General features: G+C 71.4%; 46 protein-coding genes (1 of these 46 running past the window's edge). 29 read left to right on the forward strand and 17 right to left on the reverse strand.

What is annotated here, in order from left to right; all coding sequences use genetic code 11:
• Positions 1 to 204: 204 nt before the first annotated feature.
• Positions 205 to 660 (reverse strand): VOC family protein, encoded by a 456-nt coding sequence (locus ACZ7CD_RS18050; protein WP_360389217.1) that lies wholly within the window; start codon positions 658 to 660, stop codon positions 205 to 207.
• A 108-nt stretch (positions 661 to 768) separates the two neighbouring features.
• On the opposite strand from ACZ7CD_RS18050, the gene ACZ7CD_RS18055 reads away from it, so the two are divergent.
• Complete coding sequence (locus ACZ7CD_RS18055) at positions 769 to 1,755, forward strand: helix-turn-helix transcriptional regulator (protein ID WP_470379292.1); 987 nt, start codon at positions 769 to 771, stop codon at positions 1,753 to 1,755.
• Here the strand turns inward: ACZ7CD_RS18055 and ACZ7CD_RS18060 are convergent.
• On the reverse strand, positions 1,736 to 3,817 hold the full coding sequence (locus ACZ7CD_RS18060; RefSeq protein ID WP_470379293.1) for a cellulase family glycosylhydrolase: 2,082 nt from the start codon (positions 3,815 to 3,817) through the stop codon (positions 1,736 to 1,738). The two genes, ACZ7CD_RS18055 and ACZ7CD_RS18060, sit on opposite strands and share 20 nt — an antisense overlap.
• Before the next feature lie 555 nt (positions 3,818 to 4,372).
• Between ACZ7CD_RS18060 and ACZ7CD_RS18065 the strand changes: the two genes are divergently transcribed.
• From ACZ7CD_RS18065 to ACZ7CD_RS18105, 9 genes are all read left to right on the forward strand, one after another.
• Positions 4,373 to 7,018 carry a glycoside hydrolase family 9 protein gene (locus tag ACZ7CD_RS18065; protein ID WP_360389226.1) on the forward strand — a complete coding sequence of 882 codons (2,646 nt, stop codon included), beginning with the start codon at positions 4,373 to 4,375 and terminating at the stop codon, positions 7,016 to 7,018.
• Positions 7,019 to 7,189: 171 nt separating this feature from the next.
• Positions 7,190 to 8,212 carry a LacI family DNA-binding transcriptional regulator gene (locus tag ACZ7CD_RS18070; protein WP_458431861.1) on the forward strand — a complete coding sequence of 341 codons (1,023 nt, stop codon included), beginning with the start codon at positions 7,190 to 7,192 and terminating at the stop codon, positions 8,210 to 8,212.
• Positions 8,213 to 8,697: 485 nt separating this feature from the next.
• Positions 8,698 to 9,978, forward strand: coding sequence for an ABC transporter substrate-binding protein (locus ACZ7CD_RS18075; protein WP_360389232.1), 1,281 nt, complete (start codon positions 8,698 to 8,700; stop codon positions 9,976 to 9,978).
• A gap of 20 nt (positions 9,979 to 9,998) precedes the next feature.
• Positions 9,999 to 10,937, forward strand: a complete 939-nt coding sequence (locus ACZ7CD_RS18080) for a carbohydrate ABC transporter permease (protein ID WP_360389235.1) — start codon at positions 9,999 to 10,001, stop codon at positions 10,935 to 10,937.
• Positions 10,934 to 11,749: a carbohydrate ABC transporter permease gene (locus ACZ7CD_RS18085; RefSeq protein ID WP_470379294.1), complete on the forward strand. Its 816-nt coding sequence runs from the start codon at positions 10,934 to 10,936 to the stop codon at positions 11,747 to 11,749. The genes ACZ7CD_RS18080 and ACZ7CD_RS18085 overlap by 4 nt, the downstream gene beginning before the upstream one ends.
• Positions 11,750 to 11,751: 2 nt before the next feature.
• Positions 11,752 to 13,131, forward strand: coding sequence for a GH1 family beta-glucosidase (locus ACZ7CD_RS18090; protein ID WP_360389241.1), 1,380 nt, complete (start codon positions 11,752 to 11,754; stop codon positions 13,129 to 13,131).
• Positions 13,128 to 14,144, forward strand: a complete 1,017-nt coding sequence (locus tag ACZ7CD_RS18095; RefSeq protein WP_360389244.1) for a LacI family DNA-binding transcriptional regulator — start codon at positions 13,128 to 13,130, stop codon at positions 14,142 to 14,144. Before ACZ7CD_RS18090 ends, ACZ7CD_RS18095 begins: the two co-directional genes overlap by 4 nt.
• Before the next feature lie 348 nt (positions 14,145 to 14,492).
• Complete coding sequence (locus tag ACZ7CD_RS18100) at positions 14,493 to 16,526, forward strand: cellulose binding domain-containing protein (RefSeq protein ID WP_470379295.1); 2,034 nt, start codon at positions 14,493 to 14,495, stop codon at positions 16,524 to 16,526.
• Between the two features lie 29 nt (positions 16,527 to 16,555).
• Positions 16,556 to 18,142, forward strand: a complete 1,587-nt coding sequence (locus ACZ7CD_RS18105; RefSeq protein ID WP_470379296.1) for a cellulase family glycosylhydrolase — start codon at positions 16,556 to 16,558, stop codon at positions 18,140 to 18,142.
• 52 nt (positions 18,143 to 18,194) lie between these two features.
• Here ACZ7CD_RS18105 and ACZ7CD_RS18110 read toward each other — a convergent pair whose 3' ends face one another.
• The gene (locus ACZ7CD_RS18110; protein WP_360389253.1) at positions 18,195 to 18,752 is read right to left on the reverse strand and encodes an NADPH-dependent FMN reductase; all 558 of its coding nucleotides are present in this window, start codon (positions 18,750 to 18,752) and stop codon (positions 18,195 to 18,197) included.
• A gap of 85 nt (positions 18,753 to 18,837) precedes the next feature.
• Here ACZ7CD_RS18110 and ACZ7CD_RS18115 point away from each other — a divergent pair, with 85 nt between their 5' ends.
• Complete coding sequence (locus ACZ7CD_RS18115; RefSeq protein ID WP_470379297.1) at positions 18,838 to 19,443, forward strand: TetR family transcriptional regulator; 606 nt, start codon at positions 18,838 to 18,840, stop codon at positions 19,441 to 19,443.
• Here the strand turns inward: ACZ7CD_RS18115 and larE are convergent.
• The 7 genes from larE to ACZ7CD_RS18150 form a co-directional block, all read right to left on the reverse strand.
• Positions 19,430 to 20,239: an ATP-dependent sacrificial sulfur transferase LarE gene (gene larE / locus ACZ7CD_RS18120; protein ID WP_458431858.1), complete on the reverse strand. Its 810-nt coding sequence runs from the start codon at positions 20,237 to 20,239 to the stop codon at positions 19,430 to 19,432. The two genes, ACZ7CD_RS18115 and larE, sit on opposite strands and share 14 nt — an antisense overlap.
• Positions 20,240 to 20,294: 55 nt before the next feature.
• Complete coding sequence (gene larC / locus ACZ7CD_RS18125) at positions 20,295 to 21,440, reverse strand: nickel pincer cofactor biosynthesis protein LarC (protein ID WP_470379298.1); 1,146 nt, start codon at positions 21,438 to 21,440, stop codon at positions 20,295 to 20,297.
• Entirely contained in the window at positions 21,437 to 22,183 is a 747-nt protein-coding gene (gene larB, locus ACZ7CD_RS18130; RefSeq protein WP_360389264.1) for a nickel pincer cofactor biosynthesis protein LarB, read from the reverse strand. Before larB ends, larC begins: the two co-directional genes overlap by 4 nt.
• Positions 22,180 to 23,310, reverse strand: a complete 1,131-nt coding sequence (locus ACZ7CD_RS18135; protein ID WP_470379299.1) for a glycerate kinase — start codon at positions 23,308 to 23,310, stop codon at positions 22,180 to 22,182. Before ACZ7CD_RS18135 ends, larB begins: the two co-directional genes overlap by 4 nt.
• Positions 23,307 to 24,590 carry a nickel-dependent lactate racemase gene (gene larA, locus ACZ7CD_RS18140; RefSeq protein WP_360389269.1) on the reverse strand — a complete coding sequence of 428 codons (1,284 nt, stop codon included), beginning with the start codon at positions 24,588 to 24,590 and terminating at the stop codon, positions 23,307 to 23,309. Before larA ends, ACZ7CD_RS18135 begins: the two co-directional genes overlap by 4 nt.
• The gene (locus ACZ7CD_RS18145; protein WP_360389272.1) at positions 24,590 to 25,498 is read right to left on the reverse strand and encodes an amidohydrolase family protein; all 909 of its coding nucleotides are present in this window, start codon (positions 25,496 to 25,498) and stop codon (positions 24,590 to 24,592) included. The genes larA and ACZ7CD_RS18145 overlap by 1 nt, the downstream gene beginning before the upstream one ends.
• A gap of 88 nt (positions 25,499 to 25,586) precedes the next feature.
• The gene (locus ACZ7CD_RS18150; protein WP_458431854.1) at positions 25,587 to 26,366 is read right to left on the reverse strand and encodes a FadR/GntR family transcriptional regulator; all 780 of its coding nucleotides are present in this window, start codon (positions 26,364 to 26,366) and stop codon (positions 25,587 to 25,589) included.
• Positions 26,367 to 26,519: 153 nt separating this feature from the next.
• On the opposite strand from ACZ7CD_RS18150, the gene ACZ7CD_RS18155 reads away from it, so the two are divergent.
• From ACZ7CD_RS18155 to ACZ7CD_RS18185, 7 genes are all read left to right on the forward strand, one after another.
• Entirely contained in the window at positions 26,520 to 27,791 is a 1,272-nt protein-coding gene (locus ACZ7CD_RS18155; protein WP_360389280.1) for an ABC transporter substrate-binding protein, read from the forward strand.
• Positions 27,792 to 27,795: 4 nt separating this feature from the next.
• Positions 27,796 to 28,746, forward strand: coding sequence for a carbohydrate ABC transporter permease (locus ACZ7CD_RS18160; protein WP_360389282.1), 951 nt, complete (start codon positions 27,796 to 27,798; stop codon positions 28,744 to 28,746).
• Positions 28,746 to 29,573: a carbohydrate ABC transporter permease gene (locus tag ACZ7CD_RS18165; RefSeq protein WP_360389285.1), complete on the forward strand. Its 828-nt coding sequence runs from the start codon at positions 28,746 to 28,748 to the stop codon at positions 29,571 to 29,573. Before ACZ7CD_RS18160 ends, ACZ7CD_RS18165 begins: the two co-directional genes overlap by 1 nt.
• Position 29,574: 1 nt before the next feature.
• On the forward strand, positions 29,575 to 30,756 hold the full coding sequence (locus ACZ7CD_RS18170; RefSeq protein ID WP_470379300.1) for a mandelate racemase/muconate lactonizing enzyme family protein: 1,182 nt from the start codon (positions 29,575 to 29,577) through the stop codon (positions 30,754 to 30,756).
• Between the two features lie 39 nt (positions 30,757 to 30,795).
• Positions 30,796 to 31,155, forward strand: a complete 360-nt coding sequence (locus ACZ7CD_RS18175; protein ID WP_360389291.1) for an L-rhamnose mutarotase — start codon at positions 30,796 to 30,798, stop codon at positions 31,153 to 31,155.
• Between the two features lie 74 nt (positions 31,156 to 31,229).
• Positions 31,230 to 32,180 carry a hypothetical protein gene (locus ACZ7CD_RS18180; RefSeq protein WP_470370477.1) on the forward strand — a complete coding sequence of 317 codons (951 nt, stop codon included), beginning with the start codon at positions 31,230 to 31,232 and terminating at the stop codon, positions 32,178 to 32,180.
• A gap of 61 nt (positions 32,181 to 32,241) precedes the next feature.
• The gene (locus ACZ7CD_RS18185) at positions 32,242 to 32,652 is read left to right on the forward strand and encodes a Calx-beta domain-containing protein (RefSeq protein WP_360389296.1); all 411 of its coding nucleotides are present in this window, start codon (positions 32,242 to 32,244) and stop codon (positions 32,650 to 32,652) included.
• Here ACZ7CD_RS18185 and ACZ7CD_RS18190 read toward each other — a convergent pair.
• Positions 32,630 to 35,431, reverse strand: a complete 2,802-nt coding sequence (locus ACZ7CD_RS18190; protein WP_470379301.1) for an AfsR/SARP family transcriptional regulator — start codon at positions 35,429 to 35,431, stop codon at positions 32,630 to 32,632. The two genes, ACZ7CD_RS18185 and ACZ7CD_RS18190, sit on opposite strands and share 23 nt — an antisense overlap.
• A gap of 190 nt (positions 35,432 to 35,621) precedes the next feature.
• Between ACZ7CD_RS18190 and ACZ7CD_RS18195 the strand changes: the two genes are divergently transcribed.
• Complete coding sequence (locus ACZ7CD_RS18195; RefSeq protein WP_470370476.1) at positions 35,622 to 36,383, forward strand: hypothetical protein; 762 nt, start codon at positions 35,622 to 35,624, stop codon at positions 36,381 to 36,383.
• Here ACZ7CD_RS18195 and ACZ7CD_RS18200 read toward each other — a convergent pair.
• From ACZ7CD_RS18200 to ACZ7CD_RS18215, 4 genes are read right to left on the reverse strand one after another with little or no spacing between them, the layout of a single operon-like run.
• Positions 36,329 to 38,050: an amylo-alpha-1,6-glucosidase gene (locus ACZ7CD_RS18200; RefSeq protein WP_470379302.1), complete on the reverse strand. Its 1,722-nt coding sequence runs from the start codon at positions 38,048 to 38,050 to the stop codon at positions 36,329 to 36,331. The two genes, ACZ7CD_RS18195 and ACZ7CD_RS18200, sit on opposite strands and share 55 nt — an antisense overlap.
• A gap of 24 nt (positions 38,051 to 38,074) precedes the next feature.
• Positions 38,075 to 38,887 (reverse strand): carbohydrate ABC transporter permease, encoded by an 813-nt coding sequence (locus ACZ7CD_RS18205; protein WP_470379303.1) that lies wholly within the window; start codon positions 38,885 to 38,887, stop codon positions 38,075 to 38,077.
• The gene (locus ACZ7CD_RS18210) at positions 38,884 to 39,753 is read right to left on the reverse strand and encodes a carbohydrate ABC transporter permease (protein WP_470379304.1); all 870 of its coding nucleotides are present in this window, start codon (positions 39,751 to 39,753) and stop codon (positions 38,884 to 38,886) included. Before ACZ7CD_RS18210 ends, ACZ7CD_RS18205 begins: the two co-directional genes overlap by 4 nt.
• 2 nt (positions 39,754 to 39,755) lie before the next feature.
• Positions 39,756 to 40,970: a sugar ABC transporter substrate-binding protein gene (locus ACZ7CD_RS18215; RefSeq protein ID WP_470379305.1), complete on the reverse strand. Its 1,215-nt coding sequence runs from the start codon at positions 40,968 to 40,970 to the stop codon at positions 39,756 to 39,758.
• Positions 40,971 to 41,128: 158 nt separating this feature from the next.
• Between ACZ7CD_RS18215 and ACZ7CD_RS18220 the strand changes: the two genes are divergently transcribed.
• From ACZ7CD_RS18220 to ACZ7CD_RS18255, 8 genes are all read left to right on the forward strand, one after another.
• Positions 41,129 to 42,142, forward strand: a complete 1,014-nt coding sequence (locus ACZ7CD_RS18220) for a LacI family DNA-binding transcriptional regulator (RefSeq protein WP_470379306.1) — start codon at positions 41,129 to 41,131, stop codon at positions 42,140 to 42,142.
• 245 nt (positions 42,143 to 42,387) lie between these two features.
• Positions 42,388 to 44,139: an RICIN domain-containing protein gene (locus tag ACZ7CD_RS18225; protein WP_360389326.1), complete on the forward strand. Its 1,752-nt coding sequence runs from the start codon at positions 42,388 to 42,390 to the stop codon at positions 44,137 to 44,139.
• A gap of 46 nt (positions 44,140 to 44,185) precedes the next feature.
• Complete coding sequence (locus tag ACZ7CD_RS18230; RefSeq protein ID WP_360389328.1) at positions 44,186 to 45,691, forward strand: arabinofuranosidase catalytic domain-containing protein; 1,506 nt, start codon at positions 44,186 to 44,188, stop codon at positions 45,689 to 45,691.
• 156 nt (positions 45,692 to 45,847) lie between these two features.
• On the forward strand, positions 45,848 to 48,427 hold the full coding sequence (locus ACZ7CD_RS18235) for a glycoside hydrolase family 9 protein (protein ID WP_360389331.1): 2,580 nt from the start codon (positions 45,848 to 45,850) through the stop codon (positions 48,425 to 48,427).
• 247 nt (positions 48,428 to 48,674) lie between these two features.
• On the forward strand, positions 48,675 to 49,760 hold the full coding sequence (gene chvE, locus ACZ7CD_RS18240) for a multiple monosaccharide ABC transporter substrate-binding protein (RefSeq protein ID WP_360389333.1): 1,086 nt from the start codon (positions 48,675 to 48,677) through the stop codon (positions 49,758 to 49,760).
• A 27-nt stretch (positions 49,761 to 49,787) separates the two neighbouring features.
• The gene (gene mmsA / locus ACZ7CD_RS18245; protein ID WP_470379476.1) at positions 49,788 to 51,293 is read left to right on the forward strand and encodes a multiple monosaccharide ABC transporter ATP-binding protein; all 1,506 of its coding nucleotides are present in this window, start codon (positions 49,788 to 49,790) and stop codon (positions 51,291 to 51,293) included.
• Entirely contained in the window at positions 51,290 to 52,510 is a 1,221-nt protein-coding gene (mmsB, locus tag ACZ7CD_RS18250; protein WP_360389336.1) for a multiple monosaccharide ABC transporter permease, read from the forward strand. Before mmsA ends, mmsB begins: the two co-directional genes overlap by 4 nt.
• Before the next feature lie 193 nt (positions 52,511 to 52,703).
• Positions 52,704 to 53,804, forward strand: a complete 1,101-nt coding sequence (locus ACZ7CD_RS18255) for an aldose epimerase family protein (protein WP_470373683.1) — start codon at positions 52,704 to 52,706, stop codon at positions 53,802 to 53,804.
• 69 nt (positions 53,805 to 53,873) lie between these two features.
• Here the strand turns inward: ACZ7CD_RS18255 and ACZ7CD_RS18260 are convergent, their stop codons facing one another.
• A complete protein-coding gene (locus ACZ7CD_RS18260) occupies positions 53,874 to 54,632 on the reverse strand; it encodes a helix-turn-helix domain-containing protein (protein WP_470379307.1) in 759 nt (252 codons plus the stop codon).
• Positions 54,633 to 54,705: 73 nt separating this feature from the next.
• On the opposite strand from ACZ7CD_RS18260, the gene ACZ7CD_RS18265 reads away from it, so the two are divergent.
• Positions 54,706 to 55,518 carry a phytanoyl-CoA dioxygenase family protein gene (locus ACZ7CD_RS18265; protein WP_470370467.1) on the forward strand — a complete coding sequence of 271 codons (813 nt, stop codon included), beginning with the start codon at positions 54,706 to 54,708 and terminating at the stop codon, positions 55,516 to 55,518.
• Complete coding sequence (locus tag ACZ7CD_RS18270) at positions 55,515 to 55,781, forward strand: hypothetical protein (RefSeq protein WP_470370466.1); 267 nt, start codon at positions 55,515 to 55,517, stop codon at positions 55,779 to 55,781. The genes ACZ7CD_RS18265 and ACZ7CD_RS18270 overlap by 4 nt, the downstream gene beginning before the upstream one ends.
• 189 nt (positions 55,782 to 55,970) lie before the next feature.
• On the opposite strand, the gene ACZ7CD_RS18275 is transcribed toward ACZ7CD_RS18270, so the two are convergent.
• On the reverse strand, positions 55,971 to 57,671 hold the 3' portion of the coding sequence (locus tag ACZ7CD_RS18275) for a family 43 glycosylhydrolase (RefSeq protein WP_470379308.1). 258 nt of this gene lie beyond the right edge of the window; the window shows 1,701 of its 1,959 coding nt (coding positions 259-1,959); the start codon falls outside the window, past its right edge; it ends in the stop codon at positions 55,971 to 55,973.

Below are 57,671 nucleotides of genomic sequence, written 5' to 3' on the forward strand. Positions count from 1 at the left end.
ACAGCACTCAAAACCGACATGAGCAGCACAAACACCCAACTACCCGCCACCGCTTGACATAGAAGCTTCCAACTCAACATCAACCAGCACTTTTCCACCACCAACTCGCCGTCCCGCACACGTGGTTCGACGGACGGCGAACAGGTTGGGTGTGGTCAGCGGCGGTTTGATCATGGGTTGGTGGTACTTGCAGATGCGGGGCGGTCAGTAGGTGGCTGCGACGTCCACGATCCAGGTGACGCCGAACCGGTCGGTCAGCATCCCGAACGCCGGCGCCCACTGCGCGGGCCCGAACTCCTCCACCACGGTGGCGCCGTCGGCCAGCGCGTCCCAGTGGCCGCGAACCTCCTCGACGGTCTCGCCGCGCACCGACAGGAAGAACGGCTCGGTGGTGATCGTGGTGCCGTTCTCACGGCGGGTCGTGCCCGCGCCGGACACCGGCTCGTCCGCACCGGGCACGTCGTAGGCCATGACGCGGAAGCCGTTGTCCGCGACCACCTGGCCGAACACCACCCTGTCCGCGCCGGGCAGGTCGGCGGGCATGCCGAAGTCGCCGTAGGTGGCGATGGTGGCCTTGCCGCCGAACACGGAGGCGTAGAACTCCAGGGCCTCCCGCGCCTGGCCGCGGAAGTTCAGGTGGGTGACTGCGTTGAGCGACATCGACGTCCCCTGTGCGAGTGGTTCCGTGCCGGAGGTCTCCGGCGTTGAGGACGACAATGCCGGTAGTAGCGGACAGGGAACGTCCGCTACTTGTGCGAGAGTGGATTCATGCCGACTTCCCCCTCGACGACGACGTCCGCGCGCCTGCTGTCGTTGCTGTCGCTGCTGCAGGTCCGCCGCGACTGGCCGGGCGGGTTGCTCGCCGGCCGGTTGGGCGTCAGCGAACGGACCGTGCGGCGTGACGTCGACCGGTTGAGGGAGCTGGGGTACCTCGTGCACGCGGTCAAGGGACCCGACGGCGGGTACCGGCTGGAGGCGGGCAGCGAGGTGCCGCCGTTGCTGTTCGACGAGGAGCAGGCGGTCGCGCTGGCCGTGGCGCTGCGGATCGCGGTCGGGACGGGTGCGGGCATCGAGGAGGCCGCGGCACGGGCGCTGGTCACGGTGCGGCAGGTGCTGCCGTCCCGGTTGCGGCGGCGGGTCGACGTGCTGGAGGTCGGGACGGCCGGCGCCGGACCGCAGGTGGACACCGGGGTGCTGCTCGCCGTGAGCAGTGCGATCAGGGCGCGGGAGGAGCTGCGGTTCGACTACCGCGCACCGGGCCGTCCGGACGCCGGCGGGCCGCCGCGGCGGGTGCAGCCGCACCACCTGGTGAGCCGGGCGGGGCGGTGGTACGTCGTCGGGTGGAGCGCGGAGCGGGAGGACTGGCGGACCTACCGGGCCGACCGGATGGTGCTGCGGGTGCCGAACGGGCCGCGGTTCACACCGCGGGAGGTGCCCGGCGGTGACCTCGGCGCGTTCCTGTCGGCGCGGTTCAAGGGGTCGGACGCGCCCGGCTGGCCGTGCCGCGGCGAGGTCGTGCTGGACCTGCCGGTTGCCGAGGTCGCGCCGTTCGCCGGGGACGACACCGCGGAGGAACTCGGCGACGGGCGGACCCGGCTGGTCACCGGGTCCTGGTCGTGGGCCGCCCTCGCCGCGCGGCTGCTGCGGTTCGACACCGAGGTCGAGGTGGTCGGCCCGCCCGAGCTGCGCGACGCGTTCGCCGCGTTGTCGCGCCGCGCGGCCCGGGCGGCCGGGGTCACGCGGCAGTGCCGATGACCGCGCTGCCGGACTTCGTCACGTAGTAGGTCACCTTCGCGCCGCTCCAGTAGTGGAACGTCAGCGTGACGCGGCGGTTGTCGGTGACCTCGGCGAAGAACTCCGGCGTGAACGTGGTGGTGCCCGCGGTGTAGTCCGGCGCGAACGTCCGGTCGAACTCCTTGAAGGAGGTCCAGTTGTGCGGGCCCGCGTTCGAGCCGTCGTCGTACTTGGCCTCCATGGTGGCGAGCAGGTCGCCGCGGAACGCGGTCGGGACGGCGAACGCGGCGGTCGTGCCGGTCGCGTTCCGCAGCACCGGCGGGTCGTAGGTGATCAGGTTGATCCGCCACGGCACGCCCTGGGAGAAGTGCGCGGTGATCGTCGCGTTGGTGCCGTAGGCGCGGGAGCCGCTCAGCCGGGTCAGCGCGGACGCGGTCAGGGTGAGCTGGTCGCCGGAGACGGTGTAGTCGGTGCCGCGCACCAGCTCGGTGGTGCCCTGGCGCAGGCCGCTGAACGTGGTCCCGTTGAGGTTCAGCGTGATCGTCTTGGCGCTGATCGCACTCGACTTCGCGCTGAACACCTGGTCCGTGGAGGCCGTGCCGGACCGCGTGGTCCAGCTCGACTTGATCTGCGCGACCAGCTCGGGGTCGCTCCACTGGAACGACGTGCGGCCGAGGTGCTGGCCGTTGTCCCAGAGCATGGTGGTGATCTTCTTGGCACGGGCGTAGTGGCCGAAGTACTCGAAGAACTTGAGCTTCTCGCCCTGTTCGATCGTGCCGATGTGGCGGTCGAAGCCGAGCAGGCCGTACTCGCCGAGGATCACCGGGATGCCGCGTGCGATGAACGTGCTGTGGACGCGGTCGAACGAGTCCGTCAGGTCTTTCTGGGCGGTGGCGTCGAAGTGCGTGCCGCCGGCGACGTTCACGCTGAACGGCCAGTAGCCGTAGTAGTGCACGGTCGCGGCGATGTTGGGGTCGTTGAAGGTCGTCAGCGACGCGGTCAGCTCGTCGAGCCGGGCCTGCTCGGACGAGGTGTGCAGGGTGGGCAGGACGAGCAGGCGGGCGGTGTTGCCGCCGCCGGAGCGCCGGACGATGTCGCGGAACGAGGCGTTCAGCTCGTGCAGCAGCTGGGCGTTCTGCGCGTCACCGGAGCTGCCGGTGAACTGCGGCTCGTTCACGCTCTCGAACACCAGCCGCGCCGGGGAGTCCCTGAACGCGGTCGCGAGCTGCGTCCAGATCGCGTTGTACTTCGCCAGCACCCCGGTGCGGTCCGCGGGCATGGTGTTGATCCACTGCCACGAGTCGTGGTGGATGTTGATCAGCACGTGGAAGCCGTCGGCCAGCGCCCAGCCGACGACCTCCTTGACGCGGGCCAGGTACGCGGCCTCGATGGTGTACCCCGGCGCGGCGCCCAGGTGCTGGCCCCACGTCACCGGGATGCGGATGCTCTTGAAGCCCTGCGCCTTCACGTTGTCCAGCAACGCCTCCGTGACCCGCGGGTTGCCCCACGACGTCTCGTCGGCGCCGGTCGAGTCGAGCGTGTTGCCGAGGTTCCAGCCCGGCTGCATCGCGGCCACCTGGGCCATCGCGTCGCCGGGCACGGGGTTCCCGGTGGTCGTCGTCGTGGTCGTGGTCGTCGTGGTGACGGGGGCACCGGTGCAGGTGACGCCGTTGAGCGCGAACGACGCGGGCGGGGTGTTCGCCCCGGACGAGCTGGCGTTGAACCCGAAGGACACCTTGGCGTTCGGCTCGATCACCGCGTTGTAGCCCGCGTTCACGGCCGTGACCTGGCTGCCCGTCGAGGTGACGGTCGCGTTCCAGGCCTGGCGCACCTGCTGCCCGGACGGCCACGTCCAGGTCAGCCGCCAGCCGTCGACCCGGTCGCCGACGTTCGTGATCGCCACGTTCGCGGTGAAGCCGCCGGACCACTGGCTGGGGACGGTGTAGTCGACCTTGCAGCCGGGTGCCGCCGCCGCGGGGGTGACCGCCGCCAGCCCCGCCGTGCCGGCCACCGCCACGAGTGCCGCCGCCAGCGCCGCACCTCCACGGCGGATCGCCTGCAGCCGATCGCGGAATCCGCTCATGGCACACCTCCCGGGCTCGGCGGCGCGGTCCAGGAGCACCCCCTCCGAACCGCACGCTCGGAGGGAGTGCTCGAAAGGGGCCGTCGCAGCCCGCCACGACGCCGCACCGTGGCGATCCGCGCCCTGTTCGACCCCTGGATCACGGACTGGGAGCGCTCCCAGTCGGTGGCCGGACTGTAACCACGCCAACCGCCGGTCGGGAAGACCTGTCGAACTGTGGTCGATACGAAAGCGAACCTCACATTGCACTTCGCGTGATCGGCGAAATGCCGTTCGTTCACGCGATGCGAGCAGCGGCGGAGCTGCGGCGACGAGTTCCGGTCACGCTTGGTCACCGGATTTTTGTTGCCACTGAGCCATTCCAGGGACGGCCTTAGCAATCATGATCGAAATGAGCACGCGGGCGTTAAGCGAAAGTTGCGGCAAACGGCCGAATGTGTGAAGAAATCAGCACCGGAGGTCTGTCGGAGCGGTTTCGTGACCGTTACAGTCCCGGACCTGGGAGCGCTCCCAGAATCTCTCCCCCTGCCAACGGAGGCTCACATGCACGGTCGCATGTCGAGAGCTGCGACAGCCGCGCTCGTCGCCCTGCTCGTGGCGCTGACCGGTCCGCTGGTGCCGGGCGCGACGGCCGCCCCCGCGTTCAACTACGCCGAGGCGCTGCAGAAGTCGGTCTGGTTCTACGACGCCCAGCGGTCGGGCAAGCTGCCGCAGGACAACCGGGTGAGCTGGCGCGCGGACTCGGCGCTGCGCGACGGCTCCGACGTGGGCCTCGACCTGTCCGGTGGCTTCTACGACGCGGGCGACCACGTGAAGTTCGGGCTGCCGTTCGCGTTCAGCATGTCGATGCTCGCCTGGGGCGCCGTGGAGAACCGCGCCGCCTACGCGAGCTCCGGCCAGCTGCAGCACCTGATGTCGAACCTCCGCTGGGGCACCGACTGGATCATCAAGGCGCACCCGTCGCCCAACGTCGTCTACGGCCAGGTCGGCGCGGGCAACCCCGACCACGCGTGGTGGGGCTCGGCCGAGGTCATGACGATGGCACGGCCCTCCTACAAGGTCGACGCCTCCTGCCCCGGCTCCGACCTGGCCGGCGAGTACGCGGCGGCCACGGCGTCGGCGTCGATGGTCTTCAAGGACACCGACCCGGCCTACGCGGCGACCCTGCTGACGCACGCCAAGCAGCTGTACTCGTTCGCCGACACCTACCGCGGCAAGTACAGCTCCTGCATCACCGACGCGGCGAGCTTCTACAACTCGTGGAGCGGCTACCAGGACGAGCTGGTGTGGGGTGCGATCTGGCTGCACCGCGCGACCGGTGACGCGAGCTACCTGGCCAAGGCGAAGACCGAGTACCTGAAGCTCAGCACGGAGCAGCAGAGCACCGAGCGCTCCTACAAGTGGACGATCGCGTGGGACGACAAGTCCTACGGCGCGTACGTGCTGATGGCGAAGCTGACCGGCGAGCAGGTCTACGTCACCGACGCCAACCGGTGGCTGGACTTCTGGACCACCGGCTACAACGGCAACCGGGTGCGCTACTCCCCCGGCGGCCAGGCGGTGCTCGACAGCTGGGGTTCGCTGCGCTACGCCGCCAACACGGCGTTCGCCGCCCTGGTCTACTCGGACTGGCTGTCCACTCGCGACAGCACGCGCGCCAAGACCTACCACGACTTCGGCGTGCGGCAGGTGAACTACGCCTTGGGCGACAACCCGCGCAACGCGAGCTACGTCGTCGGCTTCGGCACCAATCCGCCGCGCAACCCGCACCACCGCACCGCGCACGGGTCGTGGGCCGACACCATCCAGGAGCCGGCCGTCAGCCGGCACGTGCTCTACGGCGCGCTGGTCGGCGGGCCCAGCACGAACAACGACGCCTACACCGACAGCCGCAGCGACTACGTGATGAACGAGGTCGCGCTCGACTACAACGCGGGCTTCACCGGGGCGCTGGCCCGGCTGTACCAGGAGTACGGCGGCACCCCGCTGGCGAACTTCCCGGTGACCGAGACGCCCGACGGTCCCGAGCTGACCGTGCAGGCGTCGGTGAACCAGGCCGCGACCCAGTTCACCGAGGTCAAGGCGTTCATCCTGAACAAGACCGCGTGGCCGGCCAGGACGTTCAACGGCTCGCTGCGCTACTACTTCACGCTCGACGGCGCCACGACGCCGAGCCAGATCAGCGTCACCACGAACTACAACCAGTGCGGTGCCGCGAGCCCGCCCGCGCAGTACCGGGGCGCGGTGTACTACGTGGAGATCGCGTGCACCGGTGTGGCACCGGCCGGGCAGTCCGCGTTCCGCAAGGAGGTCCAGTTCCGGATCACCAGCGCCGGCACGTGGGACCCGGCGAACGACTGGTCCCACGTCGGCCTCGGCAGCGGCAACACGGTCGCGCAGACCGACCGGCTCGTGCTGCGCCAGGACGGCCGGATCGTGTGGGGCCAGGAGCCCGGCGGCGGCGGTGTCGAGGACAGCGAGGCGCCATCCGTCCCGGGTGGACTGACCGCGTCCGGTGCCGGCAGCTCCAGCGTGACGCTGAGCTGGACCGCCTCGACTGACAACGTCGGCGTCACCGGCTACGAGGTGCTCGACGGCACCACGGTCGTGGGGTCGAGCAGCACGACGAGCCTGCTGCTCACCGGCCTCACGCCGGACACGGCGTACTCGTTCGCGGTGCGGGCCAGGGACGCGGCGGGCAACGTCTCCGCGGCGAGCACGCCGGTGAGCACCAGGACGTTGCCCGGTGTTCGCAGCACGCTGACCGTGCAGCACAAGGGTTCGAGCGCCGCCCGGTCCAACCAGATCACCGCCGCGCTGCAGCTGACGAACCGCGGCACGACCGCCGTGGGCCTGGGCACGACGACCGCGCGGTACTGGTTCACGGGCGACTCGGCGGCAGCCGGCTACCAGGTGTGGTGCGACTGGGCGCAGATCGGGTGCGCCAACGTCACGCTGCGCGTGGTGAAGCTGGCGACGGCCCGGCCGGGTGCGGACGCCTACGTCGAGGTGTCGTTCGCGTCCGGGAGCCTCGCCGCCGGTGCGGGCACCGGTGAGATCCAGGTGCGGGTGGCGAAGTCCGACTGGTCCGGTTTCGACCAGAGCGACGACCACAGCTACCGGGTCAGCAGCGCGCTGTCGGACTTCGACCGGGTCACCGGCTACTCGGGCGGCGCGCTGTCGTGGGGTGCCGAACCCTGACCGAGCTTCGGTGCGGGGCGTTCTGCGCGCCCAGGCGTTCCGCGCCGATCCCAACCCCGGCCTCCGGCCGGCTCCCGCCGCGTCCCCGGCACAACGTCGTGCCGGGGACGCGCTCCCACGGGTGTTTCGCCCGTTTTCGAACTGGCACGTGCCCACTCCTACGATGAGCGCATGACGGAGATCGACCGGCAGCGCCGACCGGGCCCGCGCATCGAGGAGGTCGCGCGACTGGCAGGGGTGTCCAAGTCGACGGTCTCCCGCGTGATCAACGACGAGCCGTACGTGTCGGCGAAGTCCCGCGACGCCGTGCACGACGCGATCACCCGCCTGCGCTACAGCCCGAACCAGGCGGCGCGGACCCTCGCGGGCAACCGGGCCAACGCCATCGCGCTGATCGTCTCCGAACAGGGCAGCCGCGTGCTCGGCGACCCGTTCTTCGCGGGCGTGCTGCGCGGGGTGCACGCCGAGCTCGCCGGCCGCCACGTCCAGCTGTTGCTGATGCTGAGCCGCCCGCAGGACCACGACGACCTCGTCACCTACCTCGCGGGCGGCCACGTCGACGGCGCGCTGCTGGTGAGCCTGCACGGCGACGACCCGCTCCCCCACCGCCTGCACGAGCTGGGCCTGCCCGTGGTCGTCGGTGGCCGCCCCCTCGGCTCGGCGGGCGTCCCGTTCGTCGACTCGGACAACTTCACCGGTGGCCTGGAGGCCGCCCGCCACCTGGTGTCGCTCGGGCGCGGCCGCATCGCGACGGTCACCGGCCCCCGCGACATGGCGGCCGGCCAGGACCGCCTGAGCGGGTGGCGCCGCGGCCTGGGCGAGGCGCGGCTGCCCGCGGACCTGGTGGCGGAGGCGGACTTCACGCCGGAGAGCGGCGCGACCGCCATGGCCGACCTGCTCGACCGCGCACCGGACCTCGACGCGGTGTTCGTGGCGGCGGACATCATCGCGGTGGGCGCGTTGCGGGTGCTGCACGCGCGTGGCCGCCGGGTGCCGCAGGACGTGGCCGTGGTGGGGTTCGACGACTCGCTGCTGGCGTCCACGGCCACCCCGCCGCTCACGACGGTGCGGCAGGACGTGGAGCAGCTGGGACGGACGCTGACGTGGCGGTTGCTCGGGGAGCTGGCTGGGGAGGCGGGGTTGCCGCCGTCGCTGTTGCTGCCGACGTCGCTGGTGCGGCGGGCGAGCGCGTAGGCCGACGGGCCGCAGGGGCGGCTGAGGAATCGCGGCCGGCGCGAGCGCCTCACGCGAACAGCGGCGCGGCCTGAGCCGTGAGCGCCTGACGCGAGCGGCGGCGCGGTCCGAGCCGTGAGCGCGCACCGGACGTTCGCGGACCGGACGGCACGCCGCGCATTCGAGCGACCCCGCTCCACCCCGGCCCACGCCGCCTGCACCACCCGCCGCAACCCCTGCTGCGCCAACCGGTCGCGGGCCGGTTGAAGCGGTCCGTACCTGTACCCGCACGGAGCGTTAACCCAAACGACATCTTTCCGGGAACGCTCCCAGTTTTCCCGATTGTGACCTGCGCCCCGAACCCCGAGGTCATCCCCCTCCACAGGGCCGGAACTGCCTGATCCGGGCCGGAGTGTGTCTTGACACACTCTCGACACCAGTACGACACTCCTCGGCACCTGGGAGCGCTCCCAGAATCCGCCCGCCGAGACCAGAGGAGTTCTCCCGTGCGACACCGTTGGGTCAGCGTGCTGATCTGTGCCGCCGTGTCCGCCGCCGCCACAACCGCCTGCGGTTCCGGCGGCGCCACTCAGTCCGCAGACGGCAAGACCGAGCTGACGATCGCCACGTTCAACGAGTTCGGGTACGAGGAGCTGTTCAAGGAGTACGAAGCAGCCCACCCGGACGTCAAGATCACGCAGCGCAAGACCGGTCAGGGTCAGCCGCACCACCAGAACCTGTTCACCAAGCTGGGTGCCGGGTCTGGCCTCGCGGACATCGAGGGCGTCGAAGAGGGCTACCTGAGCCAGTTCATGTCGAAGGCCGGGCAGTTCAACGATCTCAAGGAGATCGGCCCGAAGATCGAGGACGACCGCTGGCTGAAGTGGAAGACCGAGGCGATCACCACCAAGGACGGCAAGCTCATGGGCTACGGGACCGACATCGGTCCGCTGGCCATGTGCTACCGCAAGGACCTGTTCGAGCAGGCCGGTCTGCCGTCCGACCCCGAGGGCGTCAAGGCGCTCTTCGCCACGTGGGACAGCTACTTCGCCGCCGGTGACACCTTCATCGCGAAGGTCCCGGGCGTCGCGTGGTTCGACAGCGCGGCCCAGGTCTACAACGCCATGCACAACCAGCTCGAGACCGGCTACTACGACAAGTCCGACAAGCTCGTCGTGGACACCAACGCCGACATCAAGAAGGACTGGACGACGGTGACCGCTGCCGTCGCGAAGGGGCAGTCGGCGCGGCTCGGGGCGTTCAGCCCCGAGTGGAACACCGGCTTCAAGCTCGGCAAGTTCGCCACCAAGACCTGCCCGTCGTGGATGCTCGGCGTCGTCGAGACCCAGGCCGGTCCGGAGAACAAGGGCAAGTGGGCGGTCACCGACGCGTTCCCGAACGGTGGCGGCAACTGGGGCGGTTCGTACCTGACCGTGCCGAAGCAGAGCAAGAACGCCAAGAAGGCCGCCGAGCTCGCCGCGTGGCTGACCGCGCCGGAGCAGCAGATCAAGGCGTTCAAGGCCAAGGGCACCTTCCCCAGCCAGGTCAAGGCGCTCGACGCGCCGGAGCTGCTGGAGCAGACCAACGCCTACTTCGGTGACGTGAAGGCCGGCGCGCTGTTCGCGACCCAGGCCAAGAAGATCAAGGCCGCGCAGTACAAGGGCCCGGCCGACGGTCAGATCCAGGAGACCGTGTTCAGCCCGGCGCTGCAGTCGGTCGAGCAGGGCAAGAACGCCGAGGAGGCCTGGAAGGCCGCCGTCGAAGGCGCTCAGAAGGCGGCCAAGTAGTGACCGCCACTCTCTCCGAGGTGGACCGCGGGCCAGCGCAGGAGGCTGGCCCGCGGCCTCCGCGGCGGTACCGGCTGTCCAACCTGGACGCCAAGGTCTCGCCCTACCTGTTCGTAGCACCGTTCTTCGTGCTCTTCGGCGCCATCGGGCTGTTCCCGCTGCTCTACACCGCCTACGTCTCCCTGTTCGACTGGGAGGTGGGCGCCGACGAGCCGCTGTTCATCGGCCTGGAGAACTACCGGACGCTGTTCGAGGACGACCAGTTCTGGAACGCGCTGTTCAACACGTTCAGCATCTTCCTGCTCTCGAGCGTCCCGCAGATCGTCGTCGCGGTGGTGATCGCCGCGCTGCTCAACGCCAACCTGCGCGCCCGCACCGGCTGGCGGATGGGCGTGCTGCTGCCCTACGTGGCGAGCCTCGTGGCGCTGACGATCATCTTCGGCAACCTGTTCGGCCCGCAGTACGGCCTGGTGAACGACGTGCTCGGCCTGCTGGGCATCAGCCCGATCGACTGGCAGGCCAGCACCTTCGGCAGCCACGTCGCGATCGCCTCGATGGTCAACTGGCGGTGGACCGGCTACAACGCGCTGATCATCCTCGCCGCGATGCAGGCGATCCCGCGCGACGTGTACGAGGCGGCACTGGTGGACGGCGCGAGCGCGTTGCGGCGGTTCTTCAGCATCACGCTCCCGATGCTGAAGCCCACGCTGATCTTCGTGATCGTCACCTCGACGATCGGTGGGCTGCAGATCTTCACCGAGCCGAAGCTGTTCGAGCCCTCCGGCGGCAGCGGCGGCGGTTCGGAGCACCAGTACCAGACCGTCGTGCTCTACCTCTACCAGTCGGCCTTCCAGGGGCTCGACCTCGGCTACGCCTCCGCCATCGCGTGGGTGCTGTTCCTGGTCGTGATCGGTGTCGCGGTCCTCAACTTCTTCCTCACCAGGAGGGCCGTCAAATGACGAAGCGACCGTCCTTCGCGATCTACGGCATCCTCGCCGCGTTCGTGCTCGGCTCCGCGTTCCCGTTCTACTGGTCGTTCCTCGTCGCGAGCCGCGACAACTCGGTGCTGACCGGTGACTTCACGCTGGTGCCCGGCGGGAACTTCTGGTCCAACGCCGTGCGGGTGTTCGACACGGTCCCGTTCTGGAAGGCGCTGGCCAACAGCTTCATCGTGTCCGGGACCGTGACGCTGTCGGTGGTGCTGCTGTCGACGCTCGCCGGTTTCGCGTTCGCCAAGCTGCGGTTCCCCGGCCGGGGCGTGCTGTTCCTGTTCGTGGTGGCAACGTTGGCAGTGCCGACCCAGCTCGGCATCATCCCGCTCTACATGGCGATGGCCGAGTTCGGCTGGGCCGGTGAGCTGGAGGCCGTGATCGTGCCTAACCTGGTCACCGCGTTCGGCGTGTTCTGGATGCGGCAGTTCCTCCTCGACGCCATCCCCGACGAGCTCGTCGAGGCGGCGCGGATGGACGGCTGCAGCCTGTGGCGCACGTTCTGGCACGTCGCACTGCCCGCGGCCCGGCCGGCCGCCGCGATGCTGGGCGTGTTCACGTTCATGCAGTCGTGGAACGACTTCCTCTGGCCGCTCGTCGTGCTCAACGCCGACAACCCGACGCTCCAGGTCGCACTGGAGAAGCTGCAGAGCGGCTACTACGTCGACTACTCGCTCGTCCTCGCCGGGACCACGCTCGCGACGGTTCCGGTGCTCATCGTCTTCCTCGTGCTCGGGCGGCAGATCGTCGCCGGTGTGATGCAGGGCGCCGTCAAGGGGTGAAAATGGAGAACATTGTTTTCCCGCAGGGTTTTCTGTGGGGCGCTGCGACCGCGGCGTTCCAGGTGGAGGGTGCCACGGCCGTCGACGGCCGCACCGACTCCATCTGGGACACCTTCTGCCGGGTACCCGGCAAGGTCGTCGGCGGCGACTGCGGTGAACCCGCTGCCGATCACTACCGGCGGTTCGAGCAGGACGTGGCCATGATGGCCGAGCTCGGCCTGAAGGCCTACCGGTTCTCGATCGCCTGGCCGCGGGTGCGGCCGGACGGCGGCGACGTGAACCAGAAGGGCCTCGACTTCTACCAGCGGCTCGTGGACACGCTGCTCGCGCACGACATCACCCCGTGGCCGACGCTGTACCACTGGGACCTGCCGCAGACGCTGGAGGACGCGGGCGGCTGGACCAACCGCGACACCGCGTACCGGTTCGCCGACTACGCCGCCGCCACCGTGGAGGCGCTCGGTGACCGGGTCGGCACCTGGACGACGCTGAACGAGCCCTGGTGCTCGGCCTTCCTCGGGTACGCCTCGGGTGTCCACGCCCCCGGCATCACCGACCCGAAGGCCGCGGTCGCCGCGGTGCACCACCTGCTGCTCGGCCACGGGCTCGCGGCCGAGGCGATCCGCACCGCGGTGCCGGACGCCAAGGTGGGCATCACGCTCAACATGTACCCGATCATCCCCGTCGACCCGAGCGACCCGGCCGACCTCGACGTCGCGCGCCGGCTCGACGGGCTGCAGCAGCGGATCTTCCTGGACCCGTTGCTGCGCGGCGAGTACCCGGCCGACATCGTCGCGGACCTCGAACCGTTCGGGTTCAGCGACCACGTGCGCGACGGCGACCTCGCCGTGATCTCGGCACCGATGGCCATGCTCGGCGTGAACTACTACTCCGAGCACTACGTCAGCGCGTCGCCGAACGGCAGTGACAGCGCGCCGTCGCCGTGGGTCGGCGTGCAGCACGCGTCGTTCCCCCGCCGGGACGCCCCGCGCACCGACATGGACTGGGAGGTGCACCCGGACGGTCTCACCGCCGTCCTGCTGCGGCTGCACCACGACTACCCGCGCCTGCCGCTCTACATCACCGAGAACGGTGCGGCGTTCCGCGACGACTTCTCCGGCAACGGCGCCATCGACGACGTCGACCGCACCGGGTTCATCGCGTCGCACCTGCGCGCGGCGCACGCGGCCATCGAGGCGGGGGTCGACCTGCGCGGCTACTTCTGCTGGTCGCTGCTGGACAACTTCGAGTGGGCAGAGGGGTACGCGAAGCGGTTCGGCATCGTCCACGTCGACTACGCGACGCAGATCCGCACGCCGAAGATGAGTGCGAGGTGGTTCTCCCGAGTGGCCCGCGACAACGCGCTGGTCGCCGTCTCATGACCGAACGGACCCGTCGCCCCGGCCCGCGCATCGAGGAAGTGGCGCGCGTGGCCGGGGTGTCGAAGTCCACCGTCTCGCGGGTCATCAACGGCGAGAAGTACGTGAGCGAGCGATCGCGCCAGTCCGTGCACCGCGCGATCGCCCTGCTCGGTTACAGCCCCAACCACGCCGCGCGCACGCTGGCGGGCTCGAAGGCCAACGCGATCGCGCTGGTGATCTCCGAGCAGGGCAGCCGGGTCCTCGCGGACCCGTTCTTCGCCGGCGTGCTGCGCGGGGTGCACGCCGAGCTCGCGGGACGGCACGTCCAGCTGCTGCTGATGATGAACCAGCCGCTGGACGGCCAGGACCAGGTGGCCTACCTCACCGGTGGGCACGTGGACGGGGCGCTCGTCGTGAGCCTGCACGGCGAGGACCCGTTGCCGCGGACGTTGCACGAGGCGGGGCTGCCCATCGTGGTGGGCGGCCGCCCCCTCGCGGGCGGCACCGTCCCGTTCGTCGACTCGGACAACTTCAACGGCTCGCTGGAGGCCGTGCGGTTCCTCGTCTCGCTGGGCCGCGAGAAGATCGCCACGATCGCCGGCCCGCGCGACATGGCGGTCGGCATGGACCGGCTCAGCGGGTGGCGGTGCGGGCTCGCCGAACACGGCATGGCCGTCTCGCTGGTGGTGCACAGCGACTTCACGCCGGAGGCCGGTGCACTGGCGATGGAGGAGCTGCTGCGCAGGGCACCCGACCTCGACGCGGTGTTCGTGGCGGCGGACATCATGGCGCTGGGTGCCCTGCGCGTCCTCCAGGCCCGCGGCTACCGCATCCCCACCGACGTGGCGGTGGTCGGGTTCGACGACTCGGTACTCGCCTCGACCGCGGTGCCGCCGCTCACCACCGTGCGCCAGGACCTGGAGCAGTTCGGCCGCACCATGACCTGGCGGCTGCTCGCCGAACTGGCGGGCGAGGAGAAGCTCCCCCTCTCGATGTTGCTGCCCACCTCGCTCGTGCGCAGGTCGAGCGCCTGATCCGCCCGGATGGCGAACGGCTCGGGGGACGACTCCGCAGAGCTGCTCCGGGCACCGGTGGGCGACCACCTCGGCCACCACGTCACCGACGAGGGCCGGCGGTGAATCATGGCCTGGTAGCAGGAGAACCGGCCGGGCCGGGACGCGTCGGAACCGGAGCAGTGACGTGCGGTGAGCGGGATTCGCGACCTGGGACCGCTCGGGCCGCCTTCGAGTCGAATCGACCGTCGAATGTGGACTGAGCGGCGGTAGCCCTCCGGCGAAGACTCCGAACGCCGTCTTGTCCCCGGCCGTTCGGACAACGAACCTGGGAGCGCTCCCAGATCCGTCGCCGAGGACGTGATGCGCATGGCAAGACGCCGGCTCCTCCTGGTTTCCGCGCTCGTCGCGGCCTGCCTGCCCGCGGTGGCCACCGCGGCGCCACCGCCGACCGGCCCACCCGCGGACGCGACGGTCGTCGTGAACGCCAAGGCCGGTCTCGCCACCGTTCCCGAGACCGCGCTCGGCGTGAACCACGCCATCTGGGACAGCCAGCTCGGCACTCCCGAGGTGTCCGGCCTGCTCGGCGACGCGGGCGTGCGGATGATGCGCTATCCCGGCGGTTCCTACGGCGACATCTACCACTGGGAGAGCCACACGGCGCCCGGCGGGTACGTCGCGCCGAACACCGACTTCGACACGTTCATGGCCGGTGTCCGCCGCGCGGGGGCGCAGCCGATCGTCATCGCCAACTACGGCACCGGTTCTCCGCAGGAGGCCGCGGACTGGGTGCGCTACGCCAACGTCACCAAGGGCTACGGCGTGAAGTACTGGGAGATCGGCAACGAGCTCTACGGCAACGGGCACTACGGCTCCGCGTGGGAGGCCGACGACCACCCCGACAAGAGCCCGGCCGGGTACGCGCGGGAGACGGTCGCGTTCGCGCAGGCCATGAAAGCGGTCGACCCCACGGTCAAGGTCGGTGCCGTGCTGACCACGCCCGCGAACTGGCCGGACGGCATCGTCGGCACCGGGGACGCGGCGAGCTGGAACCAGACGGTGCTCTCGATCGCGGGACCGCACGTGGACTTCGTGGTCGTGCACTGGTACCCGAGCGGGTCGACGGCCGCGCAGACCCTCGCGAGCACCGACCAGATCGCCGACATGACCTACCTGCTGCGCCAGCAGATCACCAGGTACGCGGGACCGGACCCGGACCGGCTGGGCATCGCCATGACCGAGCTCAACACCACCTACGGCCGCAACACCCAGCCGGGCGCGCTGTTCGCCGCGGAGGCCTACACCTCGTTGCTGGAGAACGGTGTCTTCACCGTCGACTGGTGGAACACCCACAACGGGGCGGAGACGGCGTCCACTGTGGCCGGTCAACCCGACTTCCACGACTTCGGCCTGCTCTCCAGCGGCACCTGCCTGCCCGGTGGCGCCTGCGAACCACCGCTCAACACGCCGTTCGCGCCCTACCACGCGCTCAAGGTGCTCGGGTTGTTCGCACGGCCCGGCGACCAGCTCGTCCGCGCCGGCTCCGGTGACCCGTCGGTCCGGGCGCACGCGGTCCGCAGGCCCAACGGCGACCTCGCCGTGTTGCTGCTCAACTCCGACCCGGACAACGCGCGCACGGTCGCGATCGACTACGCCGGGTACACGCCGTCCGCGAGCACGCCCACCGTGCACACGTTCACCAACGGCGCCAACGGTGTCGTGACCACCGCCGACGGCACCGCGACCAGCCGGACGCTGCCGCCGTTCTCGCTCACGACCCTCGTCCTGAAGCCGGCGGCGGCGAGCGCGCTGCCGCCGGCACCGGGACAGCCGGTGGCGAGCGCGGTCACCGACCGGACCGCCACGATCAGCTGGCCCGCGGTGCCCGGTGGCGTGAAGTACGAGGTCCACCGCCAGCTCGGCACGACCAGCGAGCAGTGGGGCGAGACGACCGGAACCGAGCTGACCGTGCGGAACCTCGACCCCGGCAGCCGCTACGCGGTGAACGTGCTGGCGCGCGACGGGGCCGGGCGGTTGTCGTGGTCCTCTCCCCCGCTCACGATCACCACCGGCAGCCCGGCCACGAGCACCTGCTCGGTGCGGATGGGCAACGTGACGGACTGGAGCAGCGGGTTCGTCGGTTCCGTCGACATCACCAACGACGGCACGGCACCGGTGGCCGACTGGACGCTGACGTTCCGCTGGCCCACGGCGTTGCAGCAGGTGTTGTCGAGCTGGAACGCGACGTGGAACCAGACCGGGACCGCGGTCACGGTCACCGGCACCTCCCGGATCGAACCGGGAGCGACCGTCTCGACGGGCTTCGTGGGCGCCTACACCGGCCCGAACGTCCTGCCGACGGCCTTCACCCTCAACGGAACGCTCTGCCGCACCGCGGCATGAGCCACGCGCGGTTGCTCGGAGGAGAACGGATGAAGCGGCACAACAGGATCGCCGGCGCGGTGCTCGCCGCCGCGGTGGCCGTGAGCGGGGTGGTCGCCGCCGGCGCCGCCGGACAGGTCACGGCCGCGGCGGCGGGCGGCACGGGCACGGGTTACCTGCACACCAGCGGCAGCAAGATCCTCGACAGCACGGGTGCGACGGTCCGGCTGACCGGCATCAACTGGTTCGGGATGGAGACCGACAACAAGACCTTCCACGGCCTGTGGGCCAGCCGGACGTGGCGCCAGCAGCTCGACCAGATGGCGCAGCTGGGCTACAACACGCTGCGGATCCCGTTCTCCAACGACGCGCTGAAGGCCGACGCCAAGGCGACCGGCATCAACGACTACACCAACCCCGACCTCATCGGCCTGTCCCCGCTGCAGATCCTCGACAAGGTCATCGACCACGTGGGGCAGAAGGGGATGCGCGTCATCCTCGACCGGCACCGGCCGACGAGCGCGGGGCAGACCGCCCTCTGGTACACGGCGGGCGTCCCGGAGAGCACCTGGATCAACGACTGGAAGATGCTCGCCCAGCGCTATGCGGGCAACACCACGGTCATCGGCGCGGACCTGCACAACGAGCCGCACGCCGAGGGCACGAACCCGGCGGCGACCGGCGCGTGCTGGGGCTGTGGTGACACCGCCCGCGACTGGCGGCTGGCCGCGGAACGCGCGGGCAACGCGATCCTCGCCGTGCAGCCGAACTGGCTGATCTTCGTCGAGGGCGTGAGCTGCCCGAGCGGCGGGCTGTCGAACGTGTGGGACGGCGACCCGACCAACGACGAGGACTGCGGCTGGTGGGGCGGGAACCTGTCGAGGGCGGGCCAGTTCCCGGTGCGGCTGTCCGTTCCCGGCCGGCTCGTCTACTCCCCGCACGAGTACGCCACCTCGGTCTACGACCAGCCCTGGTTCAGCGCTCCGGACTACCCGGCGAACATGCCGGCGATCTGGGACAGGTACTGGGGTTACCTGTACAAGCAGGACATCGCGCCGATCATGATGGGCGAGTTCGGCACCACGCTCGCCAACCCGGTCGACAAGGTGTGGCTGGAGCACCTCATGGCCCACACCGGGACCGGCGTCACCGGCATGTCGTTCACGTACTGGTCGTGGAACCCGAACAGCGGTGACACGGGCGGCATCGTCGGCGACGACTGGACCACGGTCAACCAGGCGAAGCAGAGCATCCTGCAGCCGTACCTGGTCCCACCGGCCGGCGGGCCGGTCACGACCACCACGACGACCACCACCGGTGGCGGCACGGGCGGCTGCCGGAGCGCGTGGAAGCTCGACAACTCGTGGCAGGGCGGGTTCCAGGGCGCGTTGACCGTGACCAACACGGCTTCGAGCGCCGCGAACCCGTGGACGGTCACGTTCTCGTTGCCCGCGGGGACCACGATCGTGAACGGCTGGAACGGCACCTTCAGCCAGAGCGGCACCACGGTCACCGTGACGGCGCCGGCGCACAGCCCGTCGCTGGCGGCGGGAGCGGCCGTGTCGCTCGGTTTCACCGCCAACGGCACGGCGAGCGCGCCCGCGGCGGTCGCGCTCAACCGGTCCGCCTGCGCGTGACACGACTCGGCCGCGGTACCTCGTGAGGGGTACCGCGGCCGAGGTGGGTTCGTCAGACGGTGACGCCGGTGCGGGCGGCCAGACCCTCGATGACCGCGCCGAGCTTCTCGGTGACCTCGGGGTCGTCGACCGGGTGCAGCTCGGCGAAGCGGACCACGGAGCCCGGGATGGACAGCGTCAGGTCCTCGGCGACCTCGGCGCCGGCGATCCGGACGGCCTTGCGGGCCTCGTCCTGCGCCCACACGCCGCCGTACTGGCCGAACGCGGTGCCGACGACGGCGACCGGCTTGCCGGCCAGCGCGCCCGCGCCGTAGGGGCGGGACAGCCAGTCGATGGCGTTCTTCAGCACCGCGGGGATCGTGCCGTTGTACTCGGGCGAGACCAGCAGCAGGGCGTCGGCGTCCTGCGCGGCCTGGCGCAGCTTCGCGGCCTGCGCGGGCACGGTGCCCTCGACGTCGATGTCCTCGTTGTAGAACGGCACCGCGTCCAGCCCGTTGAACAGCTCGACCTCGACGTGCTCCGGCGCGATCTGCACGGCGGCCTCGGCGAGCCTGCGGTTGTGCGATCCGGCGCGGAGGCTGCCGACGAGGGTGAGGATGCGAACGGCCATCAAGAGCTCCTGGGGGTGCAGGTCGTACAGGGTCACCCGATTAAACGGGACGCGTCCCGGTTATCTTCCGGGTTAGGCTGCGGAGGTGATCGACAGCACACCCCTGCCCCTCGTCGGGGCGGGAAAACCCCTGCGTGCGGACGCGGTGCGCAACCAGGCGCGGCTGCTGGAGGCGGCGGCGCGGCTGGCGGCCGAACGCGGCGCGGCGACGCTCACGATGGAGGCGGTCGCGGCGGCGGCCGGCGTCGGCAAGGGCACGGTGTCACGGCGCTTCGGCGACCGCGGTGGCCTGCTGCTGGCCCTGCTCGACCACGCGGAGCGGCAGTTCCAGGAGGAGTTCCTGACCGGCCGGCCACCACTGGGCTCCGGCGCGCCCGCAGCCGACCGGTTGCACGCGTTCGGCCCGGCCCTGCTCCGCCACGAACGCACCCACCTCGACCTCTACCTGGCCGCGGAACCCACCGCTGGCCGCCGGTACGCGGTTCCGGCCAAGCGGCTGCGGCACGCCCACGTCGTGGCGCTGGTGCGCACGTTGCTCCCGGAGGCCGACGCCGAACTGCTCGCCCACACGCTGCTGGCCTCCGTGGACCTGGTGCTGGTCGACCACCTGGTCCGCGTGCACGGCACGGCGGTGGAGCGGGTGGAGGCGGGCTGGCACGACCTGGTCGACCGGCTGCTCACTCGAGGTTGAGCACCCCCGACCGGAACTCCGCGACCTCGGCACCGTCGAACCCCGCGTCCTTCACCACCTCGGCCACCCCCACCCTGACCTGCGGCAGCTCGACCAGCGTCGGATCGAGCTCGACCCGCCCGACCCCACCGAGGTCGCGCACCCGCAGGTCCCGCGACGGCGTACCGGCACCGGCGAGCCAGGCGCGCACCGCCACCTCGGCCCGTTCCACCCTGGCCAGCCGCGCGGGCGTGATCGCGAGCCCGTACCGCACCCGGCTCGCCAGGCACGGCTGCGCCGGCTTGTCCCACGTGCCCAGCCCCCAGTGCAGGCTGACCGCGCGCACGTCGGCCTTGGTCATCCGCAGCTCCCGCAACGGGGTGTGCACGCCGATCTCGTCCCCCGCCCGGATGCCGGGCCGGAACCGGTCGCGCGCGTCGTCGGCGTTGGTGCCGGTCGCGACGGCGGTGAAGCCGTGCTCGCGGGCGACCTCGGTGATCGCGGTGAGGACCGTGGACTTGCAGAAGTAGCAGCGGTCGCGCCCGTTGGCGGCGTAGCCGGGGTGGTCGAGCTCGGTGGTGCCGGGGGTGAGGTGGCGGACGCCGAGGCTTTGGGCGAACGCGGCCGCTGCCGTTCGTTCGGCCGCGGCGAGGCTGGCGGAGTCGCCGGTGACCGCGAGCACCGCGTCCGGGCCACTCGCGCGCACGGCCGCGGCCAGGACCAGGGCGGAGTCCACACCGCCGGAAAAGGCGACGGCGACCGGGCCGAGGTCGGCGAGGTGCGTGACCAGGCGGGTGGCGGTGGTGGCGGGGTGCATCAGCACTCCTTCGGCTGGTGCGCGGGTGGGGTGGTGGCGACGCAGGTGGCGGCCATCAGCGCTCCCTCGGCTGTTCCGCGGCCAGGGCGAGCACCGTGCGCAGCGGCAGTCCCGTCTGCCGGGCCACGGCGGCGGCGTCGTCGTACTCGGGTTTGCCGTGGTGCGGGCCGTGCTTGCGGCGCACCGGCATGCCGTGCACGTGGACCACGTCGGTGGTGCGGGCGGCGGCGGTGCGGCGGACCGCGGTGCGGCGGACGCCGAGGGTGCCGGTTTCGGCGAGCATCAGCCGTTCGAGCTCGTCGGCGGTGGCCGGGGTGGCGAGGGCGTGCAGCACGTGGGCGGGGCGGCCCTTCTTCATCACCGCGGGGGTGGTCCAGCTGTCGAGGGCGCCGCGGTCGATCAGGAGGCCGACGACGTGGCCGAGGACCTCGCCGGTGACGTCGTCGAGGTTCGTCTCCAGCACGACGAGGTCGGCGGAGCTCCCCACCGGCTCGCCGAGCCGCACGACGGCGACGTTCGGCCGGTCCGGCAACACCCGGGTTCCCGCCCCGTACCCCGTGGCCACCAACCGCATCGCGGGCGCGACCCCGTAGTCCGCCGCCATCGCCCGCAGCAGTGCCGCCGCGGTCGGCGTCACGGTCTCGCCGGTCAAAGCCGTACCGGTCACCACCGCCCCCTCCAGCAACGCCGCGGTCGCCGGTGCCGGGCACGGCAGGACGCCGTGGGCCGTCCGGACCGAACCGGCACCGAGCGGCAACGGTTCACAGTGGACGGTGCTGACCCCCAGGGCGTGCAGGGCGGCGGCCACACCCACGACGTCCACGAGGGTGTCGTGGCCGCCCAGCTCGTGCAGGTGCACCTCGGCGGGGTCCTCGCCGTGCAGCCGCCCCTCGACCTCGGCGATGGCCTGCACCGCGGCGACCGCCAGTGCCGCGACCGGCGCCGGCGACACCCGGCGGGCCATGGCGATCAGCTCGCCGGCCTTGCGGCTCGCCGCACCGTCCGTCACCGACACCACGGCGCGGCGCACGGCCAGGCCGTGCGTGGACGCGGCGGGAACGGTCAGGTCCCACCCGGTCAGGCCCGTCTCGGCCACGGCGGCGCGGATGACGTCGAGTGGTGCGCCCGCGTCGACGAGGGCCGCGAGCAGCATGTCGCCGGCCAGGCCGGTGAACGGCGTGATCACGCAGATGCGGTTCACGGCGTGCTCCTGCGCAGGACCGCGGACAGGCGGAAGGCGGCCATCGCGGCGCCGAAGCCGGAGTCGATGTTCACCACGGTGATGCCGGCCGCGCAGGAGGCGTGCATCGCCAGCAGCGCGGTGATGCCCTCCAGACCGGCGCCGTAGCCGGTGGAGGTGGGCACCGCGACCACCGGGCAGGCGACCAGGCCACCGATCGCGCTCGCCAGCGCACCCTCCATGCCCGCCACGACGATCACGGTGTCGGCGGCGCGCAGCCGGTGCTGTTCGGCCAGCAGGCGGTGCAGGCCGGCCACGCCGACGTCGGTCACCGAGGTGACGTCCAAGCCGACGGCAGCGGCGATCGCGGCGGCCTCGCGGGCCACGGGCAGGTCGGCGGTGCCGGCGGCGGCGACCACGACGGTGAACGCGGTGGGCCGGGCCGGGCGCCACGTGAGCAGGCGGGCATCGCTGTCGTAGGTGCCGTCCGGAACGGCGTCCAGCACGACGCCGGCGGTGTCGGGGGTCACGCGGGTGACGAGCACCGGGCCGTCGTTGTGCCGCAGCAGGGTCCGGACGATCGCCACGACCTGGGCCGCGGTCTTGCCGGTGCCGTAGACGACCTCCGGCACCCCCTGGCGGGCCTCGCGGCCGACGTCGACCCTGGCGAAGCCGAGGTCCACGGCCTCGCTGTCGGTAGCGGAAAAGTGCTCGTTGATCTTGAGTTGGGGGTACTTGCAGACGCCGTCGGAGGGACTGGTCATGCGGCTCCTCCCCTGGCCACGACGGACGGCAGCTCGCGGCCGACCTGCGCCAGCAGCTCCGGTGCCCGCGCCATCGCCGTCGCGACGTCGCCCGCGCGGTCGAGCAACGACCACGCCGCGCTCACCCCGGCCGCGCGCAGCTGGTCCGCGGAGAGCCGGACGTCACCGGCGACCACGACGACCGGCACGCCGTGGCGCCTGGCCGCCTCCGCCACGCCGACGGGTGCCTTGCCGCGCAGGCTCTGCTCGTCGAACCGGCCCTCGCCGACCACGACGAGCGCCGCCGTGCGCAGCGCGTCCTCCAGGCCGATCTCGCCCAGCACGAAGTCCGCGCCGGAGCTGCGCCGCGCACCGAGGGCGGCCAGCACGGCGAACCCCGTGCCACCCGCCGCGCCCGCGCCCGGCGCACCGCTCAGGTCGCGGCCGACCTCGCGCTCCACGACGGCCGCGAACCGCTCCAGGCCCCGCTCCAGCACCTCGACGTCACGCGGTGAGGCGCCCTTCTGCGGGCCGAACACCGCGGCGGCACCGGACGGGCCGGTCAGCGGGTTGTCCACATCGGACACCAGCGTCACGCGCGCCAGCCGCAGCCGGAAGTCCAGGCCGGACAGGTCCACGTGCGCGACCCCGGTCAACGCCGCACCGCCGGGACCGACCGGCACGCCGCGCGCGTCCGTGATGCGGGCACCGAGGGCGCGCAGCAGACCCGCTCCCCCGTCGGTGGTGGCGCTGCCGCCCACCGCCAGCACGATGTCCAGGCACCCGTGGTCGAGCGCCGCGCGGATGAGCTCGCCGGTGCCGTGGGTGTCGGCCACCAGCGGCGCCGCCACCCCGTCCGGCAGCACGCCCAGGCCGCTCGCGAGCGCCAGCTCGACCACCGCACGCGTGCCGCGCACCGCGAACGCCGCCCGCACCGGCCGTCCGGTGGGACCGGTGACGTCGGCGTGCACCTCGCGGTACCCGGCCCGCGCCAGTGCGGCGAGCGTGCCCTCGCCGCCGTCCGCCACCGGCATCGCCACCGCCGTGCCGCCCGCGCCGACGACGCCCGAGACGACCGCGGCGCAGGCCTGCTCGGCGGTCAGGCTGCCGCGGAACTTGTCGAGGCAGACCAGCACCGTGCCGCTCATCGCCCCTCCCCCGTCACGTACGGGATGGTCTGCGGACCCTCCGGCAGCACGCACAGGCGGGCACCGGGACCGGCGGACGCCAGCGCCTCCGCGACCGTCGCGGAGATGTCCGCGGTCTGCTCCAGGTGCGCGGTGGCCAGCTCCGCGTCGGTCAGGTGCGAGGTGTGCACGACGACCCGGCAGTCGGCCTGGATGCGGGCCTGGATCTGCACCTGCCACTGGTCGGGCACGGTGACCTCGCGCGCGGAGATCTCCGCGAACAGCTCCGCCGGCGAACCGGCCGAGGCCAGCACCTCGCGGTACGAGCCGTGGTCGGGGAACCCGTCGCGGCACTCGGCTGCGCACACGATCGTGCCGCCCGGCCGCACCACCTGGTAGGCCGCCGACATGCCCTTCACCGCCTGGTAGAGGTTCTGGTCGAGCGGGAAGCCGGAGTTCGTCGTCACCACCACGTCGAACGGCCGCGGCACCGGCCGCATCGCGACCTCGCGGGCGGTGCGCACGGCCGCCGCGTGCATCTCCGGCAGGTCCCCGCCGAACGCGGCGACGACCTCCTTGTCCTGGTTCAGCACCACGTCGAACCCGAACGTCACCCCGGTCGCGGCCGCGATGGCGCGCACGTCGTCGTGCACCGGGTTGCCCTCGATGACGCCCCACGTCGCCCGCGGGTGGCCGATCCGGCGCGCGTCGTGCAGCACCAGCACCGTCTCCAGCGCGGCGAGACCGGGTGCGACGAGCTTGGGCCCGCCGGAGAACCCGGCGAAGAAGTGCGGTTCGACGAACCCGGTGGTGATGCGCACGTCCGCGGCCACCCACTCGCTGTTGAGCCACACCGGGACGTCCGCGGCGAGCTTCCCCAGCCACGTCAGGCCGGTCCGGTCGCGGGCGTCGTGGTTGACGATCCGCACCGAGTCGACCACCTCGTCGCCGAACATCGCCCGCAGCTCCGCGTCCGTGTTGCCGCGGTGGGTGCCGGTCGCGACCAGCACCACGACGTCGTCGAGGTCGACCAGCCCGTCGAGCTCCGCCAGCACCGCAGGGATCATCAGGTGTCGTGGCTGCGGGCGGGTGCCGTCGCAGGCGGAGATCGCCACGGTCTGGCCGCGCCGCACCCGCTCGCGCAACGGCGGCCCCGCGACCGGCGAGCGCAACGCCCGCCGCAGCACCTGCTCCGCCGGCTCCGGCACCGGGTGGTGCCGCGGGGTCACGACGGTGGTCACCGCCGGGTCGACGCGCAGGTCCAGTCCGGTCTCCCCGTAGGCCAGCCGCACGACGTCCATCACCGCTCCCCCAGCCGGTAGACGCGGGTGGCCGTGCCGGCGAGGACGTCAGCGCGCTCGGCAGCGGACAGCCCGCACAGCAGCGCGTCGGCGGCGGACAGCACCTCCCCGTACTCGGCGGCGAGCAGGCACACCGGCCAGTCGGAGCCGACCATCAGCCGGTCCGGCCCGAACACCTCCAGCACCAGGTCGACGCACGGCCGCAGGTCCTCGACCGTCCAGTCAGGACCGGCCTCCGTCACGAGCCCGGACACCTTGGCGGTCACGTTCGGCTCGGCCGCCAGCGCCGACAGGTGGGTCGCCCACGGCTGGTACGCCCGGCGCGCGATGTCCGGTTTGGACAGGTGGTCCACCACGAACACCATGTCCGGCACCGATCTCACGGCCACCAGCGCCGCGGGCAGCTGGTGCGGGCGGGTCAGCAGGTCGTAGGCCAGCCCGGCGTCGCGCACCGCCCGCAGCCCGGTCAGCACCTCCGGCCGCAGGAGCCAGTCCGGGTCGGGTTCGGACTGCACGAGGTGCCGCACGCCCACCAGCCGGTCGCCACCCGGTCCCGACCGCAGCCGGTCGAGCTGCTCGGCGACGTCGGGCGCGGTGAGGTCGACCCAGCCGACGACACCGGCGACGAGCCCGGACTCCGCTGCCAGTGCGAGGAACTCGGCCGTCTCGCCGGTGTCGGCTAGCACCTGGACCAGCACGGTGGCGTCCACCCCGGCCGGTCCGGTCACCTCCGCGAGGTCCGCGAGCCCGAAGTCGCGGCGGATCCGCGCGACCTCCGGCGCGTCGAGCCAGCCCTGCGGGCGTGCGGAGAGGTCCCACAGGTGGTGGTGGGCGTCGATCCGGCGTGGTGCGGGCGTGCCCGCCCTTCCGGCCGGCAGCTCCGCCGTGCTCCCGTCGAAGTCACCCATGGCCCAGTCGCTCCGTTCGTCGAATGCCTGTGGGAGGAGCGGCGCACGGCGGTGGCGGAACCGGTGTGCGCCAGGAGGTGCGAGAAGATCAGCGGTCCAGGCGGCCCGGCTCGCCCACGTCCGTGCGGCGCACGAGCCAGGCCTCGGTGATGTGGGTGAACATGGCCTCGGCGGCGCCTTCCGGGTCGTGCGCCGCGATGCGCTCGCAGATGCGGCGGTGTCCCCGGTTCGAGGCCGCGCACAGCTCGCTGTCGGTCCTGCCCGTGTAGCGGGCGGTGTTGAACACCTGGCTCTCCAACGACCGCACGACGCCTCTGGCAATGCGGTTGCCGGACGCGCGCATGATCGTGTCGTGGAAGACGTGGTCCTGCTCGCGGTAGGCGGTGGGGTCGTCCACCAGCCGGTCCATCAGGTCCACCAGGTCGCGCAGTGCGGCCACGGTGGCGTCGTCCGCGACCCGCGCGGCGACCAGGGCCATGTCGGACTCCAGCAGCCTGCGGGTGACCACCAGGTCGTCGAGGACCCCCAGCGTCTCGTCCTCGGCGACGACGGCGCCCAGCACGAGCTCGTCGAGCATGTTCCACATCGACGGCGGCGTGACCAGCGTGCCCGCTCCCTGGCGCACCTGGACGAGACCCTTCTCCTGCAACACCTTCACGGCCTCGCGGACCACCGTGCGGCTCACCGAGAACGTCTCGCACAGCACCGGCTCCGGCGGCAGCGACGTGCCCGGCGGGTGGTCGCCGCGCACGATCCGCTCCACGAGCTCGGTCGTGATCGCCCTGGCCAGGTTCGCCGGTCCGCGCACCCAGCCCGGGGCGGGGTGCGCGCCCACGGCCGCGCCCGGCCGCTGGCCTGATGCCGTCATCCGTTCCTCCGGTCGCGCTCCGCCGATGCGCTGGAGCGCGCTGCGGAGCGTACCCCGAATGACCCGTTGACGTAATACGTCATACGACTTACGTTCAGGCAGACCTCGTCGGGCCGGTCTCCCCCGGCCAACCGTCTCGGGAAGTGAGCAGCGATGAAGCAGCGCACACTGTGGTCGGCCGCCCTGGTGGTGGGTCTTGCGTTGACAGCGGGCTGCGGGAGCGCCTCCGGGCCGGGCACGTCCTCCGGCGGTGCGAGCGACAAGCTCGTGGTGTGGGACTGGAAGTCCGGTGACGCCAAGACGCGCGGCTACGTCGAGAAGGCCAAGGCCGACTTCGCGAAGAAGCACCCCGGCGTGCAGGTCGAGTTCGTGGCGCAGCCGTTCGACCAGTACTACACGCTGCTCGGCGCGGCCATCCAGGCGGGCAAGGGACCGGACGTGGTCCTGTTCAACGGCGGCGGCCAGATCCGCGACCGCTCCGACGCGCTCGCCCCGCTCGACTCCTTCGTCTCCGAGGACCGCGGCCGCTTAGCGGGCTGGGACGCGTTCACCGACAAGGGCAAGGTCTACGCCGCACCGGTGACCCTGCAGGGCCACCCGATCTACTACAACAGGGACCTCTACCAGAAGGCCGGGCTCAACCCCGACTCCCCCGCGAAGACCTGGGACGACTTCGTGCGCGACTGCGGCGTCATCACCCAGAAGACCGGCGCGAAGTGCTTCGCGCTGGGCAACAAGGAGGGCATCGGGATCCAGTTCTTCCTGTCCGCCATGGGATCGGCCGTCCTGACGCCGCAGGAGTACGACGCCTGGATCGCCGGCAAGCGCGACTGGTCCTCACCGGACGTCAAGAAGGTCTTCGAGCTGTGGAAGCAGACCGGCGACAGCGGGCTGAACACCGACGGCGCCAACTCGACCGCCATGTTCAACGACGCGTTCGCCGCCTTCAACGCCGCCAAGGCCGCCAACGTCATCGGCCTGATGTCGGACGTGGGGCACTGGAAGGACTTCGCCGAGTTCCTCACCCCGGAGAAGGTCGGCGTCCGGCCCGCACCCCTGGTCAACCCGGCCGCGCAGCCGAGCCTGGCCTACGACGGCGGCATCGGCTACGCCGTCGCGAAGTGGACGAAGGACCAGGGGGTCGCCGCCGACCTCGTCCGGTCGCTGACCTCCACCGAGGCGCTGAAGGCGTTCTACCTCGACGGCGGCGCGATCGCGGCCGACACGACGATCGACACCGCAGCCGGCGGCCCCGCGGTCAAGACCATCGTCGGCGAGGTGAAGTCGGGCAAGCCCGCCCTGCACGTGGCGTTGTCGTCCAAGACGGTCGACCTCATGGGCCGGCTCTCGCAGCAGCTGCTCAGCGGCTCGGCCACGGTGGACGAGGTGCTGCAGCAGCTCGCGGCCTCCGACAAGACGGGCTGACGGCGTGACGGCACCCTCCCTCTCGCCCGCGGGCCCGGCCACCACCGGGCCCGTCCGGCCCGCTGCCCCGCCCACCCGGCGACGCCGCGGTGGCCCGCGGTCCGAGCGCCTGGCTCCCCTGGTGCTGCTGGCCCCGGCCGTCCTGGTGATCGTCGGGCTGCGGCTGTGGCCGCTGGTGCTGGGGATCAACTTCTCCTTCACCGGCGACGGCGACCGCAACGGCCAGGCCGTCGGGTTCGCCAACTACCTGGCGTTGCTCGACGACCCGCTGTTCCGCACGGCGCTGCGCAACGTGGGCCTGCTCGTGCTGCTGCTGCCGGTGGCCGTGGCGGTCCCCGGGCTGCTCGCGACGTTCATCTTCCTGAAGGTGCCCGGCCACCGCGTCTACCGCGGCGTGTACTTCTTCCCCGCCGTGCTGTCCCCGGTGATCGTCGGCGCGATCTTCACGCTGCTGCTGGCGTTCGACGGCCCGGTCAACGCGCTGCTCGGCCTCGCGGGCCTCGGGCCGGTGGACTGGCTGGGCGACCCCGGCGTGGCGATCTTCGCGGTCGTCGGTGTGCACGTGTGGGCGACGTTCGGCATGGGGCTGGTGGTGTTCCTGGCCGGGTTCGCGACCCTCGACCGCTCGCTGCTCGACGCCGCCGAGGTGGACGGCGCGTCGTTGGTGCAGCGGATCCGGCACGTGGTCGTGCCCGGCCTGTCCCGCACGATCCAGTTCGTCTTCGTCACGACGATGATCGGGCTGCTGACGTCGATGTTCGGCCTGGTGTACGTGATGACGAGCGGTGGCCCGGAGGGGTCGACCTACCTGCCCGAGTACTACGTGTGGATCCAGCAGGGGCAGCTGAACCAGCCCGCGCTCGCCTCCGCGGCCTCCACGGCGCTGTTCCTGATCATGCTCGTGGTGGGGCTGGCCCAGGTCGCGGTCCTGCGGCGCACCGGGAGGGACGACTGATGACCGGTTCCCGGCTGAGCAGGTGGGTGGTCGCGGTCCCGATGGCGCTGCTCGCGCTGGCCACGGTCTACCCGCTGGTGTTCACGGCCAACGTGGCGGTGAAGACGCGGCGCGAGTACGTGCTCGACCGGTTCTCCCCCGCCGGCTCCTTCAGCCTCGACAACGTCGTCAAGGCGTGGACCAGCGTCGGGATGTCGCGCTACTTCCTCAACTCGGTGGTCGTCGTGACCTGTTCGGTCGCGCTGCTGCTGCTGCTCGGGTCGATGGCGGGTTTCGCGTTGGCCCGGCTGCGGTTCCGCGGTTCCTCCGCGCTGTTCCTGGGCGTGCTGGCGGCGTTGTTCATCCCGTTCCAGGTGATCATGGTGCCGCTGGCGCGGATCATGGCCGACACCGGGCTCGTCGACACCTACCCGGGGCTGGTGCTGGCCTACGTGGCGCAGTTCCTGCCGTTCACGATCTTCCTGCTGACGAGCTACTACTCGACCGTGCCGGCGGAGATCGTGGACGCCGCGCGGATCGACGGGAACTCCGTCTACGGCGTCTACTGGCGGATCATGCTGCCGATCGGCGCGCCCGCGCTGCTGTCGGTCGGGGTGCTCAACGCGCTCTTCTGCTGGAACGACGTGCTCATCGCGCTGCTGGTGATGCCGTCGGCCGAGCACCGCACGCTGATGGTGGGCGTGACGTCGTTGCGCGGGCAGTACTCCGACGACATCCCCACGTTCGCCTCCGGCGTGCTCATCGCCGCGGTCCCCGTCCTGCTCGTCTACCTCTTCCTGCAACGACAGATCGCCGACGGGGTCACCGCCGGGTCGACGAAGGGCTGACATGCGCATCACTGGTCTGCGGACCCTCACCACGGTCCAGGACTGGGGCCGCCCGGTCGGGGACGCCAACGGCGTCCACCCCGACGGCCTGGTCCGGGTCCCCGTCGTCGTCGTGGAGACCGACACCGGCCTGACCGGGGTCGGGCTCGGCCCGCACGTGGAGGCCGACACCGTCTTCGCCGCCATCGAGGGCGAGGACCCGCGTTCGGTCACCGCCCTCTACGACCGGATGCTGCGCCGGGTGTTCAAGGCGGGCCACGCCGGCGCGGTCTTCGGCACGATCGGCGCGGTCGACACCGCGTTGTGGGACATCAAGGCGCAGGCGGCGGGCGAACCGCTGTGGCGGCTGCTCGGGGGCCGTGACCGCCGTGTGCCCGCCTACGCCTCCGGGCTGTGCGTCGCGCTGCCCGATGACGAGCTGGTCGCGGTGTACCAGGAGTACGCCGCGCACGGGCTGCGCGCGGCGAAGCTCAAGGGCGGCCTCGACGTGGACCGCGACCGGCACCGCCTCGCCCTGGTCCGCGACGTCCTCACCGAGGCGGGCGGCGGCGCCCGGCCCAGCCTGATGCTGGACGTCAACGAGACCTGGACGCGCAAGCAGGCGGTCCGCTACGTCAGCGAGCTGGAACGCACCTTCGACCTGACCTGGGTCGAGGAACCGGTGCGGCGCTGGGACGTCGAGGGCCACGCGGCGGTCGGGCGCGGCATCCGCGCGTCGGTCGCCACCGGCGAGAACCTCACCGGACTCGAACAGCACCGCCCGCTGATCGCCGCCGGTGCCGTCGACGTCGTGCAGACCGCCGCCGTCTGGGGGATCACGCACTTCCTGCGGGTCGCCGCGCTGGCCCACGCCCACGACCTGCCGGTGAGCCCGATCGGCACGAGCCCGGTGGGGCTGCTGCACGCCGCCGCGTCCGTGCCCAACCACCTGGTGAGCGAACTGCAGGACCTCCGCCCGCCGGTGGGCGTGGAGATCGACCTGACCGTGGCGGACGGGGCGTACGTCCTGGGCGAGACCCCCGGCCTCGGGCTGCGCGTCGACGAGGAGAGGATCGCCGCGGCCGGTGACCTGCGGCCCGCTGCCCTGTCCGGTGGCCCGCACATCCGGCCCGAACGCGCCGGGCACCGCCTGCACGCGGTGGAGGTCGGGCAGGACGTGGAAAGTCCCGTGCTCAACGCGTAGAACGAAGACCCCGCCGCCCGCGAAGGAGAGCTCCCCCGCATGGAACCACAGCGCTTCGGCATGCTGATCCGGCTGCGCCCGGAGAAGCGCGAGGAGTACCTGGAGCTGCACTCGGCCGTCTGGCCCGCGGTCGAGCAGACGCTGCTCGACGCGAACATGCGCAACTTCACGATCTTCCTGCACGGCGACCTGCTGTTCGGCTACTACGAGTACGTCGGCGACGACCACGACGCCGACCAGGCCCGCATCGCGGCGGACCCGGAGACGCAACGGTGGTGGACGTTCACCGACCCGTGCCAGGAGTCGCTGGCGGAGCCGGACTCCGGGCACTGGTGGGTGCCGATGCGGGAGGTGTGGCACCTCTCCGGCCCCGGCGGACAGGCAGCGCCGGCCGGCTGACAACAGCACGACAACCGCTCCACAACAGCGCGCCGGTACTCCTTCGGTAGCAGAGCACAACCGAGGAGGACATGGTGAGAACCAAGCTGGCCGCGATGGTGGTCGCACTTCTCTCGATCGTGGGGCTCGCCGTCGTGCCGACGGCGAACGCCACACCGGCCTACCGCGACGTCTACATCCGCGACAACGGCAGCGACATCGGCAACGAACCCAGCAGCGGCAGCATCTACCACAGCCCCGACATCCGGGTCTGCTACACGCCGACGCCGTGCGCGACCTCGCAGCAGCCGATCGTGGGCGCGACCAACTACGTGTTCGTCAACCTGCGCCGCAAGCCGAACGGCCTCGGCAACGTGGACGGCGCCCTGCACCTGTACCGCAGCAACCTCGGCGGCGGCACGGCGTGGCCGGGCGGCTGGACCTACATCGGCGGCGTGGGCGCGAGCGTGCCGGTCAGCGGCTCGACCGTGATGATCACCTGGCCCGGCTGGAACGTGCCCGGTCCCGCGCACTTCTGCCTGCTCGCCCGCTGGGTGTCCAGCGCCGACCCGATGACGTTCGCCGAGGGGTCCAACACGCAGCTCAACGCCCAGCGCAACAACAACATCGCGTGGCGCAACGTCGACTCGGTGCGGGTCCTCCCCGGCCGGCCGATCACCCGGCCGTACACGATCGGCAACCCGGAGGCGTTCGACACCAGGCAGGCGCTGGTGCTGGAGCAGCCGGAGCGGCAGTTCACCGGCACGGTGACGGTCGACCTCGGCCCTGACCTCGCCGCCAGGTGGAAGGCGACCGGTCAGCGGGGCACCGGTGTGCGGCAGGTCGGTGAGACGCAGTTCCAGGTCGTCGAGCCGAAGCTCGCCCGCTTCGAAGGGCTCACGCTCAAGGCGGAGGAGCGGATTCAGATCGGCGTGACCTTCGCGACCGACGTGGAGGCCGCACCGGCGGTGCTGGAGGTGCACCAGATCGACGCGCAGGGCCTCGACCTCGGTGGTGCGCAGTACCGGATCAACGACAAGGAGTGAGTATCAGCCCCGGCGGGTCCGACTCCGTTGAACGGAGACGGACCCGCCGAAGGGGTGGTCAATGAAGACGATCATGGTGTTGTTGCTCCTGTTGCTGGGAGTCGTGCCTGCACACGGAGCACCGGACTGCAACCCGCCCGACTGCCCGGTGGTGGTGGACGCGCAGGACGGGCCGGTGCACGAGAAGACGGGTCCGTACGCGGCGACGCTGGCACTGCGCTACGGCGCCACGCAGGAGAACGTCGAGGTGTCGTACCGGTTCGTGGACGGCACCGCGAAGCAGGGCGAGGACTACCGGTCCGCGCAGGGCGGAACGGTCACGATCAAGGCCGGTCAGAGCTACGCCCAGGTGCCCTACACGGTGTTGCGGGTCGGTGCCCAGCAGAAGCAGTTCACCCTGCAGATCACCGCAGTGAGACCGGGTCAGGTCGGCAAGGCGGTCGCGGTGTTCACGATCGGCGGCACGAGGTGAACAGCCTGAGCGCCTGAGCCCAGTGGCGCAGGGCCTCGGTCCACCGCCCGCACCGGCCCTCCAGGTCGGCGCACGAGCGGTGGACCGAGGCCTCCTCGAAGGCGTCCGGCGCCTGGGCGCGGGCGGTCAGCGCGGCCGCGAGGTGGTCGCGGGCGGCGGCGAGGTCGCCCAGGGCGAGCGCGGTCTCGCCGAGCTGGTGCAGCGCGTAGGCCTCGCGGTGGCGGTCGCCCAGTGCCCGGCAGATCGACAACGCACCGGTCAGGTGCTCCCGCGCCACCGCCGGATCGCCGAGTGCGAGCTGCGTGACGCCGAGGTGGGTGAGCGCGTCGGCCTCGAAGCGGTGGTCGGTGACCTCGCGGCTGATCCGCAGCGCGTCCCCGAAGTAGCGCAGCGCCGGTGCCCGGTCGGCGAGCTGGTGGAAGGCGTTGCCCAGCGACATCAGGGTCGCCGCCTCCAGCCGGGAGTTCCCCTCCGCGCGGAAGGTCTCCAGCGCCGCGAACAACGGCCCGACCGCGCGGTCCGCCCGGCCCATCCGCACGCAGGTGTAGCCGAGGTTGCGCCGCGCCAGCGCCACGCCCACCGCGTCACCCGCCGCGCCGTGCACCCGCATGGCGGCCTCGTAAGACTCCAGCGCCCGGTCGAACTCGCGCAGCTCGGAGTGCGCGTTGCCGATGTTGTTGTGCAGCCGGGCCTCCCCGCGCAGGTCGCCGGCCTCCTGGACGAGCGCGAGCGCCTGCCGCTGCACCACCATGGCCTCCGCGATGCGCGAGGTCATCTGCAACGCGATCCCCAGGCCGCGCAACATCTCCGCCTCCGCCCGCCGGTCACCGAGCGCGCGGGCGGCCGCGACGGCGTGCTCGCACTGCTCCACGCGCGCCGCCCAGTTGCCGCGCGCCTCGAAGTAGCTCGTCAGCAGGTACGCCAGTTGCCAGGTCTCCCGCCGCAGACCGGCGTTCGCGGCCAGCCGGATGACGTGCAGCAGGTTGTCGCGCTCGGCGTCGAGGTGGGCCAGCACCTCGACGCGGTCGGCCGCGAACGGCAGGTCGTCGCACGGCGGGCGGGTCACGAGGTCGTGGCGCGGGTTGAGCACCGCGTTGGCCGCGTGCGCGATCGTCAGGTACCGGTCGAGCAGGCGTTCCAGCCCGTCGCCGAGGTCACCGCTCTGCCGGGCGAACAGCCGGACCAGGTCGTGCAGCGCGTACCGGCCGGCGCCGACCTCGCTGACGAGGTGCGACGCGACCAGCTCGTCGAGCCCCGGTCCCAGCGCGTCGGCGAGGTCGGCGGGGAAGCTGGCCCCCGGGTGCTCGCCGAGCACGCGGAACAGGCGGGCCGCCTGCGGGCTGAGCGTGCGGTGCGCGCTCGCGAACACCGTGCGGACGGTGCGGTCGTCGCCCTCGACCGCCAGCACGTCGAGCGGGTCGTTGCGGGTCAGCTCCCGCACCAGGTCGGCGATCCGCCTGCCGGGTCGCACCGCGAGCCGCGCCGCCGCGATCCGCAGCGCGAGCGGCAACCGTCCGCAGTGGACGGCGAGGGCCGAGGTCGCGTCGGACTCCGCGTGCACCCGCTGCGCGCCGAGGATGTCGGCGAGCAGGTCGTGCGCCTCCGGTTCGCTCAGCAGGCCGAGGCGCACCGTGTGCACGGCGTGGTGCGTGCCGAGCGCGGAGAGCGTGTCGCGGCTCGTGACCAGCAGCAGGTTGCCCTGGTCGCCGGGCACGAGCGGCAGCACGTCCCGCGCGCGGCGGACGTCGTCGAGCACGATCAGCAGCCGTTTGCCGTGGGTGAGCGTCCGGTACAGCGCGGCCGGGTCGGCGGGTGTCCGGTCAGCGGGGACACCGAGCGCGTGCAGCACCTCGGCCAGCGCCTGGGCGGGCGTGAGCCGTTGCAGGTCCAGGAACACCTGCCCGTCGGGGAACCGGTCGGCGACCCGGTGCGCCCACTCGACCGCGAAGGTGGTCTTGCCGACGCCGGCGACACCGGAGACCACGACGATCGGCGGCAGGCCGGCCAGTGCGGCGAGCTCGGCGGCCCGGCCGGTGAAGTGCCCGGCACGGGCGGGCAGCTGGGCCGGTCTCGCGGTGCGCGTGGCGGGTTTCGCGCTGTGCAGGGAGGGGTCGCGCCGCAGAACGGCGGTGTGCAGGGCGCTCAGCTCGGGACCGGGGTCGGCGCCGAGCTCGTCGGCGAGCCGGGATCTGAGGCGCTGGAACGCTTCAAGCGCGTCCGCGTGCCTCCCGTCCAGGTGCAGCGCCCGCATCAGCAGGCCGACGAGCCGTTCCCTGGTCGGGTGGCTCACCACCAGCCGTTCCAGCTCGCTGATCGCGTCCTGGCGGTCGAGCCGCTGCGCCCAGTGCGCCTCCAGGGCGGTGAGCCGCTGCTCGCGCAACCGGCCGATCTCCGCGCGGCCCCACCCGAACAGCTCGGTGCCGCCCAGCGGTTCGCCCCGCCACAGCGCCAGGTCCCTGGTCCGCTCGAACCGGTCGGCGTCCACGGAGGCGTCCAGCCGGTAGCCGCCGGGACCGGTGACGAGCGCGCCGGGCATCCCGCAGTCCGCGAGCGCCTGCCGCACCCGTGCGACGTGGCTGTGCAACGACCGCACGGCCGTGCGCGGCGGATCGTCCCCCCACAGCACGTCCACCAGGCGGTCGACGGAAACCGGTGTGCCGGCGCGGAGGGCGAGCACCGCCACGACGCTGCGCTGGCGGACGCCGTTCAGCTCGGCCCGGCCGAGCGGGCCGCACACCTCCACCGGCCCGAGGATCCGGACCTCGCCACGTCCGCCCACGTGCCGCACGGTAGCGGGCCGGACACCCCCGGCGGCAGCGCTGAACCGGGCAAACCGCCCGCATTCACGAATCTGCCGGTCACGTCCGCGTATGGCTCGCCCGGCCGCCCCCGTCGAATTCGACGCGAAGATCGCGGGCCGGAAGTCCTTTGCTGGCACCGTTTGCGGCCGATCTCGTAGATTGCCGGGCATGCCTTTGCGGAAAGCGATGTCCGTGGTCCTGGCCCTCCCCCTCCTGCTGGCGGGCCTGCCGTCCGCGACCGCGCACACCCGCTCGTGCGCCCGCGCGGACCTGCTGTTCTGCGAGGACTTCCAGTCCGTGCCGCTGGGCGGCGCGACCAGCCTGCGGTGGGGCGTCGACACCCGGCACGGCACGCTGACCGTGGAGAAGGCGGCCCGCGGCCAGCGGGTGCTGCACGTGCACACCGAGGCCAACGGCCGCGCGTTCCTGCGGGTCGACGACTTCTCCGCACCGGGCAACAGCTTCTACGGCCGGATGCGGCTGAAGGTGGACGCCTTCCCGAAGAAGCCCGACTGGGCGCACTACACCCTCGTCGAGGCCACCGGCCAGGGCAGCGCGGAGGTCGTGCGACCGCTGGGCGGCCAGTACGTGCCCACGTCCGGCCGCGCGCTGTGGGGCGTCGGTGCCGACGGCGGCCCGACCGGTGACTGGACGAACTGGCGGGAGTCCGCGCCCTCGCGCGAGGACGTGTGGCAGTGCGTCGAGTGGCGGATGGACGCCCCCGACAACCGCGTCGAGCTGTGGTTCGACGGCAAGCCGCAACCCGACCTGACCGTCTCGACCCGCTCGCACGGCGGCAACCCGGTGGACTTCGTGTTCCCGGCGTTCGACACGGTGAAGATCGGGTGGCAGCTCTACCAGCCCAACGACGGCGCCTACGACCTGTGGGTCGACGACATCGCACTGGGGTCGCGCCGCGTGGGCTGCTGACCGACGGCACGGCGCTCCGCGAGCAGCAGGTAGGCGGCCGCGGTCCAGGTGTAGGCGCGGTCGCGCAGCCCCTCCCCCGTCAACGCGTCGAAGTTCTCGGCGAACCCCGACTTCTCGCACGTGGCCAGGAACCGGGCGCTCACCAGGTCGGCCAGCTCCACCGCGCCGCCGCGGCGCAGGCCGTCCTCGACGAGCACGGTGGCGGGCGCCCACACCGGTCCGCGCCAGTAGCCGTCGGGTTCGTACCAGGGCGAGTCCGGCCGTTCGGTGGCCGGCCCGACGGACGTGAGGTGCGCGGCCACCCCGGCGCAGAGGTGCTCGAACACCTCGCGCGGCAGGTGTTCGCCCAGCACGACGGGCATCAGGTCGAGCAGGCTCGCGCTGCGCCGTTTCGTGCCGCTCGCGACGCCCTGGCTCACGAAGTGGTCGCCGTGCCACAGCTCGTCGAGCAGGGCCGTCAGCAGCTCGTCGGCCTGCTCGGACCAACGGGCGGAGTTCTCGCCGGTCTCGGCGGCGAGGACGGCGAGCTCCCGGCACTGCAGCACCAGGAACGCGGCCAGGTCAGGTGAGCGGACCAGGCGTTCCTCGCGGAACACCGTCGAGTTGTCCCAGCCGCTGTCGTTGCCGTGCTCGTAGTGCGGCAGGCGGCTGCCGGGTGCGCGGCGGTGGTCGAGCCAGAACGAGGTCCACGCGGACAGCTGGCGGTAGGCGGTTCCCACGTCCGGCAGCCCGCCGGGGAGGCGGTGGCGCAGCAGGGAGAGCGCCCAGCCGTGGATCGGCGGCTTGACGAAGTTGCGCAGCACCTCGGAGTGCGTGACGGAGTCGGGCAGCGCGCCCTCGGCGTCCTGGTGGTCGAACACCACCTGGAACTGCTGCCACGCGAGCTCCGGCGCGCCACCGGCCAGCGCCAGCGCGGTGAAGCAGTGGTCCCAGCTCCACACCTTGTCCATCCAGTGCTTCGACATCAGCACGGCCGGGCGACGCACGAACCCGGCCGGGCGCACGGTGGCCGACCAGAGCACGTAGGCGGCCAGCTCGGCGGCCGGGACGTGGTCGTCGCGCCACGGTGCCACGGCGTCGGCGAACCGGGTGAACTCCTCGTGCACGGCCGTCACGTCCTCGGCGAAGGTCGTGACGGGTGAGAACGGCGCGCGGGCCGTGCCGATCTCCTCGACCAGCAGCTCCCACGGTTCCTCCGCGCTCAGCACCACCGCCCGCCGCGCCGCGCCGAGCGCCTGGTCGCCCGCCTGGTCCCACCGTCCGGACAGGACGGTCAGGCGCAGCCGGTGGCCGGTCTCGTAGGAGGTGAAGACCAGTCCACCGGCCGGGTCGGCGAAGAAGTACGTGCCGGTGAACGGGGTCAGCGCCGGTTCGGCGGCGCTGAGCTCCAGTCCGGTGCCGGTGCCCGAGATCCGCAGGACGTCCGGTGCCGAGAACACCGCGGTGACCCGGCCCTGCCCGGTGCTCCAGGTGAGGGTCGCGGGATCGGCGGTCACCTCGGCCGGCGCCGGCACGGGAACCAGGCGCAGCAACGGGTGCATGCCGTTGCGGTGCGAGACGAGGTGCACGTCGTCGGCGTAGGTGGCCAGTCCCACCACCGGGGAGAGGCCGAACCAGGCGCCGGACCGGCTGAAGGGGATCTCGCGCACGGAGAACTCGGTTGCCACGGCGTTCCTCTCGGTCCTTCGAACTCAGTCCTTCACGGCGCCGGAGGTGACCCCGGCGGCCACGTAGCGCTGGGCCAGCACGAGCAGCACGGCGGCCGGCACCGACGCGACCACGGCGGTGGCCATGATCGCGTTCCACTCCTGGTTGTTGTTGCCGATGTAGCGGTAGATGCCGAGCGTCAACGGCTGCCAGGCGCCACCGGAGTCGAGGGTCGCGGCGAACACGAAGTCCGACCACGCCCACAGGAACGCGAACAGCGCCGCGGTCACCAGGCCGTTGCGGCTCGCGGGCAGCACCACCGAGACGAACGTGCGCCACGGTCCCGCGCCGTCGATGCGGGCGGCCTGCAGCAGCTCGTCCGGCACCGCCGCGATGAACGACGTCAGGACCAGCACCGCGAACGGCACCGCCACCGTCGAGTCGGCGAAGACGAGGCCCCACACCCTGTTCGTGATGCCCAGCCGCACGTAGAGCCCGTAGAAGCCGAGCGCCATGATGATCCCGGGGACCATCTGCGCGACCAGCAGCACGAACCCGAGCACGCGCCGCCCGGTCGGCCACAGCTTCGCCAGCGCGTACGCGGCCGGCGCGGCCAGCAGCAGGGTGAGCACGACGGTGCCCAGCGCGACCAGCAGGCTGGTGCCGAAGTACGGCAGCTGTTCGTGCAGCACCCGCCGGTAGCCCTCCAGCGTGGGTGAGGCCGGGAACAGGTTCGGCGGCGACTTCCGCATCTCCCCCGCCGGGGTCAGGGAAACCGCGACCATCCAGTAGACCGGGAACAGCATCACCGCGGTCAGCCCCAGACCGGCCCACGTGCGCCACGACCGGGCCCTCATCCGCGCTCCTGCACCCGCGCGTAGCAGAGCCCGGCCACCAGCGAGACGAGGATCAGCACGGTCCCCACGGCGGCGCTGGGCCCGAACCGCGGCAGCGCGCCACCGAAGCCGAGCTCGTAGGACCAGGTCGCGAGCGTCGTCGACGAGCCGCTCGGCCCGCCCCTGGTCATGACCCAGATCAGGTCGAACACCTTGAGCGTGTAGACCAGCCCGAGCAGCAGCGTGATCGCGGAGACCGGCCGCAGCATGGGGAACGTGACGTGCCGGAACGTCTGCCAGCCGCTCGCACCGTCCAAAGCGGACGCTTCGTGCACCTCGGGCGGGATCGTGCGCAGGCCGCTGTAGAGCACCACGAGGTTGAACGGCACGCCGATCCAGATGTTGGCGATGGTCACCGACACCAGCGACCACGACGGGGAGGTCAGCCAGTTCACCGGGTCGAGGCCGACCGCCGCCAGTGCCGCGTTGACCAGACCCGACTCGCTGTTGAGCAGCCACGCCCAGGTCGACGCCGACACGATCAGCGGCAGCAGCCACGGCACGAGGAACAACGCGCGCAACGTCGCCGACAGCGGGAAGTCGCGGGCGAAGAACACCGCCAGCGCCAGGCCGATCGTGTACTGGAAACCCAGCGACACGACCGTGAACAGCACCGTGTTCAGCACCGCCGTGCGGAACGTCGGGTCGGCGAACACCGCCACGTAGTTGTCGAGCCCGACGAACGGCGCGCCACCGCGGACGAACGTCCGCACGGTGTAGCCGCGCAGGCTCAGCTCCACCGTGGTGTACAGGGGGTACGCGTAGGAGATCAGCAGGTACGCGCTGAGCGGGGCCGCGAACGCCCAGGCTGCGAGCCGTGCGCGCACGGCTACTTCGCGGCGGCCGCGGTGGCCTGGGCGTCCTTCAACGCGGCCTCCGGTGTCTTGGCGCCGGTGAGCGCGGCCTGCACCGCACCCCACAGCGGTTGCGAGATGCGCGGGTAGCGGGTGCCGAGGTTGTCGCCGGTGCGCCCCTTGGCGGCGTTCACCGCGGCCACCCACACCGCCAGCTCGGGCAGGGCGGCCACCTGCTGCTCCTGCACCGACCGCACGGTGGAGACGTAGGTCAGGGCGGTGTCGGCGGCGAGCACGCGTTCCGGGCTCGTGAGGCAGGCGGCGATCTGCCCGGCCTTGGTCTCGGTGGCCTTGTCGTCCTGCACGGGCACGGTCACGAACTCGCCTCCCGTCGGCGCGGGCGCGGTGCCGCCGGTGCGACCCGGGATCGCGATGACGCCGTACTCGAAGCCGGTCTTCTTCGCGTTCTGCAGCTGCCAGGTGCCGTTCTCGGCGAAGGCGTACTCGCCGGTGGCGAACTCCTGCCAGCTGGTGGTCTGGGTGTTGCCGATGACCGAGTTGGGCGCGAAACCCTGGTCCAGCCACGACTTCCACAGCGTCAGCGCGCTGACGGCCTGGGTGGAGCCGAGGTCGGTGAGCGCGGCGCCCGAACCCCAGAACCACGGCAGGAACTGGAAGGTGCCCTCCTCGGTGCCGATCGCGGAGAACGTGATGCCCTTCTTGCCCGCCGCCTTCACCTTGGCCAGCGCGGTGGTGAGGGCCGCCCAGTCCGTGATCGCCGCGGGCTCGACACCGGCGGCGGCGAGCACGGACCTGTTGTAGTAGAGCGCCAAAGTGTTGGCACCGATGGGAACGCCGTAGGTCTGCCCGTCGAGCGCACCGGCCGACACGAGGTTGGGCGCCGCCGCGGACGCGTCGAGGCCGACCTCGGAGTTGGGCCGCAGCACGCCGCCCTCGGCGAGCGTCGACACCACGGGGTTGTCGACGACCAGGACGTGCGGCGCCGTGCGCTGCTGTGCGGCGAGCAGCACCTTGCCGGTCAGGTCGGTGGTGTCGAAGGACTGCCGCCGCACCTCGACGCCGGCCTCGGAACCGCACCGGTCGACGGTGCGCGCCCACTCGGAGCCGGCGGTGAACTGCGGGTAGGGGTCCCAGACGGAGAACACGTCCGGCGCGCCCGCGCTCGGCGCCGAGGTGCACGCGGTCACGGCCAGGCCGGCCGCGAGGAGGGTCAGGGCTGCGCGTCGCATGAGGTGGTCCTCCCTGCCGGCCCCGTCGCCGGCAATCATCGAACCGGTTCGATTTTCGAGCAGCCGCGCCAACGTAGCCGTCTCGGCTGACCGCGTGCAAGAGGCGGTGGCCTACAGTGTCGACTGTCGAATCGGTTCCTTCGACGAGGGGAAGCGGCATGAACATCGGCGAGATCGCCCGGCGGGCCGGGGTCTCCCGCAGCACCGTGTCGTACGCGCTGAGCGGCAAGCGGCCGGTGTCCGCGGCGACCGTCCGGCGGATCAACGACGTCATCGCCGAGCTCGGCTTCCGGCCCAACGCCAGCGCTCGCGCCCTCGCCGAAGGCCGCACCAGGACGCTCGGCCTGGTGATCCCGCCCGCGAGCACCCGGCTGACCGACGTGCAGCTGAGCTTCGTCGCGAGCGTCGTCGAGGCGGCCGCCGCGCACGACCACGACGTGCTGCTCTCCCCCAGCGGCGGCGACCACGACCGCTCGTTCGACCGCGTGGTGACCGGCCGCAGGGTCGACGGGGTGATCTTGATGGAGATCCTGCTGCACGACCCGCGCGTCGAGCGCCTGACCAGCACCGGCCTGCCGTTCGTGACGATCGGCCACGTCGCGGACCCGGCCGCCTCCTGGTGGGTCGACGTCGACTACGGCGGCCTGATCAGCCGCTGCGTGCGGCACCTCGCCGACCTCGGGCACCGCGACATCGTGCTGGTCAACCGCTCCGCCGAGCTGGTCGCGTCCGGCTACGGCCCGGCGGTGCGCGCGACGGCCGCGTTCCTGCGGACCGCCGCGGAGTGCGGCCTGATCGCCCACGACGTGTGCTGCTCCGACGACCCGGCCGCCGGCGTGGCGTGCTTCGAGCAGATCCGGGCGGACTGGCCGGAGGTGACGGCGGCCGTGACGATCAACGAGGCCGCACTGCCCGGCGTGCAGCGCGCGTTGCACGCGGCCCGCCTCGACGTGCCCCGCGACTTCTCGCTCACCGGCGTGATCGCCGACCGGCTCGCCGAGGACTTCCACCCGCCGCTGACCGCCGCCGACGTGCCCGCGGGGCAGATGGCGCGGCTCGCGGTCGACCTGCTGTTGGAGCAGATCGCCGACCCGACGGCCACGCCGCGGCACGCGCTGCTGGCGCCGTCGATCACGCTGCGGTCGAGCACCGGGGCGCGCCGCAGCGGCTGAGCCTCGACCTGCGGTCGGCGCGCGGAACGGGCGGTCCGGCCAGGGCGCCTCTGCGCGAGACGAACGGCGCGGCTCGCCGCGCTGCATCCGAACCGGTTCGACCCACGAGCCTCTTGCCCGGAACTCCGCTGTGCGCGTACTTTCACTCCTCGATCGAACCGGTTCGAGTCTCCGTCGCCCCTGACCCGTTACGGAGCCCACCCATGGTTCACCGACGAACCCGCACAGCCCTCTTGGCGGTACTCGTGTCAGCCTTCGCGTTCACCACCCCTGCCCAGGCTGCGAACGAGGCCATCAGCGTCGACTTCGCCACGACCACCGGCACCCCCGCCCAGCGCGCCTCCGGCTGGATCTACGGCATGACGGAGAACGCCGCGGGGCCCGCCGACCACTTCTTCCGCGACGTCAAGTTCCGGTACATGCGCGCGGGCGGCGCGCAGCTCGACAGCCCCGGCGGCTGGGTTTCGGGCAAGTACGAGCGCCGCTGGAACGCGACCAGGGCGCAGTTGTTGCGGACGCGCGCACTGGGCGGTGAGTTCGTGCTGCTGCCCCACGACCTGTGGGGCGCGGACGGCTACCCGATCTCGCGCTTCCCCGGCGACAACGGCAACTGGACCGACTACGACAACTTCCTCACCCGCGTGATCGACGACGTCCGGGCGACCGGCGTGCCGGTGCAGTGGGACCTGTGGAACGAAGCCAACATCACGACGTTCTGGAACCGGTCGCAGGCGCAGTACTTCGAGCTGTGGCGCCGCACGTACCAGCGCGTCCGGGCGGCGTTCCCCGCGCACCTGATCGTCGGGCCGAGCCACGCGGGCGTGCCGTCCACCGGCGGCTGGTGGGTGCAGTACCTGGACTTCGTGCGCGCCAACAACGTCGTGCCCGACGTCTTCAGCTGGCACGCGCTGCCCGGCGACCCGGTCGCCAACGTCGCCACGGCGAACGCGACGCTCGACGCGCGGGGCATCCCGCACCCGCGGCCGTACCAGATCAACGAGTACGGCGCGTCGAACGAGCAGAACCCCGGCGACGGGGCGTGGTACATCGCGCGGCTGGAACGCGCCGGTGTCGACGGGCTGCGCGCCAACTGGGCCAGTGCGGGCAACCTGCACAACGACCTCGGCAACCTGCTGGTGCGCAACGCGGCCGGGCAGCACCAGCCCAAGGGCGAGTGGTGGGTCTACCGGTTCTACGCCGGGCAGACCGGCCAGAGCACCGCCACCACGCCGAGCCAGTCCTACGACTCGTTCGCCACCAAGGCCAACGGTGTCGCGAAGGTCCTCATCGGCGGCGGCAGCACGACCGGCAACGTCGCGGTCACGTTGCAGCGCCTGGACACCACGACCGGGATCGTGCAGAACAACCAGGTCCGCGTTCTCGTGCAGCGCATCCCGCACAACAACGGCGGTGCAGTGCAAGGTCCGGTCACCGTGCAGAACTCCGTGGTGTCGTTGTCCGGCAACGCCGTCACGGTCACCGTGCCGCACAACGACGTCAACGAGACGTCCACGATCACGCTGCTGCCGCCCGGCTCGGCCGGGTTCCAGACCGTGGCCGCGGCGCAGCACTCCCAGCAGTGCCTGGACAACACGAACCTGAGCACCGCCGACGGCAACCAGCAGCAGCAGTTCCCCTGCGAGGGCGGTGACCAGCAGCTGTGGAACTTCACGCCGGTCGCGGGCGTGGCCGACACCTTCACCGTCGCCAACCAGCAGTCGGGCAAGTGCCTGGACGTCTCCTCGGCCGCGGACGGTGCCCCGGTCGTGCAGCAGACCTGCGCGCCGGGGTCGACCGCCCAGCAGTTCACGGTGCGCAGGGTCACCTACAGCGGCAACGACCCGCACGACCACCAGCTCGTGGCGCGTGCCAGCGGCAAGTGCGTGGACGTGAACGGCGTCTCGACCGCGGCGGGCGCCCGGACCATCCAGTGGACGTGCAAGGCCGTGAACCAGAACAGCCAGCTCAACCAGACCTGGCGGCTCTGGGGCCGGTGACGGTCCCCGCCGGTCTCCGATCCCCCACAACGCAGTGGAGCGGCTCATGACAACGACCCGAACCAGCCCGAGGCGCGTTCTGCACGCGGCACTGGGCCTGTCCCTCGCGCTGGCCGTCCTCCCGGTCGGCTCAGCGGCGTCAACTCCCGCGGCGGCACCGGCACCGGTGGCGGCAGCGGCCACCGGGACGTGCGACATCTACGCGTCCGGTGGCACGCCCTGCATCGCCGCGCACAGCACGGTGCGAGCGCTTTACGGCTCCTACGGCGGAAACCTCTACCAGGTCCGGCGTTCGTCGGACAGCACGACGCGCGACATCGCCGTGCTGACCGCGGGCGGCAACGCGAACGCGGCCACGCAGGACGCGTTCTGCGCGGGCACCACGTGCGTGGTCACGGTGGTCTACGACCAGTCCGGCCGCGGCAACGACCTGTGGTACCAGGGGTCCAGCGTCGTGCCCGGCTCGCCGCAGAGCAGGCCGGCCGTCGCGACGTCCGAGGCGCTGACCGTCGGCGGCGACAAGGCCTACTCGCTCTACATCAACCCCGGCAACAGCTACTGGCGCGATGGCCACCTGACCGGCGTCCCCACCGGCAGCGCGCCGGAGGGCATGTACATGGTCACCAGCGGCACGCACGTCAACGGCGGCTGCTGCTTCGACTACGGCAACAGCGAGACCACCCGCAAGGCCGACGCGGCCGGGGCGATGGACGCCATCAACTTCAGCACGCAGTGCTGGTTCGGCGGCTGCCAGGGCACCGGTCCGTGGGTGCAGGCCGACCTCGAGTGGGGCCTCTTCCCCGGCGGCAGCCAGTCGTGGAACCCGAACCAGCGGGCGTTCCCCACCAGGTTCGTCACCGCCATGCTCAAGAACAACGGCACCACGCGGTTCGCGCTCAAGGGCGGCAACGCGCAGAACGGCACCATGACGACGTTGTGGGACGGCTCGCTGCCACCGGGCTACAGCCCGATGAAGAAGCAGGGCGCCATCATCCTCGGCAGCGGTGGTGACTGCTGCAAGCCCGACGGCGGCGCGAACCTCAGCGCCGGCACGTTCTACGAGGGCGCCATGGTGGCCGGATACCCCTCCGACACGACCGAGAACGCCGTGCAGGCCAACATCATCGCGGCCGGGTACGGCACCGGCGGTGGCGGCGGTTCCACCGGACCGGTGCGCGCGCTGGCCGCCGGCCGGTGCCTCGACGTCAACGGTGCGAGCACCGCCGTCGGTGCGGCGGTGCAGATCTGGGACTGCCACGCGGGGGCGAACCAGACGTGGACGCGCACCGCGTCCGGCCAGCTCACCGTCTACAGCGGATCGACGCTCCGCTGCGCGGCACCGCAGAACAACCAGTCGGCGGCGGGCACGGCGGTGGTGACCGCGACCTGTGACGGCAGTGCGAACCAGCGCTGGACGGTCAACGCCAACGGCACGATCACCGGTGGTTCCGGACTCTGCCTGGACGTCAACGGCGCCGCGACCGCCAACGGCACCAGGGTCGTCCTGTGGACCTGCCACGGCGGCGCCAACCAGCAGTGGACGTTCGGCTGACGCAGCCCGGTTGCTGCAGGTGGAGCAGGAGCGGCCGTCCGGGTGACGCCGCCAGGTCAGGGCTGAACGGGGCTTGCCGATGACGACGGGACCACCCTACGGTCTCCTGGGAGCGCTCCCAGAAGCCCCGTCGACGAGGACGGAGAACCTCACGAGATGAGATCGCAACCCCCACGCCTGTTCGTTGCCGCCCTGCTCACGGCGCTCACCGCGACCGCGCTGCCGGCAGCGGGCACCGCCGAGGCTGCGGAGTACGAGCGCGTGCTCAACGGGAAGTTCGACAGCGGTTCCGCCGACCCGTGGTGGAGCAGCGCCGGTGTGACGAACCGGGTGACCGGCGGCGAGCTGTGCGCCGCGGTCACCGGTGGCACCACGAACCCCTGGGACGCGCTGGTCGGCCAGAACGGTGTGCCGTTCGAGGCCGACCAGCCGTACACCCTGTCGTTCGACGCGCACGCCACCACCGCGCAGACGGTGGCCGCGGCGGCCGGTGAGGCCGTGAGCCCGTACCGGGGCATCGCCCGGCAGGAGTTCGCGGTGACGCCGACGAAGCAGCGGTTCAGCTTCACGTTCACGTCCGCCCTGGACTTCCCGGACGCGGGCAACGGCCAGGTCGCCTTCCAACTGGGCGGCCAGGCGGCCGACAACACCGTCTGCGTCGACAACGTGTCGCTCGTCGGCGGCGTGAAGCCGCCCGGTGGCGTCAACCCCAACCCGACCAGGAAGGTGCAGGTCGACCAGGTCGGCTACGTGCCGGGCCTGCCGAAGCGGGCGACGCTCGTGTCCACCGCGACCACGCCGCAGACGTGGACGCTGAAGAACTCCGCGGGTGCGGCCGTGGCCACCGGCCAGACCGTGCCCAAGGGTGCGGACGTGACGTCCGGCGACTCGGTGCACCAGATCGACTTCTCGTCGTACGACACGGCGGGCACCGGGTACACGCTGGTGGTCGGGTCGGACGCCAGCTTCCCGTTCGACATCTCGGCCGACGCGGTGAAGCGGCTGCGCTACGACTCGCTGGCGTTCTTCTACCACCAGCGCAGCGGCACGCCGATCGACGCGCAGTACGTGGGCGAGCAGTACGCGCGCCCGGCCGGTCACGTGAACGTCGCGCCGAACCAGGGCGACAACAACGTGCCGTGCCGCGCGGACCTCGCCTGCGGCTACACGCTCGACGTGCGCGGCGGCTGGTACGACGCGGGCGACCACGGCAAGTACGTGGTCAACGGCGGCATCTCGGTCTGGCAGCTGCTCAACTCCTACGAGCGCGCGTCCCGCATCGGTGACGCCTCGGCGTTCCGCGACGGCACGCTCGCCATCCCGGAGAAGTCCAACGGCGTGCCCGACCTGCTCGACGAGGCCCGCTGGGAGGTCGACTTCCTGCTGAAGATGCAGGCACCGGACGGCATGGCGCACCACAAGGTCCACGACGCCAACTGGACGGCCCTGCCGACCCGCCCCGAGCTCGACGACCAGCCGCGCAGGCTGTCGGCGACCAGCACGGCGGCGACGCTGAACCTGGCGGCCGTGGCGGCGCAGGCGTCCCGCCTCTGGAAGTCGATCGACGCCACGTACTCGGCGAAGCTGCTCACCGCGGCCCGCAAGGCGTACACGGCGGCGAAGGCCAACCCGAACAAGATCGCGGACCCGAACGACGGCACCGGCGGCGGCGCCTACAGCGACAGCACCCTGACCGACGAGTTCTACTGGGCCGCTGCCGAGCTGTACGCGACGACCGGCGAGGCCGCCTACCGCACCGACGTGACCGGCTCCACGCACTACAAGGGGGCCAGCCTGACCAGGGCCGGCTTCTTCTGGGGCGGCACGGCGCCCCTGGGCGACATCACCCTCGCCCTGGTGCCCACCGGCCTGCCCGCCGCGGAGGTCGCGGCGATCAAGTCGGCGTTCGCCACCGTGGCCGACCAGCACCTGGCCGCCATGGCCCAGATGGGCTACGCGACGCCGTACGACAACAGCGTCGACGGCTACGTCTGGGGCTCGAACTCCGCGGTGCTGAACAACGCCCAGGTGATCGCGCTGGCCCACGACTTCACCGGAGCGGACAAGTACCGCGACGGCGTCTTCGAGGCCCTGCACTACCTCCTCGGCCGCAACCCGCTGAGCACCTCGTACGTGGCGGGCTACGGCGACCAGGCCGTGCAGAACGTGCACCACCGCTTCTGGGCCAAGCAGAACGACCCGACCCTGCCGATCGCACCGCCGGGCTCCCTGTCCGGCGGCCCGAACAGCGGCTTGCAGGACCCGATCGTCCAGCGCCTGCTCACCGGGTGCCCGCAGCAGAAGTGCTGGGTCGACGACATCGGCGCCTACTCGGTCAACGAGGTCGCGGTGAACTGGAACTCGGCGCTGGCCTGGGTGTCCGGCTGGGCGGCCGAGAAGTCCGGCAAGCCGCCGGTCCCCGTCTCGGACTGCGAGGTCACCTACACCGCGAACAAGTGGCAGGGCGGCCTGTCCGCGCAGGTGGCGCTGAAGAACACCGGCACGGCCGCGTGGACGGAGTGGAAGCTCGGGTTCGCGTTCCCCGGCGACCAGAAGGTCACCGCCGGCTGGTCGGCGAACTGGACCCAGACCGGCAAGGACGTGGCCGCGACGAACATGTCGTGGAACAACCGGGTCGAACCGGGCAAGTCGGTCTACATCGGGTTCAACGCCTCCGGCGGTGGAGCCGACCCGGCGGCCTTCACGATCAACGGCAAGGGCTGCAAGACCGGCTGACCCCCGAGGGGGCCGGCCCGGTCGACCGGCAGGACGAAGCGCGCCCGCTACCGCAACCGCGGTGGTGGGCGCGCTTTCGTGCCGGAGGGACGGCGTGGACCACCAATCGAGATACCCGGACAACCGTCCTGTGAGCGCTAACAGCCACTACCTGCGGTTATCAACCTGTCACTTGACTGGCCCATTGTTAGCGATAACACTCGCCGCCTACAGCACTGTTGCCTGTCGGTGACATCGAGGAGAACCAATGAGGCTTGTCCGGATCGCGGTCACCACCGCACTCGCCGTCTCCCTCGCGGCCTGCGGTTCAACGGAGAAGACAGTCGATCAGCAGACCGGCTCGGGGGAAGGCGCACTCGTCGGCATCACGATGCCCACCCGGTCGTCGGAGCGGTGGGTCCGCGACGGCGACAGCCTCAAGAAGTCGCTGGAGGCCAAGGGGTACAAGGTCGACCTGCAGTACGCCGAGGACAGCATCCCCACGCAGGCCAACCAGATCGAGAACCAGATCACCCAGAAGGCCAAGCTGCTGATCATCGCGTCGATCGACGGCAAGTCGCTCAGCTCGCAGCTGCAGCAGGCCGCCGACGCGAAGATCCCGGTCATCTCCTACGACCGGCTCCTGCTCAACACCCCGAACGTCGACTACTACGCGACGTTCGACAACTACAAGGTCGGTGTGCAGCAGGCGAACTCGCTGCTGGCCGGGCTGAAGACCAGGGGTGAGGGGCCGTTCAACATCGAGCTGTTCGCCGGGTCGTCCGACGACAACAACGCGACGTTCTTCTTCAACGGCGCGATGTCCGTCCTCCAGCCGCTGATCGACCAGGGCAAGCTCGTCGTGAAGTCGGGCCAGAAGGACTTCAACACCGTCGCGATCCTGCGCTGGGACGCGGCCACCGCGCAGCGGCGCATGGAGGACCTGCTCACCTCGACCTACGGCAGCGCCAAGGTCGACGGCGTGCTGTCGCCCTTCGACGGCATCTCGATCGGCATCATCTCCGCGCTCGGCAGCAACGGCTACGGCACCGGCGGCCAGGCGCTGCCGATCGTGACCGGGCAGGACGCCCAGGTCGCCTCGGTGAAGTCGATCATCAAGGGCGAGCAGTACTCCACGATCTTCAAGGACCTGCGCCAGCTCACCGACGTGGCCGCGAAGATGGCCGACTCGCTGCTCAAGGGCGGCAAGCCGGAGGTCAACAACACCACGGACTACAACAACGGCGTCAAGGTCGTGCCGGCGTTCCTGCTCCAGCCGGTCCCGGTGGACAAGGCGAACTACCAGAAGGAACTGGTCGAGTCCGGCTACTACACCGCCGACCAGCTCAAGTAGGTCCCGGTGAACGACGACGTCCTGGTGATGCGCGGCATCACCAAGAGGTTCGCGGGTGTCACCGCGCTGCACGAGGTCTCGCTGACCGTGCGGCGCGGTGAGATCCACGCGATCTGCGGGGAGAACGGCGCGGGCAAGTCCACGCTGATGAAGGTGCTGTCCGGGGTGCACCCGCACGGCACGTACGACGGGGAGATCTTCTTCGAGGGCGAGCCGTGCGCGTTCGACGGGGTGCGCGACAGCGAGCGCCGCGGCATCGTGATCATCCACCAGGAGCTGGCGCTGTGCGGTCAGCTCTCCGTCGCCGAGAACCTGTTCCTGGGCAACGAGAGGGCGCGGCGCGGGCTCATCGACTGGAACCGCACCAACCACGAGGCCCAAGTGCTGCTCGACCGGGTGGGGCTGCGGGAGAACCCGACCACCAGGGTCGACGACCTCGGTGTCGGCAAGCAGCAGCTCGTCGAGATCGCCAAGGCGCTGTCCAAGGAGGTCAAGCTCCTGATCCTGGACGAGCCGACCGCCGCGCTCAACGACGACGACTCGCAGCACCTGCTCGACCTGCTCGACGGCCTGCGGGACGAGGGCATCACCTCGGTGATCATCTCCCACAAGCTGGGCGAGGTCACCAGGGTCGCCGACACGGTCACCGTGCTGCGCGACGGGAAGACGATCGAGACGTTGCCGGCGAAGGGCCTCAGCGAGGACCGGATCATCGCGGGCATGGTCGGGCGCGACCTGGAGCACCGGTTCCCGCCGCGCACGCCGGACATCGGCGAGGAGGTGCTGCGCATCGAGGACTGGACGGTGCACAGCCCCGCCCAGCCGGACCGGGTGGTCGTCGACAGGGCCACCCTGTCGTTGCGGCGCGGGGAGATCGTCGGTCTCGCCGGCCTGATGGGCGCCGGTCGCACGGAGCTCGCCATGAGCGTATTCGGCCGTTCCTACGGCGTGGGCATCTCCGGGCGCGTGGTCAAGGAAGGCCGGGAGATCGACACGCGCACCGTGCGCGCCGCGATCGACCACGGGCTCGCGTACGTGAGCGAGGACCGCAAGCGCTACGGGCTCAACCTGATCGACAACGTGCAGCGCAACGTCTCCGCCGCCGCGCTGGGCAAGCTCGCGCGCCGCGGCTGGGTGAACGAGAACGAGGAGAACTCGGTCGCCGAGCGGTTCCGGCGGTCGATGGGCATCCGGACCGCGTCGGTGTCGACGCCGACCGGCACGCTGTCGGGCGGCAACCAGCAGAAGGTCGTGCTGGCGAAGTGGATGTTCACCGACCCGGACGTGCTGATCCTGGACGAACCGACGCGCGGCATCGACGTCGGCGCCAAGTACGAGATCTACTCGATCATCAACGACCTGGCAGCGCAGGGCCGCGCGGTGCTGGTGATCTCCTCGGAGCTGCCGGAGCTGCTCGGCCTGTGCGACCGCGTGTACGCGCTGTCGGAGGGCCGCATCACCGGCGAGGTGAGCCGCGAAGAGGCCACGCAGGAACGCCTGATGCAATACATGACGCGAGGACAAGGTTCATGACCACGAAGACCGCGCCCGCTCCGGCCACCGCGCCCGCAGCACAGCCCCGGCGGTTCTCGATCAACCTGCGGCAGTCGGGCATCTACGTCGCGTTCGCGTTGATCGTCGTGCTGTTCACCGTGCTGACCGGCGGCGACCTGCTGCAGCCGCAGAACATCTCGAACATCATCGTGCAGAACTCCTACGTGCTGATCCTCGCGATCGGCATGATCCTGGTGATCATCGGTGGGCACATCGACCTCTCGGTCGGCTCCACGGTGGCGCTGACCGGAGCGATCTGCGCGGTGCTGACCGTCCAGTGGGGACTGCCGTGGCCGGTCGCGGTGCTGGTGACGCTGCTCGCCGGCGCGCTCATCGGTGCGGCGCAGGGCTACTGGATCGCCTACTTCGGCATCCCCGCGTTCATCGTGACGCTGGCGGGCATGCTCGTGTTCCGCGCGCTCACCATGTCCACGCTGGGCAACCAGGGCATCGGCCCGTTCCCCGACGAGATCCGGGCGCTGTCCAACGGGTTCACCGGCGGCTACCTCGGCAACATCGGCCTCGGCCCGCTGGGCGGCGCCGACCTCGTGAGCCTGCTCGCCGGGCTCGCCTGCGTGGCCGGGTTCGCGTTGTCGCAGTGGCGCAAGCGGTCCGCCCGCCTCGGGTACGGCCAGACCGTCGACCCGATGCCGGTGTTCGTGCTGAAGATCGTGGGCGTGGGCGTCGTCGTGATGGCCGTCGTCGTGCAGCTCGCCCGGTTCCGCAACCTGCCGTGGGTGCTGGTGCTGCTCGCGGCGCTCACGCTCGGCTACTCGCTGATGGCCGGCAACTCGGTGTTCGGACGGCACATCTACTCGATCGGCGGCAACCTGCAGGCCGCCACGCTGTCCGGTGTGAAGGTCAAGGCCGTCACGTTCTGGGTGTTCGTCAACATGGGCGCGCTGGCCGCGCTCGCCGGTGTGATCTTCGCGGGCCGGCTCAACCAGGCGGGCCCGACCGCGGGCGCGTCCTTCGAGCTCGACGCCATCGCGGCGGCGTTCATCGGCGGCGCGGCGGTGCAGGGCGGTGTCGGCAAGGTGGTCGGCGCCATCACCGGCGGCCTGATCATGGGCGTGATCAACAACGGCATGTCGCTGATCGGCTCGCCCAGCGAGCGCGTGATGCTCGTGAAGGGCCTGGTCCTGCTCCTGGCGGTCGCCTACGACGTGTGGACCAAGCGCCGCGGCCGCGCCTGAACCCTCCTTGGGATCGAGGGCACCGGGCGCTCCCCGGCGGGGACGGCGTGCGCCGGGAGGCGACGACCGACAAGATGACCTTCGACGGGGTCGGCACGACCAAGCCGGTCGTGCCGACCCCGGAGAGCGTCGCACCACAGCGGATCCGGCAGCAGCACTGCCGGGCCCTGTTCAACTGATCCAGAGGAGTTCGATGTCGCAGCGGGAGCCCGGGCTCGGCCGTGAGCTGTTCGGCCGGCTCGGTGACGCCGACGTGCACCGGTACGTCCTGGCCTGGCCGGGTGGCCTGACCGTGCGGGTGCTCGACCTCGGTGGCGTGGTCCAGTCGGTGGAGGCACCGGACCGGCGGGGTGTCCCCGGCAACGTCGTGCTCGGGTTCTCCTCGCTCGACGAGTACGCCGCGAACAACCGGCCGGGCGCGTCCAGGGTGTTCCTGGGCGCGCTGGTCGGCCGGTACGCGAACCGGATCGCGGGCGGGAGGTTCACGCTCGACGGCACGACCTACCACCTGCCCGTCAACAACGGCCCGAACACGCTGCACGGCGGTCCGGCGGGCTTCGACACCAGGGTGTGGTCCGCGACCGAGCTGCACGAACCGGACAGCGTGGGACTGCGGCTCGAGCTGGTGAGCCCGGCGGGCGACCAGGGCTTCCCGGCGACGGTGTCCGCCGAGGTCACCTACCGGCTGAGCCGCGACAACCGGCTCTCCATCACCTACGGGGCCACCGCGAACGCGCCCACCGTGCTGAACCTGACCAACCACACCTACTGGAACCTGGCCGGTGAGGGCAACGGCGACGTGTACGGGCACGCGCTGCGGCTCAACGCGAGCCGGTTCTGCCCGGTCGACGACACGCTGATCCCGCAGGGCGACCCGGTGCCGGTCGAGGGGACGCCGTTCGACTTCCGCGAGGCGACGCCGATCGGTGCCCGCGTCGACGGCCCCGACCCGCAGCTCGTCCTCGGCGGGGGCTACGACCACAACTGGGTGCTCGACGACTGGGCGCCGGGCAACCGGACGCCGGCCCTGGCCGCGCAGGCCGACGACCCGGTGTCCGGGCGGCGGCTGACCATGTGGACCACCGAGCCGGGCGTGCAGTTCTACTCGGGCAACTTCCTCACCGCGGAGCTGGTCGGCACCGGCGGCCGGCCCTACCACCGCGGCGCCGGGTTCGCGCTGGAGGCCCAGCACTTCCCCGACTCGCCGAACCGGCCGGACTTCCCCAGCACCGTGCTGCGACCGGGCGAGGTGTACCACCAGGAGACGGTCTACCGGCTGTCCACGGTGGACTGAGCGAGCGGACCGCGCAGGCGTCGTCGCACGCGCGGTCCCCGGACGACTTCCCCGCGGAGCTCGACCGGATCAGCCGCCGCCCGTGCTGACGCGGCGCAGCCTCGTCGGCGCCGCACCGAGCTCACGGCGGCACACCTTGTTGAACGCCTGGAGGTCCGGGATGCCGACCGCCGCGGCGACGGCGGTGACCGACAGGGTCGACTCGGTGAGCAGGTGCCGGGCCCGTTCCGCACGCCGCCGGCGCACGTAGGCAACGACGGTCTGGCCGGTGCGGGCGCGGAACAAGCGCGTGAGGTGGTTGTGCGACACCCCGGCCACCCGCGCGATCCCGGCCACGGACAACGTCCCCGCGAGATGGGCCTCCACGTGCGCCGCGGCCACCGCGAACGGGTCGGGGCGCTCCGGCGGGGCGGCGTCGGTCAGCTGCCACAGCACGGTCCACAGGTGCGCGGTGGCCCGTGCCGGGGCCGCCGCCAGCGCACCGCGCAGCAGGCGGGTGATCGGTGTCCTGTTCGGACCGGGGTCCTGCATCACCGGCGCGGTGCGGCGTTCGGGGCTGTCCGGCAGGCGCAGGTGGGCGTAGAGGTGCTCGGACCGGCCGCGGTAGTGGAAGCGCACCTCGGTGTCCGGCGGGACGAGGCTCGCGTGACCGGGTGCGATGCGGTGCCGCGTGCCACCGACCTCGAGCACGCCCTCGTAGCCGTACAGGTGCAGCTGCCACAGGTCCGGCAGCCGGAAGACGTCGGTCGGCGCCGTGACGCCGTGCACGCCCACCCCGGCGTCGGCCACCACCGGCGCCTCGCCCAGGGGCAGCACGACCTGACGCACGAGGTGAAAACCTACCAGCAGTGGGTGATTTCAGCCCACGCCCCATGCTCGGGGGCGGCCTAGGTTCCGTTGCATGCCAACACCTCCACTGCTCACCTCGGTGCAGCTGGCCCGGTTCGCCGCCCAGGGCTACCTGCGGCTGGACGCGGTCGTGCCGCCGGAGCTGAACCGGCTCGCGCTGGACCGGCTCCCGTCCGGTGTGCCCCCGGTCCCCCACGGCACCCCGCTCGCCGACGCCTACACCGGCTCGTGGCCGCGGCAGCTCGTGGACCTGCCCGTCGTCGCGGGTGCGCTGCGCTCGCTCGTGGGGCCGTCGCCGACCGTCGACCACCACGCGGTGCACGTCCGCGAGCCGCACGAGGGGCACGCCCAGGCGCTGCACGGTGACGCGATCATCGACGTCCGCCCGGACGCGTTCGACGTGCAGCTCATGTACTACCCGCAGGAGGTGACGCCGGACATGGGCGGCACGCTCGTCGTGCCCGGCAGCCACCTGCGCCGCACCAACGAGAGCGACACCGGCCGCTACCAGAACCTGCGCGGCCAGACCCGCCTGACCTGCCCCGCCGGCACCGTGCTACTGCTGCACCACGGCATCTGGCACGGCGGCCGCCGCAACGACAGCGCCGTGCGCCGGTACATGTTCAAGATCCGGTTCAACCCGACCGTGCCGCAGGTCCGGCTGTGGGACACCGCCGACCTGGACGACCCCGCTGTCGGCGAGGAGCTGGGGCGGTACTTCCCCTGGTACGAGATGGCCACCGCCCGCCTGGAGGTCTACCAGCGGGTGCGGTTGTGGCGTGCGCTGACCGGCGACCCGGAGTTCGACGTCGAGCACTGGGTCACCCGCGTCACGAACCGCCCGGCACAGCGGGGGCGGGCATGAGCGCGCGGCAGCAGGTGCTGGTGCTGTACCTGGCGTCGTCCGCGCTCGACTCGCACGTCGTCGGGTGGTCGCGCTACGACGGCACCGGTGCGACGCAGCCGACGACCGGCGACTCGGACGAGCCGCCGTACCCGGACGGGGTGGCCGCGTTGCGCGACGGCTGGCGGTTGTTCCAGGCCGCGCAGCTGCTGCCGCCCCACCCGGGCGGCGAGTACGACGTCTCTTTCCTCAAACACGAGTTCTTCTTCGAAAAACTCCCCTGACTCCCCTGCCTTTCCCGCATCTGCAAGTACCACCAACTCATGATCGAACCGCCTCTGACCACACCCAACTCGGTCGCCGCCCACGAGGCTCCGCGCCACGCCGTGAACCCGGCACGACCGTGTTGGTAGTAGAAAAGTGCTGGTTGATGTTGAGTTGGTAGTACTTGCAGACGCCGGGGAAGCAAGGGGTCAGGGGGTCGTGAGTTCGAAGCGGGACACGGCCACTGAGCCGCCCAGTGCCTGGGTCGCGTGGTTGAAGATGCCGAAGCGGTAGCCCATGAAGAACTGCCACTCGTTCTTCAACGTGAACCCGCTGCCCAGCGAGGTGAAGTTCACCCCGTCGGTGCTGTAGGAGAACCGGGCCTGCCTGCCGCTGCCGGGTCTGATGTCGGCGTTGGCGCGCAACCAGATCCGGGTCCCGGACAACGCCGCGCTCGCGACCTCCGTGCCGGTGCCGGTGGTGTTCCAGTTGCTGTCCATGGTCAGGCCGTTGACCATCACCACCCGGTTGCGGCCGCCGTCGCGCTTGACGCCGATCCACGCCGAGGAGTCGCGCAGCATCGCCAGGCCGCTGCGGTCGCCGTCGCGCATCGCGCTCACGTCCAGCGCCACGGTGGCCGTGGAGGTCGGGCCCTGCACGCGGTGGGTGAGGGTGTTGCGGGCGCTGTACAGGTCGTTGGTGACGGTCGCGGTGGACAGCCGCAGGCCGTTGTCGACGCTGTACTTCGTGGTGTCGGGGTTGTGGTTCCACTCCCACTGCGGGCCGAGCTTCGTGCCCTGGAACGTGTCCACGCCGATCATCGGTTTCACCTGGCGCGGTGGTGCCGGCAGGTTCGGCATCGGGTAGTTCACGCCCCAGCCGCCGTTGACGGTGGTGATGCGCGGCCAGCCGTCGGAGGTCCAGGTGATCGGGGCGAGCACCGGCACCCGGCCGCCGGGGTAGGCGTCCACGAAGGCCATGTAGTACCAGTCACCGTTCTGCGTCTGCACCATGCCGCCCTGGTGCGGCACGCCGCCGCCCTGGATCGGGGTCGGCATGTTCAGCAGCACCTGCTGGACGGTGTAGGGGCCCCACGGGTTGGAGGCCTTGAGCACGTACTGGCCGTTCGCGGGCCTGGTCAGCCAGATGTAGTAGTTGCCGCCGCGCTTGTAGAAGCGGGCGCCCTCCAGCGTGCCGATGTTCGACGGCGTCTGGAACACCTGCTGCGAGCGGACCTCGGACTTCCCGTCCGCCGAGAGCTGCGCGACGCTGATCGTGGTGTTGCCGTAGGCGACGTACATCGTGTCGTTGTCGTCCACGAGCATGCCCGCGTCGTAGTAGCACTTCGGAATGGTGGCGTGCTTGGCCCACTGCCCGTCGACCGCGGTGGCCGTGTAGATGTGGGTCTGGGCGAAGTCGATGCACCCGCCCCAGTAGAACGTCTTGTTGCTCTTGCGGTGCTGCAGGAACGACGCCCAGATGCCCCGCACGTAGCCGCGGCCACCGTTCATGTCGTACTTGTTGCCGAAGTCCAGCCTGGGCACGGAGTGGCCGGCGAACTCCCAGTTCACCAGGTCGTAGGAGCGCAGCACGGGCGCGCCCGGCGAGTAGTGCATCGTGGAGGCCGAGTAGTAGTACGCGTCGTCCACGCGGATGATGTCGATGTCCGCGAAGTCCTGCCACAGCACCGGGTTGGTGAACGACGACGGCCGGGGCGTGGTCGTCGTGGTCGTCGTGGTGGTCGTCGTGGTGGTCGTGGTCGTGCCGGTGTCGTTGCACGTCGTACCGTTGAGGCGGAACGACACCGGGTCCTGGTTGGCCGAGCTCGTCGTCGCGTTGAAGCCGAAGTCCACCTTGCCGCCGGTGGGGACGGAGCCGTTGTACGACGCGTTGCGGGCACTCACCTGGTC

This window comes from Lentzea sp. NPDC036949, from assembly GCF_055608075.1.

Bases quoted from the DNA above. Each gene is read 5' to 3' on its own strand.
- ACZ7CD_RS18070 (WP_458431861.1), top strand. From the start codon at position 7,190: ATGACGGAGATCGACCGGCAGCGCCGACCGGGCCCGCGCATCGAGGAG.
- ACZ7CD_RS18150 (WP_458431854.1), bottom strand. From the start codon at position 26,366: ATGACGGCATCAGGCCAGCGGCCGGGCGCGGCCGTGGGCGCGCACCCC.
- ACZ7CD_RS18235 (WP_360389331.1), top strand. From the start codon at position 45,848: ATGAGATCGCAACCCCCACGCCTGTTCGTTGCCGCCCTGCTCACGGCG.
- ACZ7CD_RS18175 (WP_360389291.1), top strand. From the start codon at position 30,796: ATGGAACCACAGCGCTTCGGCATGCTGATCCGGCTGCGCCCGGAGAAG.
- larE (WP_458431858.1), bottom strand. From the start codon at position 20,239: ATGCACCCCGCCACCACCGCCACCCGCCTGGTCACGCACCTCGCCGAC.
- mmsA (WP_470379476.1), top strand. From the start codon at position 49,788: ATGCGCGGCATCACCAAGAGGTTCGCGGGTGTCACCGCGCTGCACGAG.
- ACZ7CD_RS18265 (WP_470370467.1), top strand. From the start codon at position 54,706: ATGCCAACACCTCCACTGCTCACCTCGGTGCAGCTGGCCCGGTTCGCC.
- ACZ7CD_RS18105 (WP_470379296.1), top strand. From the start codon at position 16,556: ATGAAGCGGCACAACAGGATCGCCGGCGCGGTGCTCGCCGCCGCGGTG.
- ACZ7CD_RS18135 (WP_470379299.1), bottom strand. From the start codon at position 23,310: ATGAGCGGCACGGTGCTGGTCTGCCTCGACAAGTTCCGCGGCAGCCTG.
- mmsB (WP_360389336.1), top strand. From the start codon at position 51,290: ATGACCACGAAGACCGCGCCCGCTCCGGCCACCGCGCCCGCAGCACAG.
- ACZ7CD_RS18085 (WP_470379294.1), top strand. From the start codon at position 10,934: ATGACGAAGCGACCGTCCTTCGCGATCTACGGCATCCTCGCCGCGTTC.
- ACZ7CD_RS18185 (WP_360389296.1), top strand. From the start codon at position 32,242: ATGAAGACGATCATGGTGTTGTTGCTCCTGTTGCTGGGAGTCGTGCCT.
- ACZ7CD_RS18165 (WP_360389285.1), top strand. From the start codon at position 28,746: ATGACCGGTTCCCGGCTGAGCAGGTGGGTGGTCGCGGTCCCGATGGCG.
- ACZ7CD_RS18205 (WP_470379303.1), bottom strand. From the start codon at position 38,887: ATGAGGGCCCGGTCGTGGCGCACGTGGGCCGGTCTGGGGCTGACCGCG.
- ACZ7CD_RS18145 (WP_360389272.1), bottom strand. From the start codon at position 25,498: ATGGGTGACTTCGACGGGAGCACGGCGGAGCTGCCGGCCGGAAGGGCG.
- ACZ7CD_RS18065 (WP_360389226.1), top strand. From the start codon at position 4,373: ATGTCGAGAGCTGCGACAGCCGCGCTCGTCGCCCTGCTCGTGGCGCTG.
- larB (WP_360389264.1), bottom strand. From the start codon at position 22,183: ATGACCAGTCCCTCCGACGGCGTCTGCAAGTACCCCCAACTCAAGATC.
- ACZ7CD_RS18095 (WP_360389244.1), top strand. From the start codon at position 13,128: ATGACCGAACGGACCCGTCGCCCCGGCCCGCGCATCGAGGAAGTGGCG.
- ACZ7CD_RS18055 (WP_470379292.1), top strand. From the start codon at position 769: ATGCCGACTTCCCCCTCGACGACGACGTCCGCGCGCCTGCTGTCGTTG.
- ACZ7CD_RS18100 (WP_470379295.1), top strand. From the start codon at position 14,493: ATGGCAAGACGCCGGCTCCTCCTGGTTTCCGCGCTCGTCGCGGCCTGC.
- ACZ7CD_RS18155 (WP_360389280.1), top strand. From the start codon at position 26,520: ATGAAGCAGCGCACACTGTGGTCGGCCGCCCTGGTGGTGGGTCTTGCG.
- larA (WP_360389269.1), bottom strand. From the start codon at position 24,590: ATGGACGTCGTGCGGCTGGCCTACGGGGAGACCGGACTGGACCTGCGC.
- ACZ7CD_RS18060 (WP_470379293.1), bottom strand. From the start codon at position 3,817: ATGAGCGGATTCCGCGATCGGCTGCAGGCGATCCGCCGTGGAGGTGCG.
- ACZ7CD_RS18255 (WP_470373683.1), top strand. From the start codon at position 52,704: ATGTCGCAGCGGGAGCCCGGGCTCGGCCGTGAGCTGTTCGGCCGGCTC.
- ACZ7CD_RS18090 (WP_360389241.1), top strand. From the start codon at position 11,752: ATGGAGAACATTGTTTTCCCGCAGGGTTTTCTGTGGGGCGCTGCGACC.
- ACZ7CD_RS18050 (WP_360389217.1), bottom strand. From the start codon at position 660: ATGTCGCTCAACGCAGTCACCCACCTGAACTTCCGCGGCCAGGCGCGG.
- ACZ7CD_RS18110 (WP_360389253.1), bottom strand. From the start codon at position 18,752: ATGGCCGTTCGCATCCTCACCCTCGTCGGCAGCCTCCGCGCCGGATCG.
- ACZ7CD_RS18230 (WP_360389328.1), top strand. From the start codon at position 44,186: ATGACAACGACCCGAACCAGCCCGAGGCGCGTTCTGCACGCGGCACTG.
- ACZ7CD_RS18270 (WP_470370466.1), top strand. From the start codon at position 55,515: ATGAGCGCGCGGCAGCAGGTGCTGGTGCTGTACCTGGCGTCGTCCGCG.
- chvE (WP_360389333.1), top strand. From the start codon at position 48,675: ATGAGGCTTGTCCGGATCGCGGTCACCACCGCACTCGCCGTCTCCCTC.
- ACZ7CD_RS18215 (WP_470379305.1), bottom strand. From the start codon at position 40,970: ATGCGACGCGCAGCCCTGACCCTCCTCGCGGCCGGCCTGGCCGTGACC.
- ACZ7CD_RS18195 (WP_470370476.1), top strand. From the start codon at position 35,622: ATGCCTTTGCGGAAAGCGATGTCCGTGGTCCTGGCCCTCCCCCTCCTG.
- ACZ7CD_RS18220 (WP_470379306.1), top strand. From the start codon at position 41,129: ATGAACATCGGCGAGATCGCCCGGCGGGCCGGGGTCTCCCGCAGCACC.
- ACZ7CD_RS18170 (WP_470379300.1), top strand. From the start codon at position 29,575: ATGCGCATCACTGGTCTGCGGACCCTCACCACGGTCCAGGACTGGGGC.